The 56,912-nt window shown below is 59.6% G+C and carries 50 protein-coding genes, 2 tRNA genes and 3 pseudogenes (2 of these 55 cut by a window edge); 18 read left to right on the top strand and 37 right to left on the bottom strand.

The window, feature by feature from the left end; genetic code table 11:
- The 4 genes and pseudogenes from ACSQ3G_RS19885 to bfr all read left to right on the top strand — a co-directional run.
- A protein-coding gene (locus tag ACSQ3G_RS19885; RefSeq protein ID WP_436111745.1) for a Y-family DNA polymerase crosses the window boundary here: on the top strand, window positions 1–966 show its 3' portion. It extends 588 nt beyond the left edge of the window; the window shows 966 of its 1,554 coding nt (coding positions 589–1,554); the start codon falls outside the window, past its left edge; its stop codon occupies window positions 964–966.
- Entirely contained in the window at window positions 963–4,406 is a 3,444-nt protein-coding gene (locus ACSQ3G_RS19880) for an error-prone DNA polymerase (protein ID WP_436111260.1), read from the top strand. The genes ACSQ3G_RS19885 and ACSQ3G_RS19880 overlap by 4 nt, the downstream gene beginning before the upstream one ends.
- Before the next feature lie 57 nt (window positions 4,407–4,463).
- A pseudogene (locus ACSQ3G_RS19875) lies at window positions 4,464–4,867 on the top strand ((2Fe-2S)-binding protein).
- A complete protein-coding gene (gene bfr / locus ACSQ3G_RS19870; RefSeq protein WP_007764418.1) occupies window positions 4,833–5,318 on the top strand; it encodes a bacterioferritin in 486 nt (161 codons plus the stop codon). The pseudogene ACSQ3G_RS19875 and the gene bfr overlap by 35 nt, the downstream one beginning before the upstream one ends.
- A 116-nt stretch (window positions 5,319–5,434) precedes the next feature.
- Here the strand turns inward: bfr and ACSQ3G_RS19865 are convergent, their stop codons facing one another.
- From ACSQ3G_RS19865 to obgE, 10 genes are all read right to left on the bottom strand, one after another.
- Window positions 5,435–5,980, bottom strand: coding sequence for an RNA pyrophosphohydrolase (locus ACSQ3G_RS19865; protein WP_046636733.1), 546 nt, complete (start codon window positions 5,978–5,980; stop codon window positions 5,435–5,437).
- A gap of 16 nt (window positions 5,981–5,996) precedes the next feature.
- Window positions 5,997–7,196, bottom strand: a complete 1,200-nt coding sequence (locus tag ACSQ3G_RS19860; RefSeq protein WP_436111259.1) for a divergent polysaccharide deacetylase family protein — start codon at window positions 7,194–7,196, stop codon at window positions 5,997–5,999.
- A gap of 87 nt (window positions 7,197–7,283) precedes the next feature.
- Window positions 7,284–8,618, bottom strand: a complete 1,335-nt coding sequence (locus ACSQ3G_RS19855) for a S41 family peptidase (protein WP_046636735.1) — start codon at window positions 8,616–8,618, stop codon at window positions 7,284–7,286.
- Window positions 8,608–10,023, bottom strand: coding sequence for a murein hydrolase activator EnvC family protein (locus tag ACSQ3G_RS19850; protein WP_436111258.1), 1,416 nt, complete (start codon window positions 10,021–10,023; stop codon window positions 8,608–8,610). Before ACSQ3G_RS19850 ends, ACSQ3G_RS19855 begins: the two co-directional genes overlap by 11 nt.
- 91 nt (window positions 10,024–10,114) lie before the next feature.
- Entirely contained in the window at window positions 10,115–10,597 is a 483-nt protein-coding gene (rlmH, locus tag ACSQ3G_RS19845) for a 23S rRNA (pseudouridine(1915)-N(3))-methyltransferase RlmH (protein ID WP_105404414.1), read from the bottom strand.
- A 108-nt stretch (window positions 10,598–10,705) separates the two neighbouring features.
- Entirely contained in the window at window positions 10,706–11,137 is a 432-nt protein-coding gene (gene rsfS, locus ACSQ3G_RS19840; RefSeq protein ID WP_046636738.1) for a ribosome silencing factor, read from the bottom strand.
- 150 nt (window positions 11,138–11,287) lie between these two features.
- Window positions 11,288–11,884, bottom strand: coding sequence for a nicotinate-nucleotide adenylyltransferase (locus ACSQ3G_RS19835; protein WP_284707036.1), 597 nt, complete (start codon window positions 11,882–11,884; stop codon window positions 11,288–11,290).
- 42 nt (window positions 11,885–11,926) lie between these two features.
- Window positions 11,927–13,210 (bottom strand): glutamate-5-semialdehyde dehydrogenase, encoded by a 1,284-nt coding sequence (locus ACSQ3G_RS19830; protein ID WP_436111257.1) that lies wholly within the window; start codon window positions 13,208–13,210, stop codon window positions 11,927–11,929.
- The gene (gene proB / locus ACSQ3G_RS19825) at window positions 13,203–14,381 is read right to left on the bottom strand and encodes a glutamate 5-kinase (RefSeq protein WP_436111256.1); all 1,179 of its coding nucleotides are present in this window, start codon (window positions 14,379–14,381) and stop codon (window positions 13,203–13,205) included. Before proB ends, ACSQ3G_RS19830 begins: the two co-directional genes overlap by 8 nt.
- A complete protein-coding gene (gene obgE / locus ACSQ3G_RS19820; protein ID WP_436111255.1) occupies window positions 14,378–15,439 on the bottom strand; it encodes a GTPase ObgE in 1,062 nt (353 codons plus the stop codon). Before obgE ends, proB begins: the two co-directional genes overlap by 4 nt.
- 114 nt (window positions 15,440–15,553) lie before the next feature.
- On the opposite strand from obgE, the gene ACSQ3G_RS19815 reads away from it, so the two are divergent.
- Window positions 15,554–16,417, top strand: a complete 864-nt coding sequence (locus tag ACSQ3G_RS19815; RefSeq protein WP_436111254.1) for an endonuclease/exonuclease/phosphatase family protein — start codon at window positions 15,554–15,556, stop codon at window positions 16,415–16,417.
- A 45-nt stretch (window positions 16,418–16,462) separates the two neighbouring features.
- On the opposite strand, the gene ACSQ3G_RS19810 is transcribed toward ACSQ3G_RS19815, so the two are convergent.
- From ACSQ3G_RS19810 to rplU, 4 genes are all read right to left on the bottom strand, one after another.
- The gene (locus tag ACSQ3G_RS19810) at window positions 16,463–17,050 is read right to left on the bottom strand and encodes a GNAT family N-acetyltransferase (RefSeq protein ID WP_436111253.1); all 588 of its coding nucleotides are present in this window, start codon (window positions 17,048–17,050) and stop codon (window positions 16,463–16,465) included.
- A complete protein-coding gene (locus ACSQ3G_RS19805; RefSeq protein ID WP_046606681.1) occupies window positions 17,047–17,682 on the bottom strand; it encodes a GNAT family N-acetyltransferase in 636 nt (211 codons plus the stop codon). Before ACSQ3G_RS19805 ends, ACSQ3G_RS19810 begins: the two co-directional genes overlap by 4 nt.
- 129 nt (window positions 17,683–17,811) lie before the next feature.
- On the bottom strand, window positions 17,812–18,081 hold the full coding sequence (gene rpmA / locus ACSQ3G_RS19800; RefSeq protein ID WP_105430487.1) for a 50S ribosomal protein L27: 270 nt from the start codon (window positions 18,079–18,081) through the stop codon (window positions 17,812–17,814).
- A 32-nt stretch (window positions 18,082–18,113) separates the two neighbouring features.
- Complete coding sequence (gene rplU / locus ACSQ3G_RS19795; RefSeq protein ID WP_007757413.1) at window positions 18,114–18,425, bottom strand: 50S ribosomal protein L21; 312 nt, start codon at window positions 18,423–18,425, stop codon at window positions 18,114–18,116.
- A 322-nt stretch (window positions 18,426–18,747) separates the two neighbouring features.
- Between rplU and ACSQ3G_RS19790 the strand changes: the two genes are divergently transcribed.
- Window positions 18,748–18,837, top strand: a tRNA-Ser gene (locus ACSQ3G_RS19790).
- 457 nt (window positions 18,838–19,294) lie between these two features.
- Here the strand turns inward: ACSQ3G_RS19790 and ACSQ3G_RS19785 are convergent.
- The 5 genes and pseudogenes from ACSQ3G_RS19785 to ACSQ3G_RS19765 all read right to left on the bottom strand — a co-directional run.
- Complete coding sequence (locus ACSQ3G_RS19785; protein WP_436111252.1) at window positions 19,295–19,789, bottom strand: ImmA/IrrE family metallo-endopeptidase; 495 nt, start codon at window positions 19,787–19,789, stop codon at window positions 19,295–19,297.
- Between the two features lie 157 nt (window positions 19,790–19,946).
- On the bottom strand, window positions 19,947–20,483 hold the full coding sequence (locus ACSQ3G_RS19780) for a hypothetical protein (protein WP_436111251.1): 537 nt from the start codon (window positions 20,481–20,483) through the stop codon (window positions 19,947–19,949).
- Window positions 20,484–20,605: 122 nt separating this feature from the next.
- On the bottom strand, window positions 20,606–21,403 hold the full coding sequence (locus ACSQ3G_RS19775) for a PIN-like domain-containing protein (RefSeq protein ID WP_436111250.1): 798 nt from the start codon (window positions 21,401–21,403) through the stop codon (window positions 20,606–20,608).
- A complete protein-coding gene (locus ACSQ3G_RS19770) occupies window positions 21,396–23,015 on the bottom strand; it encodes a DUF262 domain-containing protein (protein ID WP_436111249.1) in 1,620 nt (539 codons plus the stop codon). The genes ACSQ3G_RS19775 and ACSQ3G_RS19770 overlap by 8 nt, the downstream gene beginning before the upstream one ends.
- Before the next feature lie 330 nt (window positions 23,016–23,345).
- Window positions 23,346–24,477: pseudogene (locus ACSQ3G_RS19765) on the bottom strand (DUF6880 family protein); the annotation flags it as partial.
- Window positions 24,478–24,611: 134 nt separating this feature from the next.
- On the opposite strand from ACSQ3G_RS19765, the gene ACSQ3G_RS19760 reads away from it, so the two are divergent.
- From ACSQ3G_RS19760 to ACSQ3G_RS19750, 3 genes are all read left to right on the top strand, one after another.
- Window positions 24,612–25,625, top strand: coding sequence for a site-specific integrase (locus ACSQ3G_RS19760; protein WP_436111248.1), 1,014 nt, complete (start codon window positions 24,612–24,614; stop codon window positions 25,623–25,625).
- A 966-nt stretch (window positions 25,626–26,591) separates the two neighbouring features.
- Window positions 26,592–27,617 (top strand): hypothetical protein, encoded by a 1,026-nt coding sequence (locus tag ACSQ3G_RS19755; RefSeq protein WP_436111247.1) that lies wholly within the window; start codon window positions 26,592–26,594, stop codon window positions 27,615–27,617.
- Between the two features lie 164 nt (window positions 27,618–27,781).
- Window positions 27,782–28,159, top strand: a complete 378-nt coding sequence (locus tag ACSQ3G_RS19750) for a hypothetical protein (protein WP_436111246.1) — start codon at window positions 27,782–27,784, stop codon at window positions 28,157–28,159.
- Between the two features lie 148 nt (window positions 28,160–28,307).
- Here ACSQ3G_RS19750 and ACSQ3G_RS19745 read toward each other — a convergent pair whose 3' ends face one another.
- Entirely contained in the window at window positions 28,308–28,916 is a 609-nt protein-coding gene (locus tag ACSQ3G_RS19745; RefSeq protein ID WP_436111245.1) for a recombinase family protein, read from the bottom strand.
- A 258-nt stretch (window positions 28,917–29,174) separates the two neighbouring features.
- Between ACSQ3G_RS19745 and ACSQ3G_RS19740 the strand changes: the two genes are divergently transcribed.
- Window positions 29,175–29,705 carry a hypothetical protein gene (locus tag ACSQ3G_RS19740; RefSeq protein ID WP_436111244.1) on the top strand — a complete coding sequence of 177 codons (531 nt, stop codon included), beginning with the start codon at window positions 29,175–29,177 and terminating at the stop codon, window positions 29,703–29,705.
- Between the two features lie 106 nt (window positions 29,706–29,811).
- On the opposite strand, the gene ACSQ3G_RS19735 is transcribed toward ACSQ3G_RS19740, so the two are convergent.
- The 4 genes from ACSQ3G_RS19735 to ACSQ3G_RS19720 are packed head-to-tail and all read right to left on the bottom strand — an operon-like array spanning window position 29,812 to window position 37,221.
- On the bottom strand, window positions 29,812–32,925 hold the full coding sequence (locus ACSQ3G_RS19735) for a type I restriction endonuclease subunit R (protein ID WP_436111243.1): 3,114 nt from the start codon (window positions 32,923–32,925) through the stop codon (window positions 29,812–29,814).
- Window positions 32,922–33,455 (bottom strand): hypothetical protein, encoded by a 534-nt coding sequence (locus ACSQ3G_RS19730; RefSeq protein ID WP_436111242.1) that lies wholly within the window; start codon window positions 33,453–33,455, stop codon window positions 32,922–32,924. Before ACSQ3G_RS19730 ends, ACSQ3G_RS19735 begins: the two co-directional genes overlap by 4 nt.
- On the bottom strand, window positions 33,452–35,389 hold the full coding sequence (locus tag ACSQ3G_RS19725; RefSeq protein ID WP_436111241.1) for a restriction endonuclease subunit S: 1,938 nt from the start codon (window positions 35,387–35,389) through the stop codon (window positions 33,452–33,454). The genes ACSQ3G_RS19730 and ACSQ3G_RS19725 overlap by 4 nt, the downstream gene beginning before the upstream one ends.
- Window positions 35,386–37,221 (bottom strand): type I restriction-modification system subunit M, encoded by a 1,836-nt coding sequence (locus ACSQ3G_RS19720; protein WP_436111240.1) that lies wholly within the window; start codon window positions 37,219–37,221, stop codon window positions 35,386–35,388. Before ACSQ3G_RS19720 ends, ACSQ3G_RS19725 begins: the two co-directional genes overlap by 4 nt.
- A gap of 577 nt (window positions 37,222–37,798) precedes the next feature.
- On the opposite strand from ACSQ3G_RS19720, the gene ACSQ3G_RS19715 reads away from it, so the two are divergent.
- The 3 genes from ACSQ3G_RS19715 (at window position 37,799) to ACSQ3G_RS19705 (ending at window position 39,117) form a co-directional block, all read left to right on the top strand.
- A complete protein-coding gene (locus ACSQ3G_RS19715; protein WP_436111239.1) occupies window positions 37,799–38,131 on the top strand; it encodes a hypothetical protein in 333 nt (110 codons plus the stop codon).
- A 179-nt stretch (window positions 38,132–38,310) separates the two neighbouring features.
- Complete coding sequence (locus ACSQ3G_RS19710) at window positions 38,311–38,913, top strand: DUF4145 domain-containing protein (protein WP_436111238.1); 603 nt, start codon at window positions 38,311–38,313, stop codon at window positions 38,911–38,913.
- A gap of 114 nt (window positions 38,914–39,027) precedes the next feature.
- Window positions 39,028–39,117, top strand: a tRNA-Ser gene (locus tag ACSQ3G_RS19705).
- A 266-nt stretch (window positions 39,118–39,383) separates the two neighbouring features.
- Here ACSQ3G_RS19705 and istB read toward each other — a convergent pair.
- Entirely contained in the window at window positions 39,384–40,118 is a 735-nt protein-coding gene (istB, locus tag ACSQ3G_RS19700) for an IS21-like element helper ATPase IstB (protein ID WP_142843351.1), read from the bottom strand.
- Window positions 40,048–41,617: pseudogene (gene istA / locus ACSQ3G_RS19695) on the bottom strand (IS21 family transposase). Before istA ends, istB begins: the two are co-directional and overlap by 71 nt.
- Before the next feature lie 29 nt (window positions 41,618–41,646).
- Here istA and ACSQ3G_RS19690 point away from each other — a divergent pair.
- Window positions 41,647–42,195: a DUF6119 family protein gene (locus tag ACSQ3G_RS19690; protein ID WP_436111237.1), complete on the top strand. Its 549-nt coding sequence runs from the start codon at window positions 41,647–41,649 to the stop codon at window positions 42,193–42,195.
- Window positions 42,196–42,566: 371 nt separating this feature from the next.
- Here the strand turns inward: ACSQ3G_RS19690 and ACSQ3G_RS19685 are convergent, their stop codons facing one another.
- The gene (locus tag ACSQ3G_RS19685) at window positions 42,567–42,842 is read right to left on the bottom strand and encodes a helix-turn-helix transcriptional regulator (protein WP_046636760.1); all 276 of its coding nucleotides are present in this window, start codon (window positions 42,840–42,842) and stop codon (window positions 42,567–42,569) included.
- A 303-nt stretch (window positions 42,843–43,145) separates the two neighbouring features.
- Window positions 43,146–43,967: an SHOCT domain-containing protein gene (locus ACSQ3G_RS19680; protein ID WP_436111236.1), complete on the bottom strand. Its 822-nt coding sequence runs from the start codon at window positions 43,965–43,967 to the stop codon at window positions 43,146–43,148.
- A gap of 345 nt (window positions 43,968–44,312) precedes the next feature.
- Here ACSQ3G_RS19680 and ACSQ3G_RS19675 point away from each other — a divergent pair, with 345 nt between their 5' ends.
- Window positions 44,313–45,140: a RibD family protein gene (locus ACSQ3G_RS19675; protein WP_436111235.1), complete on the top strand. Its 828-nt coding sequence runs from the start codon at window positions 44,313–44,315 to the stop codon at window positions 45,138–45,140.
- Here ACSQ3G_RS19675 and ACSQ3G_RS19670 read toward each other — a convergent pair.
- The 4 genes from ACSQ3G_RS19670 to ACSQ3G_RS19655 are packed head-to-tail and all read right to left on the bottom strand — an operon-like array spanning window position 45,099 to window position 48,333.
- On the bottom strand, window positions 45,099–45,884 hold the full coding sequence (locus ACSQ3G_RS19670) for a class I SAM-dependent methyltransferase (RefSeq protein WP_436111234.1): 786 nt from the start codon (window positions 45,882–45,884) through the stop codon (window positions 45,099–45,101). The genes ACSQ3G_RS19675 and ACSQ3G_RS19670 overlap by 42 nt on opposite strands.
- Window positions 45,881–46,924 (bottom strand): glycosyltransferase family 4 protein, encoded by a 1,044-nt coding sequence (locus ACSQ3G_RS19665; protein ID WP_436111233.1) that lies wholly within the window; start codon window positions 46,922–46,924, stop codon window positions 45,881–45,883. Before ACSQ3G_RS19665 ends, ACSQ3G_RS19670 begins: the two co-directional genes overlap by 4 nt.
- Complete coding sequence (locus ACSQ3G_RS19660; RefSeq protein ID WP_436111232.1) at window positions 46,921–47,319, bottom strand: 6-pyruvoyl trahydropterin synthase family protein; 399 nt, start codon at window positions 47,317–47,319, stop codon at window positions 46,921–46,923. The genes ACSQ3G_RS19665 and ACSQ3G_RS19660 overlap by 4 nt, the downstream gene beginning before the upstream one ends.
- A 12-nt stretch (window positions 47,320–47,331) precedes the next feature.
- Window positions 47,332–48,333 (bottom strand): zinc-dependent alcohol dehydrogenase, encoded by a 1,002-nt coding sequence (locus tag ACSQ3G_RS19655; protein WP_436111231.1) that lies wholly within the window; start codon window positions 48,331–48,333, stop codon window positions 47,332–47,334.
- Window positions 48,334–48,552: 219 nt separating this feature from the next.
- On the opposite strand from ACSQ3G_RS19655, the gene ACSQ3G_RS19650 reads away from it, so the two are divergent.
- The gene (locus tag ACSQ3G_RS19650; protein WP_436111230.1) at window positions 48,553–49,347 is read left to right on the top strand and encodes a CDP-alcohol phosphatidyltransferase family protein; all 795 of its coding nucleotides are present in this window, start codon (window positions 48,553–48,555) and stop codon (window positions 49,345–49,347) included.
- Complete coding sequence (locus tag ACSQ3G_RS19645) at window positions 49,334–50,083, top strand: FkbM family methyltransferase (protein ID WP_436111229.1); 750 nt, start codon at window positions 49,334–49,336, stop codon at window positions 50,081–50,083. The genes ACSQ3G_RS19650 and ACSQ3G_RS19645 overlap by 14 nt, the downstream gene beginning before the upstream one ends.
- Window positions 50,084–50,087: 4 nt before the next feature.
- Here ACSQ3G_RS19645 and ACSQ3G_RS19640 read toward each other — a convergent pair whose 3' ends face one another.
- On the bottom strand, window positions 50,088–51,014 hold the full coding sequence (locus ACSQ3G_RS19640; RefSeq protein WP_436111228.1) for a lysylphosphatidylglycerol synthase transmembrane domain-containing protein: 927 nt from the start codon (window positions 51,012–51,014) through the stop codon (window positions 50,088–50,090).
- A gap of 27 nt (window positions 51,015–51,041) precedes the next feature.
- Between ACSQ3G_RS19640 and ACSQ3G_RS19635 the strand changes: the two genes are divergently transcribed.
- A complete protein-coding gene (locus ACSQ3G_RS19635; RefSeq protein WP_436111227.1) occupies window positions 51,042–52,682 on the top strand; it encodes a sulfatase-like hydrolase/transferase in 1,641 nt (546 codons plus the stop codon).
- Window positions 52,683–52,709: 27 nt separating this feature from the next.
- On the opposite strand, the gene ACSQ3G_RS19630 is transcribed toward ACSQ3G_RS19635, so the two are convergent.
- From ACSQ3G_RS19630 to ACSQ3G_RS19615, 4 genes are all read right to left on the bottom strand, one after another.
- A complete protein-coding gene (locus ACSQ3G_RS19630) occupies window positions 52,710–53,423 on the bottom strand; it encodes an ABC transporter ATP-binding protein (protein WP_436111226.1) in 714 nt (237 codons plus the stop codon).
- Window positions 53,420–55,189 (bottom strand): branched-chain amino acid ABC transporter ATP-binding protein/permease, encoded by a 1,770-nt coding sequence (locus ACSQ3G_RS19625; protein WP_436111225.1) that lies wholly within the window; start codon window positions 55,187–55,189, stop codon window positions 53,420–53,422. The genes ACSQ3G_RS19630 and ACSQ3G_RS19625 overlap by 4 nt, the downstream gene beginning before the upstream one ends.
- A 3-nt stretch (window positions 55,190–55,192) precedes the next feature.
- Window positions 55,193–56,227: a branched-chain amino acid ABC transporter permease gene (locus tag ACSQ3G_RS19620; protein WP_436111224.1), complete on the bottom strand. Its 1,035-nt coding sequence runs from the start codon at window positions 56,225–56,227 to the stop codon at window positions 55,193–55,195.
- A 76-nt stretch (window positions 56,228–56,303) separates the two neighbouring features.
- On the bottom strand, window positions 56,304–56,912 hold the 3' portion of the coding sequence (locus ACSQ3G_RS19615) for an ABC transporter substrate-binding protein (protein ID WP_046636773.1). The gene runs 540 nt beyond the window's last position; 609 of the gene's 1,149 nt are visible here — the last part of the coding sequence; the start codon falls outside the window, past its right edge — the gene reads right to left on this strand; it ends in the stop codon at window positions 56,304–56,306.

Genomic DNA, 56,912 nt, shown 5'->3' with positions numbered 1-56,912 from the left:
GGACTGAAAAGGATCGGCGACCTTCTGCCGATGCCGCGTGCGCCGTTGGCTCGCCGTTTTGGCATTCATCTATTGCTTCGGCTGGATCAGGCGCTCGGGCACAATGAGGAAGCCATCTCGCCTCGCCGTCCCGTGGCTGCCCTTTCCGCCGAGCGACGGCTCGCCGAACCGATCCAGGCGGAAGAACATATTCTGCAGCTGGCCGGCCAGATTGCCATTTCGTTGAAATCGGAACTGGAAGCCCGTGGTGTCGGGGGGCGTGTTTTCGAACTGGTGCTTTTCCGGGTCGATGGCCGGGTGTTTCGCATCGCCGCCGGTGCCTCGCAGCCGTTGCAGGATCCGAAACGGATCTCTTCGCTGTTTTCCGAGCGCCTGAACGCCGTGCACGATGACCTCGATGCAGGCTTTGGTTTCGAGCTCCTGCGTCTCAACGTACTACAGCACGACGTCTTCAGGATCTCGCAGGGCGATTTCACCGGCAATGGTGACAGCGAAATCTCGCTCGCCGATTTTATCGACCGGGTCTCGGCCCGGCTCGGGGCCGACTGTCTGCAGATCGCCGACCCCAAACAGAGCCATATGCCGGAGCGCGCGGAAATATTTGTGCCGGCGATCGCGGCACGGATCGTCCGGGAAGAAACCCGGGAGCTTTCCGCCTTCGTGCCGAGAAGCGATCGGCCCTTGCGACTTTTCAGGCATCCGGAGCTCGTGGAAGCCTTTGCGGCAACGGTGCCGGATGGGCCTCCCCGGCGTTTCCGCTGGCGCCGCATCGTCCATGAAGTCATCCGCGCCGAAGGGCCGGAGCGGATTTCGCCGGAATGGTGGCATGACGAGGAGGATGTGGAGGAACGCGATTATTTCAGGCTTGAAAGTGAAGCTGGCCGCCGCTTCTGGATTTTCCGCGCAGGCCATTACGTTGCCGGCAAGGCTGCACCGACCTGGCGGGTGCACGGGATTTTCGCATGACCGGCGCTCCCGCGTTTTTCGAGATCGGCGCCAAGACGAACTTCTCCTTCTTGGAGGGCGCGGCAAGGCCGGAGGAAATGGTTGTTACCGCGAGTGTGCTTGGCCTTTCCGGGCTTGGGATTGCCGATCGGAATTCGGTTGCCGGGGTAGTGCGCGCCCATAGTCAGGTCCGGAATATGAAGGAGACCTACGAGCGTCAGAAGAAGGAAGGCAGGAAAGAAGACGAAGAAGAGGCGATCGAACCTTGCGCCTTTTATCCGGGGGCACGGCTCGTCTTCGCCGATGATACGCCGGACGTGCTGGCCTATCCCCTGAATCGTAAGGGTTGGGCGAATCTCTGTCGTCTCCTGAGTCGCGGAAACCTCAGGACGGAGAAGGGTTCCTGCCTCCTTGAGGAATGGGATCTTCTTGAATGGTGCAAAGAAGAAATGATGCTCGCCGTCGTTCCGGATTTTTCGCGTGCTGCAGACGCCCGGTATCTGGTTGACCTGAATAAAAAGCTGAAGGACTATCGAGAAAAATTCGGCAGAAATATCTATTTCGCCCTGTCGCCGACCTATGACGGGCGGGATAGACTTATCTTTGCGATATTTTCTCGGATGGCTTTCCAAAACCGTCTGCCGTTGATTGCAACGAACCTACCGCTTTTCCATCTTCCTGAACGGCGATCGCTTTCAGACGTCGTGACCGCCATTCGTGAACATGTAACGGTTCAGGAAGCGGGCTTTCGCTTGGCCCCGAACGGAGAGAGGTATATCAAGCAGGCCGCCGAAATGACCCGGCTTTTTCATGCTTATCCGGATGCGATTTCGAACGCGCGAAGTTTTTTCAGCCGCCTGCGTTTTTCTCTTGATGAGCTTAGCCATAATTACCCGGATGAGAGCGTTCCGGGTGAAACCGTATCGGAAACCTTGGAGCGTCTTACCTGGGAGGGCGCCAGGTGGCGTTATCCGGATAAGATCCCCGAGAAGGTTTCCGAGCAGATCAGGTATGAGCTCAATCTCATCAAGGAGATGCAATACGAGCCTTATTTCCTGACGGTTCGCCACATCGTCTGGCATGCCCGCTATGAGTTGAAGATCCTCTGCCAGGGGCGTGGCTCAGCGGCCAATTCCAGCGTCTGTTATTGTCTCGGCATTACCGAAGTCGATCCGACATCCACGACACTGCTCTTTGAACGCTTCATTTCGACCGAACGAAACGAACCGCCGGATATCGATGTCGATTTTGAACATGCGCGGCGCGAGGAGGTGATCCAGTACATTTATCAGCATTATGGCTTTCGCCATGCCGGCCTGACGGCGGCGGTTACGAGTTATCGGACCCGAATGGCCGGCCGTGAGGTTGCCAAGGCTTTTGGGCTCTCAGAGGATGTACAGGCGGCACTTTCGAGCACGGTGTGGGGTTGGTCGGATGAAGGCACGTCGGAAAGAGACGCAAAAGCCGCGGGTCTCGACACTGCCGACTTTGTGACAAAACAGGTTCTTTCGCATGCGCAGGAACTTATGGGTTTCCCGCGCCATCTCACCCAGCATGTCGGCGGTTTCCTGATCACGCGCGACCGGCTTGACGAAATCGTGCCGATCATGAAAACGGCCATGCCGGGCCGTTACATGATCGAATGGGACAAGGATGATCTCGACACCCTGAAGCTCCTGAAGATAGACGTGCTGGCGCTCGGCATGCTGACCTGCCTCAAAAAAGCGTTCGATCTGATGCAGCAGCATTATCAGGTCAATGAGACATTGGCCGGATTGCAGCAGCGGCCCGAGAAGGCTGTTTACGACATGATCTGCCGTGCGGACACGATCGGGGTTTTCCAGATCGAGAGCCGGGCGCAGATGAGCATGTTGCCAAGGCTGAGACCCGAAAAATTTTATGACCTTGTTGTCGAAGTGGCGATTGTCAGACCTGGTCCCATCCAGGGAAACATGGTCCATCCGTATCTAAAACGGCGCGAAGCCCAACGGAACAAACAGCCGATCGAATATCCCAGTCCGGAATTGGAAAAGGTCCTTGAACGCACGCTAGGCGTCCCTCTCTTTCAAGAGCAGGCAATGCAGATTGCAATAACTGCAGCCGGTTTTTCTCCTGAAAAAGCGGACAAGCTACGTCGATCGATGGCAACGTTCAAGCGATCGGGAAGAGTGGAGGAATTTAAGAACGATTTTGTTGCAGGTATGCTGAAAAACGAGCGTTATTCCAAGGAATTCGCAGAAAGCTGCTTCAGCCAGATCCAGGGCTTTGCAGAATACGGCTTTCCGGAAAGTCATGCGGCGTCATTCGCTTTGCTTGTCTACGTATCCTCCTGGATCAAGGCCTATTACCCGGATGTTTTCTGTACGGCGATGTTGAATTCGCAGCCAATGGGCTTTTATGCGCCAGCGCAGCTCGTTCGCGATGCGCGGGAGCATGGCGTTAAGATCCTTCCGGTCGATATCAACAAATCGGAATGGGACTGTACCTTGGAAGAAACCGCCTTCGACAAAACCGCGATCGATAAGCGTCACGAATCCATGCGGGATGTTATCAGGACGAGATATGCTGTGCGACTGGGTTTCCGCCAGGTCAAAGGCTTAGCAGAAGAGGACATGATCAAGAAATTGATCGCCAATCGCGGGCAGGGATATGAGTCCGTCCACGATCTCTGGATCCGGTCTGGTCTCGACAAATCGGCTATCGAGCGGCTGGCTGATGCTGATGCCTTTGGAGATATTGCGTTATCGCGCCGACAGGCACTTTGGGCAGTTCGTGGTCTCGATGCAAAAAAGACGACCGAGAGCCGATCTCTATTTGATGTTGGGGACAATGCGGATCTCCGGCCGGAACCACAGGCCCAGCTTCCGGAAATGCTGCCCGGGGAACAGGTGGTCGAGGATTACCGCTATCTCTCGCTTTCGCTGAAGGCGCATCCGGTCTCTTTCCTGCGGGAGGAATTCAAGGCGATGGGGATTACCCGGAGCGTCGATCTCTTGACTGTCCCGAACGGGCAGAGAGTGACGATCGGCGGGATCGTTCTCGTCCGGCAGCGGCCGGGTTCGGCCAAGGGCGTCATTTTCATGACGCTGGAAGACGAGACCGGTGTTGCCAATGCGATCGTCTGGTCGAAGATTTTCGAACGTTACCGGCCGGTCGTGATGGGCGCGCGGCTGGTGAAGATCCGGGGGAGGCTGCAAAGCCAGAGCGGCGTCATCCATACCGTGGTCGAGCATATCGAGGATATTACCCCGATGCTGGGTCTGCTGCAGAAGGAGGCAAAGCGGCTCGGCGTATCGGCCCGCTCGGATGAGGCGCTGCAATCGAGCGGCGACCATCGTCAAAAGAGGCGCTCGAATGGAATGGAGGAGGCACGCAGGGGAAGTGCAAAGGAGGCGGTGCCTCGCGATTCCTACGAAGCCGGACCAGGGAGCGTCATGCCGAAAGGCCGCAATTTCCACTAATTACCGATGCAATGATACGATGGAAGAAGCCGTGGGCATGGCAGCCTCCCTTAAGAAGTGACTCATATATGTCGATTCTTTCTTGACATCTCCTGTCCGCTTTCGCAAAAAGAAGATGATACAGGTCATGTTTGGCAGGTCGACCGAGAATGCTGGTTTGCAGTTGCAATTACATCACCGACAGGGAAATCAAGGACGTCATCACGCAGCTCCTTGACGACGACTGTTGGCAGCTCATCGTACCGTCAAAGGTCTATCACGCCATGGCGAAACGCGGCCGCTGCTGCGGCTGCTTCCCGAGCGTTGTCGACCTGATCATCCGCACAACCGAGGAATATCACGCCGCGCACCACTCGACGGAAGACGAGGTGGTCGTATATATGTCCCGCTTGAGACAATTCCATGAGGAAAACAGGAGAGCGGACATTGAAAGGCGACTCAAAGGTCATCGAGCGGCTTAACGAGGCACTTTTTCTCGAGCTAGGCGCAGTCAACCAGTATTGGCTGCATTATCGCCTGCTGGACGATTGGGGCTTCAAGAAGCTCGCGAAAAAAGAGCGGGCGGAATCGATCGAAGAAATGCATCATGCCGATCGTCTCATCGATCGCATCATCTTTCTCGAAGGCCACCCCAACCTGCAGACGCTTGCCCCGCTGCGCATCGGCCAGAACGTCAAGGAAGTCCTGGAGGCCGATCTTGCCGGCGAATATGATGCCCGCACGGCCTACAAGGCTTCCCGCGATATCTGTCACGCGGCCGGCGACTACGTCTCGATGAAGCTCTTCGAAGAGCTTCTGATGGATGAGGAAGGCCATATCGACTTCCTCGAAACCCAACTCGATCTGCTGGCAAAAATCGGCGAGGAGCGTTACGGCCTCCTCAACGCGGAATCCGCGGATTCTGCCGAATAATCAGCTGCACCTGGACATACAAACCCGGCGAAGCATCCGCTTCGCCGGGTTTTTCATTGCGGCCACGAAGCCGGTTCACATGGAAGCCGGCCGAACCGGAGGCCCGCTCCCGCGGGTCAAAGCCGTTCGGTCGCCACCTTGGCCAGATGGGTGAACTCCGCGACGACCCGATCGTAGACGGCGCGCTTGAAGGGCACGATCAGGCCGGGAAGGTCCGCCATCGGCTTCCATTCCCAGGCATCGAACTCCGGCGCATGTCCGCCAGGCGGCGGGTTGATGGCAATCTCGCTTTCGTCGCCGTCGAAGCGGAAGGCGAACCAGCGCTGGGTCTGGCCGCGATATTTTCCTTTCAGCCCGATGCCGATCAGATGTGCGGGCAGATCGTAATTGATCCAATCCTGCGCCTCGGCAAGCAGGGTGACGGAGCGCATCCCCGTTTCCTCGTAAAGCTCGCGATAGGCGGCGGGAAGCGGGTCTTCACCCTTGTCGATGCCGCCCTGCGGCATCTGCCAGAGCTGCGGCGAGCCGTCATATTCGCTGTTGCCCTGGCTGATGCGCCGGCCGGCCCAGACGAGGCCTGCGTGGTTCAGAACCATGATGCCGACGCACGGGCGATAGGGAAGCTCCTCGGCGACGACCGAACGTTTGTCTTTTTTGCTCATGGATAACTCCGATCGATTACGGTCCGACGCTTTCGCTCGCGAGCGACGAGACGCCGACAATCTCGATACCGCGCTGCGAGGCTTCCTCGCTCCATTGCCTTATCGCATCGATGCTCTCGTCGAAAGCCGAGGCGATGCCGATCGCCGTGCCCTTACGGCCGGCAATGCGCTCCAGTTCGTCGAGTTTCTTGAGGATGGCGTCCTTCTGCAACTGCCCGTCAAGCGTCAGATCGCCAAAGGCATGGGGCAGTTCTATCGCCTTGGCAACGATCGCCGTCTTCGACTGCGCGGATGTCCCGTCGTCGAGGAAAAGCAGTCCCCGCTTGGAAATATCGCGCAGGACCGGCTCCAGCGCGCCGGCATCCGAGAGATAGCGGCCGCCGAGATAGTTCATCACGCCGGTATAGTTGGTAATCTCACCCATGGCCCGGTGAAGGCGGCCGAGATTATCCTTCGCTGACATCTTGGTCAGCAGCGTCCCAGGCCCGGGATCGTTCGCCGGGTAATCGAACGGTTCAAACGGCACCTGGATCAGGATTTCGTGGCCGGCGCGGCGGGCTTCCTGCATCCAGCGCTGCAGGCTGTTGCCGCTGACGGCAAAGGCGAGCGTCACAGTCGGCGGCAGGTCGCGGATCGCCCGCTGGGTGCCTGTCTGGCTGAGGCCAAGACCGCCGACGACGATCGCGATGCGGGTTCCGCGCGCGCCTGACCAGGGGCGCGCATATTGATCCATCGGCCGCTGCCCGCCGGGTCCGACAATAGGCAGCCGGCCATGGGGCGAATCCTCCAGAAGCGCGTCGTTGGGCTGGGCAGCCACGCGGGGGTCCTGGCCGATCCGCTGGGTGCCGATCATCACCGCTCCGCTGCCGTCGCGCGGGCGGGGGGTGTACTTGGTCACCACCGAACCGTCATCGGTGAGCGTCCGCTCGATATTGGCGCCGGAACCGGGATCGGAACGAGGCATGCCGGCGGATGGCAGCGGCGCCGCGTTCGGGTCGGGTTTGGTGGAAGGCTGGGTCGGTTCCGGCTTGGAAGCGGCCGGAAGGTTGGAAGCGGTTTGCTTCAGGGCATCATCGCCGCGCATGGCGTAGAGCGAAAGCCCCAGGACGCCGGCAACCGCCAGTATCGCGAAAACGATTGCGAGAGAAAACCTTCGGTTCCGTCGCCGAGCGGCCGGCCGGTTCTGTCCGAGCGGTGCATGGAGATCGGTGCCCAAGGTCTGTTCCGCGTTTCTTCTGCAGATACGAAGAACCGGCCAGCGAGACGTTTTCGACGCGTCACGCTGGCCGGCCCGATGATGTCTTTACTTCTTGATCGTGGCTGCCGCCGCCTTATCCGGGCTTGGCGGGAAGGACGGATCCTTCTTGGCGCCGCGGAAGAGGTCGAGTGCATAGTTGAGCTGGATGTCGTCCTTGGCTTCCGGCGGCACGTAGGCTGCGGAACCGGAACCTTCGTCGGTCTCGGCTGCACCCTGGATGTGGCCGCGCAGGCTGGATTCGCCCTCAGCCCGGATCTTGCCCTGCAGTTCCGCCGGCAGCGGCTGATCGACCTTGATGTCCGGCTGGATGCCGGTGCCCTGGATCGACTTGCCCGACGGCGTGTAATAGAGCGCGGTGGTCAGACGCAGCGCGCCGGCATCGCCGAGCGGGATGATCGTCTGAACCGAACCCTTGCCGAAGGAACGCGTACCGAGAACCGTGGCACGGCGCAGATCCTGGAGCGCACCGGCGACGATTTCCGAAGCGGAAGCAGAGCCGCCGTTGACAAGCACGATGACCGGCTTGCCGTCGGTCAGATCGCCGGGGCCGGCGTTGAAGCGGCGGGTCTCGTCGGCATTGCGGCCGCGGGTCGAAACCACTTCGCCACGTTCCAGGAAGGCGTCGGAAACGTTGATCGCCTGATCGAGCAGACCGCCCGGGTTGAGGCGCAGGTCGAGCACGTAGCCCTTCAGCTTGTCGGCCGGGACATCCGCCTTGATCTTCTTGATCGCCTTTTCGAGGTCGTCATAGGTCTTCTCGGTGAAGGAGATGACGCGGACATAACCGACATCGCCGCCTTCGACACGGGACTTCACGGCGCGGACCGCGATGATGTCGCGTACCACGGTGATGTCGAGCGGCTTGTCGGCGCCCTGACGGATGATCGTCAGCTTGATGGGGGTGTTGATGCCGCCGCGCATCTTTTCGACGGCTTCTTCGAGCTTCAGGCCGCGCACCGGCGCGCCATCGATCTCGGAGATGAAGTCGCCTGCCAGAATGCCGGCCTTGGAAGCGGGCGTATCGTCGATCGGCGCTATGACCTTGACGAGTTCGTTCTCCATCGTCACCTCGATGCCGAGGCCGCCGAACTCGCCACGCGTCTGCGTGCGCATGTCTTCGGCATCCTTGGCATTCATGAAGCTCGAATGGGGGTCGAGCGAGGTCAGCATGCCGTTGATGGCGTTCTCGACCAGCTTTTCCTCATCCGGCGGCGTCACATACTGGGCGCGGACCCGTTCGAACACGTCGCCGAAGATCGACAATTCCCGGTAGGTCGAAGGGCCGGCGGCCTGCGCCGGCACACCGGCCGAATAAATCACGCTCATCGCGGTCGCACCCAAGAGTGCACCGACGATGACAAGAGAAGCCCTACGAATCATTTCGTGCCCTTCCAGTTTCTTTCGAGGTCCACCACGGCTTGGAATCGAGCGGTGTGCCATCTTTTCGGAATTCAATGTAAAGCGTTGGACGATCTGTTTCCAGCGCCAATGCGGTTGCGCTTGCCACTCTTTTCTCACCCATCACGGCAATGGGTTCACCTGCGAAAACGAACTTGCCCTGCCGTGCATTCACAACGTCCATGCCGGTCAGAACCAGATGGTATCCATCTCCGGCATTGAGGATGATCATCTGTCCGTAACTCCGGAAGGCTCCGGCGAAAACCACCAAGCCGTCAGCCGGCGCCGTCACCACCGCACCCGCGTTCGAAGCAACAGTCATGCCTCTCGCCGTGTGCCCCGTCCCGTCGGCGTCGCCGAACCACCGCAATACATCTCCGGCGACCGGAAGCTCCAGCTTCTGCTTGAGGCTTGAAAACGCGTATGCGGGCGCAATGCGGTTTTTGTCAGGCACACCGCTTTGGGCAAGCTGCTTTGCCCTTTCGCGCTCGGCGTCCGACATCATGCGCTGGCGTTCTTCCTCGGCGCGTGCCTGGTCGATTGCCTCGCGCACCGAGGCGATTTCGCCTTCGAACGACTGGATGAGGTTCTCAAGCGTGGTGGCGCGGTCGGTGAGTTCCTCGGAGCGGCGGCGCTCGGCGTCGAGATCGGCCGTGTTGCGCTTGTTCAACTTTTCGTTTTCTGCAAGCAGCAGGGCCATGCGCCGGTCCTCTTCGAGGCTCGCGGCAATGGTGGTGGAAACGGTGGTCTTCTCGGTCATCGCCAAGGCCTGGAGAGAGGCCAGGGACTGAAGGTCGGCAACGAGCTTGTCCGCCTCGTGGCGCATGCCGGGAACGACGGCGCCGAGGAGGATTGCGCTGCGAACCGAGGCGAGCGCATCGTCCGGCGTCACCAGAAGTGCCGGAGGAGGATTGCGGCCCATGCGCTGGAGGGCTGCGAGCACTTCGGCCAGCACCGCGCGTCGGCCGCGCAGGGAGGTGCGGATACCGTCCTCCTTGAGCTTCAGTTCGGTGATCTTCTTTCCGCTGTCGAGGATCTTGGTTTCCAGGCTCTTGCGGCGTGCTGCAGAATCAATCAGCGCCTGGCGGACATCGGCGGTGTTCTTCCTGATATCGGCGATGGTTTTTTCGATGGCGGCAGCCCTGTCGCCCGAAATCTTCATGCTCTTGGTCAGGACTTCCAGCTCGCCGCGGGTTTCGTTGCGGCGGCGCTGCAGATCGGCGGTGGGATCGACTGCCGTAGTCGGTGCCGCCTGGGGCACCGTCGGCGAGGCCGCGTTCTGGGCGTGGGCGGTATTGGGGATCTGGAGGGGCGGAACCAGCGCGAAACCGAGACCCGCCGCCAGAAGCAGCGCGCGACGGTACGATATGATCCTGGTTGTCCGCATTCCCGCTCCGCTATTCGCCGGATCGAGAAAGCCTAAGCTGATTTGCCCGGCGGGGCCACAAACAACATCGTGTTTGAAGGTAAACGATCGTTTAAGCCCTGTGATAGGGATGGCCCGAAAGAATGGTGACGGCGCGATAGAGCTGCTCGGCGATCAGAATGCGGACCAGTTGATGAGGCCATGTCATCGAGCCGAGGTTGAGCACCATGTCGGCCCGTTCGCGCAAGTCCGGATCGAGCCCGTCGGCGCCGCCGATCGCCAGCATCAGGTCGCGTTTGCCGCTGTCGCGATATCGGCCGATCGTGGCCGCAAAAGCCTCGCTGTCGAGCGCCTTGCCGCGTTCGTCGAGGAGAATGAGAACTGCGCCTTCGGGAAGCACCTTCTCAAGCGCGCCGGCTTCCTCGCGCTTGCGGGTATCGGCATTCGCCGCCCGGCTTTCCTGGATCTCGATCTGTTTCGACAATTCCAGACCCACCGCCGGGCCAGCCTTGGCGAAGCGGTCGAGATATCGGGACGCAAGTTCCTTCTCCGGTCCGGTCTTTAGCCGTCCCACGGCGAAAAGGCTTATTCGCATGTCCTGATCCGTTGATTTTAGGGCCGAAAATTCCACCTTGCGGCGAGTTCGCACCCAGCCGCATGGTTTCGACCTCAGTCCGACCGGTTCAGGGAATGCCCGAACCTGTCAGTGCAGCAATGTGCCTTCCTGGATATCCGGCGTCGCCCACATCTTTTCGATGTTGTAGAACGCGCGGATTTCAGGCCGGAACACGTGGACGATGATGTCACCGGTGTCAATGAGCACCCAGTCACCCGTCTCCTGTCCTTCGACGCGGGCTGTTCCAAGCCCCTCGTCCTTCAGATCGGAAATCAGGTGATCGCTGATGGCCATGACATGCCGGTTCGATCGTCCGGAGACAACGACCATGTAGTCCCCGAGCGCTGATTTTCCAGCAATGTTGATGGTGACAATCTCTTCAGCTTTGGAGTCCTCGAGACTTGCGAGGACCAGTTCGAGAGCGCGGGCGGCAGCATCGGCGCCACGTTCCAGGCTCTGCGGGAGAACGGAGGCCGTCCTGCCCTTGGCGTGTACTGTTGTCAGGGTTTGTCCTTTCATCCGGGTAACAGCAACAGGCACTTGAAGCGAATCCGATTCACGCTCGGCCGCTGTATTTAAGGTGGCATCGAATTCTTAATCTTTCAAGAGAGCGTCCGAAAAGGTGATAGAAAGATGTAGACCCCTTTCGTCACAGCAGCTCGGCCGATGCTAGTCCGATTTCTGGTCGTTTGCGGCGCGGATCGCCGTGGAACTCAGGGCCGAACGCGGGCCGTGAATGAAGGTCCAGGCCGGCGCGCGCCGCTTCCAGAGCGTGCCCGCGTCATCCTCGTCCACCCGGGCGTAATCGAAGGTGCGGGCCATTTTCGACGACAGGAACGACAAAGTCGCTCCGGGGCGGTCGATAACGGCGATCGGGAAGGTCGAGGCGATCGACTGCCACTTCTGCCACAAATGAAAGGTCTTCAGGCTGTCGGCGCCCATCACCCAGACAAAATGCACGAGCGGGTTCCTGGCCTTCACGAAGGAGAGCGTATCGGCGGTATAGGATCCGCCGAGCGTCTTCTCAAAGGCGGTGATCTTGATGCGCGGGTCGTCGATCAACTTTTCGCTCATCGCCAGCCGGTCGCCGAGCAAGGCCAGCCCGGAGCGGCTTTTCAGCGGGTTGCCCGGCGTCACCATCCACCAGAGCTGGTCTAGGCCGAGCCGGCGAAGCGCGATCTCGGCGACCAGGAGGTGACCCTCATGCGGCGGATTGAACGAACCGCCGAACAGGCCGACGGCCATGCCTCGTTCGGCATGCGGCATGACCAGATATCGGCGATCGATGGTCTCTTCCGTCACGCGCGATCAGGGCCGGATCTGGCCGGTGCCGTGCACCCGGTATTTGAACGAGGTCAGCTGTTCGACGCCGACGGGGCCGCGCGCATGCATCTTGCCGGTCGAAATGCCGATCTCGCCGCCCATGCCGAACTCTCCGCCATCGGCGAACTGGGTGGAGGCATTGTGCAGCAGGATCGCTGAGTCGAGTTCGTTGAAGAAACGGGAGACGACCTCAGGATCCTCGGCGATCACCGCCTCCGTATGGTTCGAGGAATAGGTGTTGATGTGGCGGATAGCGCCGGAAATGCCGTCGACGATCGCAACCGAGATGACCGCGTCGAGATATTCGGTGCGCCAGTCTTCGTCCGTCGCTGGCTTGAAGCCTGGAAACACCTTGAGAACGGTGGCCGAGGCGCGGATTTCGCAGCCGGCTTCCGTCAGTGCTTCGAGGACAGGCATCAGATGCGTGCCGATCCCGGCACTGTCGACCAGCAGGGTCTCGGCTGCTCCGCAGACGCCGGTGCGGCGCATCTTGGCGTTGACGATGATCTTCTTGGCCATTTCCAGGTCCGCGGAGGCGTCCAAGTAGATATGGCAGAGGCCTTCAAGATGGGCGAAGACCGGCACACGCGCCTCGTTCTGGACGCGGGCGACGAGGCTCTTGCCCCCACGCGGCACAATCACGTCGATCGCGCCATCGAGGCCCGACAGCATGGCGCCGACGGCGGCGCGGTCGGTGGTCGGCACGATCTGGATCGCGTGTTCCGGAAGGCCCGCCGCCTTCAGGCCGGCGACGAGGCAATCGTGGATCGCCTCCGAGGACCGGGCCGAATCGGAACCGCCGCGCAGGATCACGGCATTGCCGGCCTTGAGGCAGAGCGCGCCGGCATCGGCGGTGACGTTCGGCCGGCTTTCATAGATCACGCCGATGACGCCGAGCGGTGTGCGGACACGCTCGATATGGAGCCCGTTCGGACGGTCCCAGGCGGCGATGACTTCACCGACCGGATCCTTGAACTCGGCGATCTCGCGCAGCGCCTGTGCCATGCCGGCGATCGACTTTTCGGTCAGCGTCAGCCGATCGATGAACGACGGCAGAAGATCCTTGCCCTCGACCTGTTTCAGATCCGCGGCATTGGCGGCGAGGATCTTGTCCCTGTTGCCAAGGATCGCGTCCGCCATGGCCTGGAGCGCCTTATTCTTTGCTTCGGTCGAAGCCGTTGCGAGCTCGCGGGCCGCAGCCTTCGCATTGCGACCTATCTCGCCCATCACGGCGGCGACGTCGCCTGCCTTTGCAACCATATCAAGCATGGGCGGCATCCTCCTTGCGGTCTTCTTTTTTGGCTTTACGTTTCGCCGGCCCGGTCATCACCAGGTCGTCGCGATGGACCATGGCGGCGCGGCCGGCATAACCGAGGATCGCTTCGATCTCGCCGGACTTCCGCCCGGTGATCTGGCGGGCCTCTTCTGCGTCGTAGCTCACGAGCCCTCGGGCGATCTCGCGACCGTCGACGCCGATGATCGCGACCGTGTCGCCGCGATGGAAATGGCCGTTGATGCGGCGTACGCCGGCGGGCAGCAGGCTTTTGCCGGTGCCGAGCGCGGTTTCAGCGCCTTCGTCGACGAAAAGTTCGCCGGCCGGTTGAAGCTGGCCCGCGATCCAGGTTTTCCGTGCAGTCACTGGGGTCCCGGAGGGCGCGAACCAGGAGGAGCGGGCACCCTGTTCAATCGCGCGCAGCGGATGCTCCATCTTGCCGGATGCGATAATCATGGCGCAGCCGGCGCCGGTGGCGATCTTGCCAGCGTCGATCTTGGTGCGCATTCCGCCGCGCGACAGTTCGGACGCAGCGCCGCCGGCCATGGCTTCGATCTCCGGCGTGATCGCGGGCACGAGTTCCAGGAATTTGGCGTCGGGGTCGAGATGCGGCGGAGCAGTGTAAAGGCCGTCGATATCGGATAGGAGCACGAGCAGGTCGGCGCTGGTCATGGTGGCGACGCGGGCGGCGAGGCGATCGTTGTCGCCGTAACGGATTTCGGTCGTGGCGACCGTATCGTTCTCGTTGATGATCGGCACGGCGCCGATCTTCAGAAGCTGGTTGATGGTGGCACGGGCGTTGAGGTAACGGCGACGTTCCTCCGTGTCCCCCAGCGTCAGTAGGATCTGACCTGCCACGATCTTGTCACGGGAGAGGCTTTCCGACCAGGCGCGGGCAAGCGCGATCTGGCCGACCGCCGCCGCTGCCTGGCTCTCTTCGAGCTTCAGTGCGCCCGAGGGCAGGTCGAGCACGGTGCGGCCCATGGCGATGGCGCCTGAAGAGACGACCAGAACGTCGATGCCTCTCGCCTTCAACGCGGCGATATCGGCGCAGATGGCGTCGAGCCATTGCGACTTCAGGCCCCTCTTGCGGTCGACGAGCAATGCCGAGCCGATCTTGATGACGATACGGCGATGGCCGACGAGAGGCTTGCGGACTGCCGTCATGCGTCCTCGTCCTCATCGAGATCCTGGATGGGGGTCGAACGATCGGGCAGCGCGGTTTCGTTGACGCCGCTCGCCTCGACGATCACGTCGCGCAGCGCGCGCAGCACCTCGGTCATGCCCTTGCCGGTGACGGCGGAGATCAGGAACGGCGTCTGGCCGCAGGCCTTTTCCAGTTCCTTCGCCTTCTTCTTCAGCTCCTTGTCGTCGAGCACGTCGATCTGCGACAGCGCCACGATGACCGGCTTGTCGATCAGGCCACCGCCATAGGCTTCAAGTTCATGCTTTACCGTCTTGTACGCCTTGCCGACCTTTTCCTCGACGGAGGAGACCAGATGCAGGAGCACGCGGGTGCGCTCGACATGGCCCAGGAACCGGTCGCCGATGCCGACACCCTCATGGGCGCCTTCGATCAGGCCGGGAATATCCGCGAGCACGAATTCGCGGCCGTCGATGGTGGCGACGCCGAGATTGGGATGCAGCGTCGTGAACGGGTAGTTGGCGATCTTCGGACGGGCGCGGGTGACGCTGGCAAGGAATGTCGACTTGCCGGCATTCGGCATTCCGACGAGGCCGGCATCGGCGATCAGCTTCAGCCGCAGCCAGATAGTTTTTTCCTCGCCCTCAAGGCCAGGATTGGCCCAGTTCGGCGCCTGGTTGGTCGCGCTCTTGAAATGGGTATTGCCGAAGCCGCCATTGCCGCCCTTGGCGAGCCGGAACCTTTGGCCTTCGCGGGTCAGGTCGATGATCAGCGTCTCGTTGTCTTCCTCGAAGATCTGGGTGCCGACGGGCACTTTCAACGTCACTTCGCCGCCATTGGCGCCGGTGCGGTTGCGGCCCATGCCGTGGGTGCCGGTCTGGCCCTTGAAATGCTGCTGGAAGCGGAAATCGATCAGGGTGTTGAGGCCGTTGACGGCCTCCACCCAGACGTCGCCGCCGCGTCCGCCGTCACCGCCATCGGGTCCGCCGAACTCGACGAACTTTTCCCGTCGGAACGAGACCGCGCCCGCGCCGCCGTCGCCGGAGCGGATATAGACTTTTGCCTCGTCGAGAAATTTCATCTTGTCGCCGTCAGTCTTGTGTTAGTCGGGATGCCTGTCGCTTCAGGTAGGGCGCTCAGTGCATGTCGATAGGGGTTTCGATATCGTCGGTTGGGGCGGAGGTCAAAGAATATCATGAAGTTCGTCAGCTATAACATTCAATACGGGGTCGGCATGGATGGCGTGTTCGATCCCGAACGCATCGCCGCGAGTATCGAGGGAGCGGATGTGATCGCGCTTCAGGAAGTGACCCGCGGTTTCCCCAGGAACGGCCATGTGGATCTTGTCGCCCGCTTCTCGGATCTGTTTCCGGACCATTTTCATGTCTATGGCGCACCTTGCGACCTGCTGCTCGACGTCTCGGTCGAGAACGGCCGCCGCATCGAGCGCCGCTCCCAGTTCGGCAACATGATCCTGTCGCGCTGGCCGATCCTTGCCACCCGCCATCTTCTGCTGCCCCGCAGCCGCACCGTCGAGATGCTCAACCTGCAGCGCGGCGCGCTGGAAGCGGTCATCGTCGCACCCGGCGGGCCGCTTCGGGTCTATTCCGTCCACCTCGATCATGTCTCTGCCGATGAACGGCTCGGCCAGATCCGTTATCTGAAAGAGCGGGTGGTCAACTTCACCTCCGAGGGTGGTTCGCTCACCGGCGGCGCCGAAGAGGGTTTCCCCGATCTGCCGCTGCCGGAGGATTTCCTGCTGATGGGGGATTTCAACATGGAGCCGGAATCGACGGAATATATCGCCCTGGCCGGCCAGCGGGACCGTTATTACGGCCGCGTCCTGCGCGCCAACGAACCCGTCGACGTGCTGGACCGCCTTGGGTCGGTAACGCCGGAGACCTATACCTGGGCGAAGCCGCCGGGTGACGGGCCGATAAAGATGCATCTCGATCATTGCTTCGTGAATGCCGGGCTGGTGCCGCGGTTGAAAAACGCCTGGATCGACAATGAGGCGCCTGGTTCCGACCATTTCCCGGTCTGGGTCGAGGTCGAGTGAGTGATCCGGCGGAGTTTTCTCCGCCGGATCTTTGTTACCGGAGCGTCACGGTCGGGCCGGCCGCCGGAAATCCTCGGGCAGAAGCATGGTCTCGATATGCGGGACCAGGCGGTTGCGCGACAGGCTGAAGAGTTGGTTCGCATCGACGATGGTGAAGCCGAGCTTCTTCTGGACGTTCAGCGAGGCCAGATTGTCCGCAAAGGCGCCGGAAAAGACCTGCGCTTCCGGCATCCGCCGGAAGAAACGTTCCAGCGCCCCGGCTACCGCTTCGGTCATGTAGCCCCGATCCCAGTAGAGCCGGTTCAGCCAGTAGCCTAGACGCCATTGACCGCGTCTCGGTTCCAGGCAGACGGCGCCGATATGGGTGTCGTCACCGGTGGTGATCGCCAGCGTCCAGTCCGGCAGGATGCCGGATGCATGCGGGACGAGCCAGTCCAGCGCGTCCTGGCGATCATAGGGCTGCGGCACCCGCGCCAGCATGCGGGCGACCTTGAAATCGCCGAGCGATTCGGCAATCGCCGTCGCATCGGTGATCTTGTGCGGGCGAAGAACCAGCCTTTCCGTGGTGATGACCGGGCAGGGGCCGGGCGTCGTGACAGTCGAACTCGTCTTCTGGAGGACGGCGGCGTTCATCGCAGTTCTCCCCAGCTTCTCAAGGACATCCAGGTCTTGCGGTCGAGCCGGAACCACTCGACGGCGACCATGCCGCCAAGCGCTAGGCAATCGATCATGCCGGTGCCCTGGAACTGGAAACCGCATTTCTGGATCACCCGCCGGGAGGCGATGTTGGTCACCCGGCAGCGGGCATCGATATGGTCGATGTTGTTGCGGGTGCGGAAGGCCATGTCGATCAGGGCATGGGCGGCTTCCGTGGCGTAACCCCTGTTCCAATGGGGCTCGCCCAGCCAATAGCCGAGTTCGAGCGTTCTCTCGTCCTGTTGCGGTTCGAGCGCGCAGCAACCGAGAAAGGCGCCGTTGTCTCCTCGCGTGATGGCGTAGACGCATTTGCCAATCTCGCCGGCCTTCGTGCGTCGCACGAAATCGGCTGCGTCTTTAGCCGTATAGGGATGCGGCATACGCGACACCATGGTCGCGATATTCGCATTGTTGGCGAGATGGGCAAGTGCGTCGATGTCTTCTTCGTGGGGCGTGCGCAGAACTAACCTCTGCGACAGTAAGACGGGGCAATCGCTTCTCGACCGGTCGGGTCTTAACCGATCCTCTGGCGGCCGGGATTGGCTCGCCCTCAGTAATTCGCCTTGCATGTTCAGTCCTCCTGTTGGGGCAAAGAAAAAGGGAAGATGGTGGTGTCCCATCTTCCCTTTTTTCTGACTGAACCTTTGGGCGTTCAGCCGGGTCGATGTGACACCGGCTGCTTAAAACGCTTGCCGGCTTTATTCTGCTGCTTCGGCTTTCGGCATTACGGACACGAACACTCGACCATTGGCCTTGGTTCGGTAATTCACATTGCCTTCGGTAAGCGCAAAAATGGTGTGGTCCTTGCCGAGGCCGACATTGGCGCCCGGATGCCACTGCGTGCCGCGCTGGCGCACGATAATGTTGCCCGGAATGACGGCTTCGCCGCCGAACTTCTTCACGCCAAGGCGCTTGGAATTCGAATCGCGACCGTTGCGCGACGAACCGCCAGCTTTTTTATGTGCCATTGGAGTTCTCCTTTACCCTTCGAAACCCGTTGTTAAGCCAAGATGTCCGTGATGCGGACGACCGTGTGATGCTGGCGATGGCCGCGAATCCGCTTGGAATTCTGACGGCGACGCTTCTTGAAGGAAAGAACCTTCTTGCCGCGATTATGCTCGACCACTTCGGCCTTGACCGTCGCACCCGCAACAAAGGGAGCGCCGAACTTGGCATCGGCACCAACGCCGACAACCAGGATTTCATTGAATTCTACGACAGAACCAGCTTCGGCTTCCAGCTTTTCGATGGTGAGCACGTCGTTGGCTGCCACGCGGTACTGTTTACCGCCGGTCTTGATGACTGCGAACATTTTTTATCCTTTCATGTTCGTTCCGGCTCTGCCCTATTTAAAAGGCGGCCGTCTTTTTATCAGTCGGGCTCTAGCAGGGTTTCGAAAGAGACGATCTTCTGGAACTTGCTGCCGGTGGAATTCGCGTGGCTGTTCCAACAACCTCCACACAAACAAAGAGGCATGGATACTTTTCCACGCCTGATCGCGAGCGGACATACGCGAGCGACAAAAAACTGTCAAGACGAAAGGATGTAAAGACTTGATATTCGCCCCTTGCCAGCCCCATGTTTGCCCGCTATGAGAACGCCCGCGCTGACCAACGCGTCATCACGTCTTAAGCGGAGAGGTGGCTGAGTGGTCGAAAGCACCGCACTCGAAATGCGGCGTGCCTGCGAGGGCACCGTGGGTTCGAATCCCACCCTCTCCGCCATTATGAACCTTCGGCCGTAAGGCTTTCCTGCAACGTGTTAAATTCTTAAATCTTAGATGCAGGTCGGAGAACCGGTGAGGGCCACACTCAAGGCACTACCTACTTCAAACTGCGTCCAAAAATGAAGCCTATTGCCGTCCCCGCAAAAGCAAAGCCCCGCTCAGCTTGCTTAGCCCAAAACTCCGCCTCTGTGGCCTGGGTAGCGGCTTGGTTGAGACACCATACGGCGATCAATAGTCCGGCGCTCGCAACAATGAACGCGATAATGGTCGGGGCGCTTGTTGGGCCGCCAACAAGCCAGCCCAGCCAGCCTCGCTCCCCGTGGGCCATCTGCTCTCGGTGACGATTGGTCTCCCGGATCAGCTCAACATTGAATTGGTTTGCCGCACCTAAAGTTTCGCCCAGGTCCGGATCGCTCGGTTCAGGGTCGCTCGCAGACTGTTTAGCTTGTTCTCTCTCAGAGGCCATACTCGAATGCCAGCCTATTTTTGATAGCCGGCACGGAGACTGCAAACAGCTTCGACAAGTCCGACTCACTTAGTCTCTGATAATACTGGTCAAGGAGGGGACGTGGAACAAGTAAATGCGCGGCGAAGGCATTCGCTTCTTTTTCATGGGGATCATCGTTGTTTCGTTCAGGATCTCGCCAAAAAACCTTGTAATCATCTGAGCCTGCCCAGTCCTTATGTAGGAGAGCATGACCGAGTTCGTGAGCGATCGTGAACGTCTGGCGAAGCGGCGACTCATTCTTGTTGATGTAGATGGCTTCCTCATCCGGATCATAAAATCCTGCCACCTGGGCAAAGTCGCCGGAGAATGAGACAAATTTTACGTCGAAGCCCTGTTCACGCGCCATGGAAATAGGGTTGATCGGCGGATGAACGACTCCGGTCTCCTCGAGAAGCTCTGCGGCTTTACGCTTCACGAGACGGTAGTCAGGAATCTTCCTCATCGCCCCTCCTTCTGCGTCTAATCGTTCGAATCAAGAAAACGCAGTGACGGAGCCGCTGCGTTTCGCATGCTACATAATGAATCAGGATTCAGTTTTCCACAAGTGCGCGACGAGCAGTAGATACGATGAGGTTTTAGTCTGCAGAAGTAGCACTTGTCTAAGTGAGCGCGGGAACCCGTTTCAGCTTCTTGCCGAACCACACTATTTTCGTCGGATAGTAGAACCCAAGGTAATCTATCAGATCGGGCCAATCTGGGTGCGGACGGCGATGGTAAGGTGTCTCGTAGTCCTTCTTCCACCACCGGTTCAGAAGCGTTGCCGCAATATCTGGCGCGTTTTTGGTTTTCTTGTCATTTAGTGGCAGGTAGACAAAATATGCCATCAGCCACTCTGCATAGTCGAGGGTTGCGGGTGTTTTCTTAAGTTGCCTGCCGGAAGGTCGGGCAGTTCCTACCTCCCCTACCCAGATCTGCAAATCGTCGATTCGTCCTAGTTTATGATGCGCATTGCCGACACGTTTACTCAATGAGGTTGATATCCCGACATACTGAAGGCTGAGAGGCTCGTCGGCGTCTGTTCGGCCGATTGCCAGATACAGACCTGTTCCCATAAAGTCACCTATTGCAACGCGCGCTTCCTCGATCCCTTTATATGGCCCAAACCAGTCGACGGCGATGACTAGATGCTTTGCCAACTTAATGCCCTCATCTGCCGCACGCATGCGCGAATAGTAGATCGGCTCTTTCTCCTCCGAGAACGGTGGATTGTTCTCTCAATCGAGTGGACGTCGATACCAGCCCGACTAAAAGCCGACGCCTATCCAATCGCATCGGACAATTTGTCTAGCGTCCAAATCTCGAAATGTGCTCCAAGCACTGCGCGCAGCTCAGCCGTTAAAACAGGGTGAGCAACCTTCCCGCGGGACCAATCGAGCTTAGCATCGTGACTCAGAAGGATAACGTTGTCGAAGGACGCACCGCTTGCTTTTGCTTCACAAAGTCCCCACAGCAAATCTACCCAGACTAGAAAGTCGCCATCACCGTCATCTTTGAAGCCAGGAGGCGTCCTAGCCAGTTTCCGGCCACGCGCTATCTCAGTAAAAGGCTCTCTAGGTGCGAACGGAACCACAGCCTTTTGCACTAGACGCTCCAAAAAAGACGACGTCTTACTCATAAGCTCTGGCTCGAACATATGCTCATTTCCAAGCTTAAATGCATCCAAAGATTCCGCTACCGACTCTATTCCGAGAATTCCAGCAGAGCTATATTTTACAACATCCTTTGACAGATCATTATATTTCTTTGAGAGTGCCTTATATACGGTATCTGTCGCACTAAGTTGGTTGTTCCAAAATTCTTGGATCACTTGCCCAGGCACAACTACTGGCTTCTCATGCACGCCTGTGAGATAGTCCATTATGTCAGCGCTTTTCTTATTGGATGGGATGCGAAGGAATACGTTCGCATCCAGCACTAAGGCCGAATTAGCCAGATTTGTATCGGGCGCTGCACCTTTTACGGCCGCCGCCAAGGCCTCCAGCATCGGAATATTCTCGCGTCGATCCAAAACGCTTATGATCTTGGCGAGCGTAGTTCCGGGCGCCGCGTCAGCCATACCATACCTCAGCTGCCTTACTGGCCAGCGCAGCGCCCATTTCGCGAATCGATTCGGCATTCCATTCAGGATACATACCAAGATCTGTAACTAATTCGTTTGGTGCGGCAACAGGAAACATCTTTTGTTGAAATGTCTGCCAATCATTACCGCTATCCGCTCTAGATTCTTCTGTGCTGAGAAACGTATTACCAATAGTGTTTCCCCAGAAGGCAAGTTCTCCCTCCTCGAAATCGGGATGAAACTTCAACGATTTGGGAATGATAAAATGGGTGAAATAATAATTATCTGGCGCTATATTGTTAGAAAGAATTGTATTCCGAAGATATCCCAATACGATCTTGTTCAACGAACGCTTAGACAACCGGTCAATGAAAAAATATCTTTCTGGATTAAGGTCGTCTAGCTCAGCGAGGGCATCGAACCATTGCGATGTCTCCGCGACTCTCCGGGCGGCCTCGGCAAAGCGGCGTTCGATGTTGCCTGTCCCTAGGTTTCCAACGACTATACGTCTTACAACCAAGCGCAATAGTTGATCTAGCCCTTCGTCGGAATCTGCAACATCGGTGATTGCCATCATCAGGGGGCGCACGGTGATTATATTTAGACGATTGAGAGCTCGGAAGACTGCCAGGGCGTGCTCATCAGCTGGACCCGGCAAGCTGGGATCCACCATCTGGAGGTAAAGTGCCAGCCTCGTTTCCAACATCTCGATAAGCGCAATCGGAGAAGGAGCCATGCGTGGGCTGTGTTCATTACGCGAAGCAAGGAAAGAGAATAGGTCCTTCGGGAGGATGTGACCGCTTTGGACAGTGACCACGTGGCGGATATATTGGACAAAGCTGTTTGTCCCATCATTCTGAAAACTGTCGGCGATGCGCTTCCATCGATCATATATCTCCCCACGTTGATTGTGCGGAACCTGACTAATAATAAAGTTTTTTAGAAGATCTGCAGTGGTAAGATCTTTTCCTCTAGTATTGATAACTTCAAATACCTGGTAGGCGGACGATGGCGATGGGTGGACGAATACAGCAAAATATAGTTTGTTTGTAATGAACTCTGTCCATTTCCCCAACCGTTTAAATGGATCTGGTTTTAGGTCATCACGCAATTCTTTGATAATAAAACGGTAAGACCTGCAAATTTCAACTGAGACGGAATCTGTATTTCCAGCCGTCTGAACAGGAGTTTCGCCCGTCGTTACAATGTGCTGCAGTGTATCATTGTCCGCGCTATCCGTTAAAACCACTCGCGGATCACTTCCATCGGTATCGTAATTTATCGATGTTAGGAAATCCGCATTAAGGCGCTCAGCAAGCGCGGAGCGTCCTCTCCTTTTTGCTTCGTGGTAAAGTGCGGAGGCGAGAAGGGTTAAAGTAACGACCCGCTGCTGGCCGTCGACGATTTTTTTTCTTCCATCTTCGTCAGTGAGGATGATGAGGCCGAGAAAATAGGAATCCGAATCCAGGCTACGTTGAATGTCCTCGAAAAATTCTCTAACCTCATCTTCACCCCAGGAATACTCTCGCTGATAAGGGGGAACCTCAAACGTTGAGCCAGAGATCAGCCCTCCAGCTGTGCTCGATGAAGCATTAAGCGGTGCGTCCAACGTCGGCTCCCTTGCTAAGACCTAAACTCATGTCCGGTTTCCGATGAATTCACGCTTCAGGATTCGTTCGGCGTTGAAATCAAGGTCACCGCGTATTGCAGCTCTTTTGTCATAGGAGACCTAAGTAAGCGGCGCAAGAACCAGCTCCGGAATAGCGCCTAGCCCTTAGACGGCATCCTTGGAATTCGCCGATGACAGGGCGTCCTACGCATCTCCGACAACAGGAGATTGAGATGGCACTATCAGAAAACTCAGGGGACGCTGCCAAGCGCAGGTGCGATCATCGCTGCACCAAACTCCAAAACCCGCTTTCCGCCCATGCTCGCGTTTCAGGTGGGCTGCCCGCTTCTTGACGAGCTTTGCCGCCTCTCCGGGTGAAGTCCAGCGCAGGAAAAAGTGCAGGGCTAGGCGAAAGCCTTCTCCTCTGCCTCGATATCGTCGAAGTCGGGCAAGCGCCGCACGTAGCCGCGCAGATGATCGTCATTCAGTGATTGCTCAAAACACGTCCAACAGAATTCCTGGGCTTCCTTGCTGCGCTCCAGCGCTTCCAGTGCCTTGATGCGCGCTAGCTGCCATTCGAAGGTAACGTCCGTCCCGCCCCCGCTCTTCACCTCACCTAAGGCCTTCAGCGCCTCGTCGGCGCGTCCGGCCGAGACCAAGCGGTTGGCAATGTCAGCTGCGACCATAGGAGCGCTACGCGTTTTCTCCGGCTGTTGCGCGATATAGGCGTCCACATCGTTTTGGGCGTCAGCAATTTCCTGGAGGGCGATGCGGATGGTGAGATCCTTGCCACTTCCATAGACGTCATCCTTGTAGATCGCGCCCGCACTGCTCCAGCCAATCACCTGCCGATCTTTTTATCCGGCTTCTCTATGGGTTCTCTCGACCAGGTCACAAAAATCGTCTTTAGACGTTCCAGACCTTCGTTGCCGAATGCTGGGGCCATCGCCGTGATCAGTCTGTCAAATTGGCCGTAACCGTTGTCCTGGAACGCTTTGAGCACTTTCTCAGCCAGAACATCTGCGTCGATTTTCGCAGCCTTAGCAATAATCCCCGCGTCGGTGCCGGCCTGATGGAAGCTCTGGATCAATGAGCCGCTACCGTCGTCTGAGCGCCCGAAGAGAGGATCCGCGATCGCCAGGAACTGCCAAATCAGCTCGAAAGCCTCCACCGGATCGTCGGGAGCGATGGTTTCGACGATTTTCCTGCGCTGTGTCTCCAGGTCGGTCTTCGTCGCCTTGACCCTGCGCCAGTCAATGAAGGTCTTGGCGCGCGCGATGCTGGAAAGCCGTTTACGGACCTCTCTGGCAACCTCGGCACTACTGTGGTTCCCTGCAAGCTCCATACGAAGCCGGCGCTTATGCGCGGCACTGCCAGTGCTGACCTCGATCAGGAGTTCGGCTAGCCGCTGTGCGCCGAGAGCTTCAAGGTTCTTCGCGTTGAGGGTGGTTTTGGTTGCTATATGCCGTCGACCGTCTCTTTCGAATTATGACTAACGTAGAGGCTTGTCGGAGCCAAGGCTGGCGCGCCGGAATTGTCCTTGGCCCCCTCAACGGGGCATCCTACGCATCATCTCGATCACAAACGGAGATTGAGATGGCAACGATCAGAAAACTTAGAGGACGCTGGCAAGCACAGGTCCGTCGTCGCGGAATGAAGCCGCGAGCGAAGAGCTTCGACAGCAAAGCTGAGGCGGAGAAGTGGGCGCGAGACCTTGAGACGCAGGTCGATCGCTTTGGTATGGCGCCGGACACGAAGATCCTTGAGACTACAACGCTTGGCGAGCTTCTTGAGCGTTATCAGAACGAGGTTACGCCACTCAAGCGAGGTGCCGTTCAGGAAACGCAGCGCCTCGATGTTCTCCGGCGTCACGACCTCTCGCACCGCACGTTGATTGGTCTCAGCCAGCAAGACATCGCTTCTTTTCGTGACGAGAGGCTTCAATCTGTAGCTCCATCTACCGCCGTCCGCGAGATGGCGATCCTCAGCCACACAATTGAGGTCGCGATACGAGATTGGGGTATGCCGCTCGCGAAGAACGTTGTTAAATTGGTGCGCCGCCCGGTGATCCGAAACGAGCGCAGTCGACGCCTAACTGGTGACGAGGAGCAGCGCCTGCTCGATGGTTGCGACGCTGGGAAGATCCCATTTTTCCGGACGATCGTGATCATTGCGATCGAGACTGGGATGCGCCGTGGAGAGATCCTTGGGCTGGAATGGCCCGACATCTCGCATAACCGGCGCGTAATCACGCTGACGATGACAAAGAACGGATCGGGGAGGGAAGTGCCACTCTCTCAGCGAGCGTTCGACGCGCTGATGCTGTGGAAGGATCTGTCTGACGTAGATGGATCTATTGTATTTCCCATGAGCCCTGGCGCCTTGGAGCAAACGTGGCGCCGCCTATTGGTCCGGGCCGGCATCAAGAACCTCCGTTTCCATGACCTTCGTCACGAGGGTGTCAGTCGGCTTTTCGAGAGGGGGCTCAACATGATCGAAGTGAGCAGCATCTCCGGGCATAAAGAGCTGCGCATGCTAAAGCGTTACACGCATCTATCCGCTGATGATCTGGTCGCTCGCCTGAGTGAGCCCTCACAAGCACACGCATAAGGACGTTGCCAAAAGTTGTCGCCTCAACGCATACGTGCTGAGAGGTGACAACTTCAGCTCCAGGACGGTATCAAAATGCCAACGTCTCTTTCCATTTTCGATATGAAAATCACTCGTTCGCTACGCTAAGTTGACAGAGCTTTACGTTTCGTTGGCACTTTTTGCTGATTTCGACCTTTTTCGCCAAAGTGCCAACGTCAGGTATCTCTAATATAGGTGGGCTTGAGAGCGTTCTCGTGGATGTAGATCCAGTAGAGCTGCAATCTCCATCGATAGCGAGACACCACTGATCACCGGTTTGGTTGATCAGCCGCGGAAGCCTTGTGTGGCAGTGGCAAAAACATTTCCTACCTGATGCCATAGAGGGTCGCCCGCACCAGTCAGAAGAGGGAGGTCAGCTTGTTCTATGAAGAGCTGGTCATCATCGAAGCCCGTGCCGTCAGCTCATGTTGCACCTTGATGCTGGCTCTGGAGGTCCTGGGGTTCGGCGGCTCCGCATGGTTCATTTACTCCCGGCCGCCGCGATCCTCCTATGCCGCTCTCACGGCTAACCAATGGTGACCGCTCCACCCACAAAAGACGAAGTCCTAGAAGCCGTCAACGAGCTCGATGGGGATGGGTTGGGTGTCCACCGACGTCCGGGGACGGATCCTCCCATGTCGTTCAGGGTGGATATTAGCGCTCGTAGGCGAGCTCAGCGCACTGGCGCGTTAAGGTTCCGCTGATCTTCATTGGCGCGAGCCAGTGATGAACCTGGAGCGATCATGAGCGATCATGAATCGTCTGCATCACAGAAACTTTGGGTTATAAAGCAAACAAGACATGGGCGCGACAGAGGGCTTTAGGCGGCCTGATCGTCATCCGCTCATGACTTGCGTCATCTCAGCATCGATGTCGCTATAAACAAACAAGCAGCGCTGCGAACCCAATTTGGCAATGGATACCTACGTATCCAAAGGAGAACCTGTGACCGAAGATCGTCTTCTGTTTGAAAATCGTGTTCGCGACGGTATCACTGCATTGAGGCTTGTAATGCCCGACGTCCTCAGCCGGGAACGTGAGCGCGCTCATACGAAGTGGTATGAATATCGCTTCATGTCGCCGCTTGAGGCGACTAAGCTCTTTGCGGATTTATATCGGACTGCGTTTAAGCGGTATGTGCGCACCCATCGTGACGTTGGTGACGCCGAGGCGGCCAATGGACTCGGGACCAGGATTTTTGGTGAGGCGCACGGCTCTCTCACCGAGCTCTGGAACGCGAGGCAGCGCGCCGACGAACTTGGCCTGCCTTACAATCTGCTCATGGACTTCAGCTTCGACTTTGCAGGGCGGCGCAAGAGGAAGCGCGCACCTCGCCCTGGCCAGTTGTTCGACAGCGGTGATGCTGAAATTGCGTGGCCCCTCAGCCTTGAGAAGTGGATTGTGGATCCGCTGTATCTTGAGGTTCAGCGTCTCAGCATGCCGCAGTATCGGAATGAGAACTACCGCTCTCTTCCCGTCCAGATGGAATTTCACGACTACATTCTTGAGAGCATTGAGGAGAGGGGCGGCGCCTGGGGTCCGAAGTTGGCCCATCACTGCCTGACCCGTCGCCATCTTCCCCTCAGCAAGGCAATCAAGATCGTGCCGAAGGGCGCGCGGGAATATGCAGTTCGCCATCTCCGTGGCGAGCTGGAGCTCATCACTGAACAGGGCAGGGATACTGAACGCTTGCCGGACCTCTCATTTGCGCCTGCATGCTTCGGTCTTCCCTTTGCAGTGCAGGGAGCTTCCCTTGAATGTTTGGCATGCCCCTTGGCAAGCAGTTGCTCCCAGGCAGTGCGTGCTGTGTCCGAACATATGCACGATCGCCACGGCGTTCTTTCCTCGCTGGAACATGGCCGGAAGATGAACACGAGGGAGAAGACCAAGTTGCGCGTCAGGAATCATCGCAAGAGGAAGAAGGGTTTGCTTGCCGAGGCTTCCCCGCAGCCGGAGATGTTGTCGATGTAACGCTGAACCGAATACCTATCTTCTTCGAAGATATATAAACATAGCTTCAACGTTACATCTCCTACTCCGGGAAACGTTGAGGCTCCTCCCATAGACTTAGACCGCTAATACCACGCCGCCTTCCGGCGGCGTGGACGATGACCTGCGACCAAAAGGAAATTACTATGAAGAATGCAATGTTGGATCTGCGTCGGTTCTTCCGGAACAGGTTTGAGCGCCTCGTCAACCACAATGATGCGGATGGCTCCGGCGTCGGTGATGGTTCCGCCATCGGATTGCGTGAGCTGTGCGCAATCTTGGCTGCTGACGATGAGCAGTTTCCCCGGCACTATGATCGGCACCTTCGGTGGATTTGCGGAGCAGAGTCGATGACTTGGTTCCGTGACGAGCGCAGCTATGGGGATGTAGCTCGTCTTGTCGGCAGGTATGTCGAAGCCCGCGACCAGGGCGAGCGGCGGCCCGATAGTGGCTGGGTGCGTGAGATCCTCTACGGTGCCGGCCTCCCGGAGATCGCGGAGCATGCAGTAACGGAGGTGGCGTGACCGTGCTTAGTGAAGAATTAAAGGTCCGCATCCAGGCGGCACGCGAGCGTGCGCATGATCGGGAACTCAACTTTAAGCGTATGCTGCCGGCAATGAGGTGCCGCTGCGAAGGTAGCTCGAAGCCTCGGATCCGCGTGAAGGCGGCGTCCTACAGGTGGGGCGTTCCGGAAACCTCCGGGACCTCAGCAGGCATCGAGTAGCCGCGCTGTTTCAGTCCCCGCACGAGAGTGCGGGGATGGACATTGTAGCGCGCGGCGAGAGCTCCGACCGATACCTTGCCCAGCTCTATTAGATTCCTTACCTCTGCAATTTGTTCGGGCGTAAGTGCCGGTCGTCGACCGATCAAGCTTCCCCTTGAGCGAGCGGCAGACATTCCTGCCTTGGTGCGCTCGCTGATGATGGATCGCTCGAACTCCGCCATCGCCCCCATAATGTGGAACGTCAGCCTACCGCCAGAGGTGGAGGTGTCTATTGCTTCGTTGAATGAACGGAACTCGACACCTCTTGTCCCGAGATCATTGATGACGCGGATCAGGTCGATCAGAGATCTGCCCAACCGGTCGAGGCGCCATACCACCAGCATATCTCCCTTACTGACGGAGGCCAGGGCATCGGCAAGGCCGGGGCGATCGAACGTCACACCAGAAATTCCCTGGTCGGTGAAAACGAGGTCACAGGAGATCGAATGTAGCGCTGCGAGCTGCAGGTCTAAATGTTGTTCATTTGTGGATACGCGGGCATAGCCGATCTTCCGCATCGCTGACCTGAAATCCTCGTCTGGTTTCCGGCCATGATACCCGGTAACCCATTGACTTAAAGGAACCTTTTTGTCCGGCGTGGGATTATATGTGAGCCGTCTTGCCCGCTTGTAAGAAAACAATGGATTACGGCGGCGAAGAAAGTCTTATTTGAGCTATGGGACAAAGGTTCCCTTTTGTCGGCTCGATTTCCTGGATTTCGCATGAGATTTCACGCTGCGCTTTTCGCCTTCGCAATCGCCTCAAGCGCTCCCGCCGTGGTTCGCGCGCAAGAAGCGAGCGCCTACCTTTTCCTCGACGAGGATACGGCGGAGACGAAGATCGATGGTCTCAATGTCACATTGCGAGCCGAACTGACTGACAAGGATCTGACGGCGCGCGAATTCATGCGCACGCCGCGCGTTTGGCTGACGTGTTTCGACGGCGGTCGTCAGGTCATGTCGATCGACACTGCCGATGATCTCGACCCATGGCCTTCAGTCGCCGACACTCATGATGTCGTTGCGGATGCAAATCTTGTTTCTCAGACGGGGTTTTTCCCGGAGCTTCGCACCAAGCTAAGCGCTTCGCGCGCTACCCACCTCATGACCATTAGTGTCGACGTCACCGGCCGTGCGGAAGATGTCGCGCGCTCGTGGATGCAGGGTTTCCCTATCAAGATAAAGGCGTCGCCAGGTGGAGGATTGAAGGATCTCGACTTAGTCATCTTTCCCGAAGCCAGGAGCCCTGCGTTCCGGACGGAAGCTGCAGCCCTAGTTCGGGGTTGTGAAGTCTTGGCCGGACACTAGGCGCCTCGCAATCCCGGTGCCAGGGCGACTCACCCGCGCGTTTGGCACATCGAAAGCTGCGAAGCAGTGTCCATAAGCACCACGCCAGCCCGTCAGCTCCTACGAGTCAAGGCGGGCTTGTTGACCTGGAGCGTAGCGCTTCATAAAGACCGGCAGGTCCCAGCAAGACATCCTTCAAGCCGTCGCGCACCTTTTGGGAGTCCAGTGCCTGCTTGCTAAGGGAGGTATGGGCTTCAAAGGCGTCGATGATGGCGTTCATCAGTTCGGCCGTCAGGGTCGGCGAGTTGTCGAATTGCGCCTTGGTGTTGCTCGCCGCCTGCGTCACCAGGACCTCGGACTCGAGCATCTTGTCCCGCAGCGTCGTCACGTAGCTCAGTTGGTCGCCGTCGGTGGTGTCGCCGCCGAAGAGGTCGTTCACCCGCGCGATGATCTCGGTGAGGAGCGCCTTCTCTTTCTCCTGCACCGAGCCCGACCCCATCCCGGTCATGGGCGTCAGCTTTGTCTCGTCGCGCCCCGAAACGTCGAGGCGGCGCTGGCCTTCGTTCTTGAGGTTGTGGTGGGTCAGCGTCACCTTCGAGAGGTCGACGCCGTCACGCTCTCGGCCGAACTCAAGGAGCGGGACGAGGCGCTTGTAAAACAGGAACCGCTTCTCGACGGCCGTGTTCGCGTAGTCGAAGATCTGGGATAGGAAGCTGTAGGCGCTCTGGTAAGCGACCATATCGGCCCTGAACAGCAGGAGCGCGTCGAGCTCGTCCTTCGCATTACCGGCGCCAATTCCCTCCTCATGCTCGGTGTCGCGCATTAGGCGCTCTTGCGCGCCCTTGAAGCGCTTGAGCAAGCGATCTGCCACCGGCTCAATCGCCGCGATCAGGTCGCCCTGCCTGGCCTTAGGGTCAGTCTCGACAGCGACAACGCGGTCAACCTCGAACTCGTCATAGTGCCCGCTGGCATCGAGCTTGGCCTTGAGATCAAGAACGATGTTCGGGTCCGTCACGCCATCGAGCTCCGCGGTGTCGTAGTAGGTGCGGAAAGCGGTCAGGACCTCCTCGGAGGAGTTCACGAAGTCGAGGACGTAGGTGGTGTCTTTGCCAGGGTATGCGCGGTTGAGGCGCGAGAGGGTCTGGACCGCCTGTATGCCTGCAAGACGCCGGTCGACATACATTCCGCAGAGTAGGGGCTGGTCAAAACCGGTCTGGAACTTGTTCGCGACCAGCAGCAGGTGGAAGTCCACGCCGACGAAGGCTTCACGGATGTCCCGCCCCTTGAGGCCTGGGTTCAGCGTAGCACTCGCCTCAGTGAACGGTTCCTCGCTAGACACCGGGTCACCCACCTCGCCTGAGAAAGCCGCTAGCGTGCCGAGTCGATAGCCCTTCGATTTGATGTAGCTGTCAATCGCAAGCTTCCAGCGCACCGCCTCGACACGGCTTCCCAGCACGACCATTGCCTTAGCCTTGCCCTCGAGCAACGGCTGGACGTTCTCGCGATAGTGCTCGACAACGATCTCAACCTTTTTGGCGATGTTGTAGGGGTGGAGCCGCACCCAGCGCATGATCCCTTTCAGCGCGGCGTTGCGTTCGACCTCCTGCTGCTCCCAATCCTGCCCATCGTTCGCGAGCCGGAACGCCAGCTTGTAGGGTGTGTAGTTTTTCAGCACGTCGAGGATGAACCCTTCCTCAATCGCTTGGCGCATGCTGTAGACGTGGAATGCTGCCGGCAGGTTTCCCGGGCCAGGCGGCTGATCAGGGTTCGGCCGGCGCCCAAATAGTTCGAGCGTCTTGGCCTTCGGGGTCGCGGTGAAGGCGATGTAGGTGACGCCACTCTCGCCGGCGCGCGCAACCATCTGGGCGGCGAGAATGTCCTCGGCGCTCGACTCGCCGCCATCTTCCAGATCGGCAATCTCCTGCGGCGACAACAGCTGTTTGAGCTTCTTCGCAGCTTCCCCTGTCTGTGAGCTATGCGCCTCGTCGGCAATTACCGCAAACCGCTTGTCTTCCGTTGCCGCGAGTTCGCGCACAGCGTCGAGCGCGAAGGGAAACGTCTGGATCGTGCACACGATGATCTTCTTGCCCTGTGCAAGCGCCTCGGCAAGCTGGCCGCTCTTAGCACCTCCCTCGCTGCGTATGGTCGCCACGACGCCGGTAGTGCGCTCGAATCCAAACAGCGCATCTTGCAGCTGGGAGTCGATGACGTTCCGATCCGAGACGACGATCACCGTCGAGAACAGCTTCGTGTCCGTCTCATCGTGCAGGTCGGCGAAAAAGTGCGCGGCCCACGCGATCGAGTTCGTCTTGCCGGAGCCCGCCGAGTGCTGGATCAGGTATTTTCCGCCCGGTCCCTCGGCCCGCACCGCCGCCGCGAGCTTCCGAGTCGCGTCGAGCTGGTGATAGCGCGGGAAGATCAGGCCGGTTATCGCGTTCTTGGCGTTCCGCTGGGCGACAACGTAGCGACCGACAATCTCGAGCAAGCTCTCACGCTCAAGAACCTTCTCCCACAGATAGGCGGTTCGATGCCCATTCTGGTTCGTCGGATTTCCTGCGCCGCCATGGTCGCCCTTGTTAAAGGGCAGGAAGCGCGTCGCAGGACCAGCTAGTCTGGTCGTCATGTGCACTTCGCTGTTGCTTACCGCGAAGTGCACTAGCGCGCCACCTGGGAATGACAACAAAGGTTCGCGCGACTGGCCTTTAGGCTGAGGCAGCCGGTCAAAGCGATACTGGTCGATGGCATCTGCGATCGACTGAGTGAAGTCGGTCTTCAGCTCGAGGGTCGCAACCGGAACGCCGTTTAGGAAAAGCGCGATGTCGATCGAGTTCTCGTTCGCCAACGAGTAGCGGAGCTGCCGCACGACGCGCAGACGGTTTGCCTGATAGGTGGCGATGATATCGGTGTTCATTTCAAAGGCCGGGCGGAATTGCGCGAGCTCGATACGGCCCTTCACACCCAACATGTCGACGCCGTGGCGGATGACGTCGAGAGCGCCACGAGCGTCGATCTGCTTTCGGACACGGTCGAGCAGCGCCGCCGCGGGGTCTGCGCCATGGCTGCGGCTGAGGGCTTCCCACGCCTTCGGCTGGGTCCGTTGCACCCACGCGACAAGATCGGTCGGAAACAGCGCGCGCTGGCGGTCATAATGCGCGGCGGCACCCGGCTCGTAGATCCAGCCATACGCGGCAAGATGCGCGCAGATCTCGTCCTCGAAGCTGATCTCTTTGTGCAGGCTCACTTGGTCCTCGCCTTTAATCCCAGCTCTGCAAATCCGACGGCGGCATCAGCCTTCATTGTGAAGCGGCTGGTCCCGCGCTCGATGTCAGCGAGGATGCCGCAGTAGAACAGCGCGTCGCGCGTCTCTGATCTCTCCGCCGGCCAAAGATCTGATTGCCGATCTTTGCAGAGATTTCCGAAGTGCATCTGCCATATCATGCTGCCGGGGTGACCGTAGGCGCTGCTCAACTCGGTCGAGGTGGCGCCAGGGTTGTCCAGCAGGGCTTGGACGAGCTTGCGTTGGTTTTCCGTCAGTGGCGCGGCCGTGAACGCTTCAACTATCCGCTGTGCCATAGCCAGGCTTCGTATTCGCTCAGAATGAGCGGCGCTAGTGGAGGCTTCATGATCGTCGATTGCAGCTACGAGACGGTTCGCTGCGTCCTTCTGCTCCCCAGTGCCGCTTTCCAGAAGTTTGACCGCCCTAGCTCTGATGAGAGCCCGATCGGCACGAGACTGGCCTGGAATAGAGGCGATCAGCTTGTCGATGTTCATGCGAATAGCCTGCCTGTGGTTGTCTTCGGCCCAGTGCCTCTTGGCACTAGATCGTGGCGACGCATCCAGTCGAGCCAGATTTGCAGCTCGTTGACGTTGAACTTCCTAGCCTTCTCGGGGTGCCAATTGGAGAGAACGGCGAGCTTAATCTCCATGTCCGCGGGCGTCTCGCCATCAATCAGCGCGTCGTTCCACACGGCGAAGAGCGTGGCCACCGCCTCGGCGCCCTTGGTGTCGATCGTGCCGATGTCCTCGACCAGCTTGTCGAACTTGGCACAACGGTCGCCGAGCAGCCCGTGGAGATCCTGACGATGGGCTCCGCGATGGCCTGCTAGCCGATATGTCACCGCCGAGCCGGTCCCGTCGGGTTGTTCGATCTTAACGCCGCCGAGCGCGCCTGCCTCGCGCTCCATCTCTCGGATCATCTCCCGATCGAGCGGGCCGGCGGCTTCACGCAGGTAGGCGCCCTCGAGCTCGGTGACGCCGACGTGGGCTTCGGCGAGATAAGCAATCTTCTGCAGCTTCACTCGGCCAAAGGTCGCCTGATGCGCCGAACGCTCGATGATCTCGGAAGCGATCAATCCGCGCGTATACGCACGATTGACGGGGAAGGACAGCGCCTTGGAGGTGTTCCGCACATTGATCTTCCCGGTCACGGCTGCAGAAATTAAACCAGCGCGTCGTTCTGCCAAAAGAGATATCGCTGATGATGCTTCGCTTATTAATAAGTCGAACCGATCGGTTGCGCTGTCGAGATAAGAGGCAATGATCTTTTGCTCTGAAATGGGCGGAAACACACCTATGACTCGAAGAAGGTTCTGTATTGACAGTCGCGGAAGACCCGCTCCCTTCACAAATGACTCTACTTGCCCTCGTATGGAGCTCGACTGGCAAAGATAGTGCAAATATCGTGCATCAAGCTGATCGTGCGACGGCGATATAATGATAAGAGAGGACGCAACTACAAAGCTTCTCTCGGTCTCAACAACAACGGTCCTGCCCACAGTTCCGTCCTTGCTAAAAAGAACGTCGCCGCGGGATGGCTGGCAGCCGGTTTGAACCAAATAAGCAAAACTGTCCTCAGACGTAAGAAGACAATTTTCGAAGTCTATATCACCTTCTATTAGGTCTTTTGTCGAGATGAATGGATGAACGCCATCGTCAATCTCTGGGGAAATATGCGCGCCGTCTGTAACCCTGTGACAATAGTGTTTGATGCCTGCCACTTGCCAATGTCTCGGGATCTCACCAAACCAGTCGGTCCCGCTGTTCTTCGTTGGTGTGTCGGGGATCAAGCCCTTACTGACGGCGTGAGAAATGACGGCCTGCCGCTTCTCCTTAAGCAGAGTGATCAGTCGCCGCTGCTCCTCCACCAGGGCGTCGATCTTGGCCGTCTCGCGGCTGAGGAAGTTGATAATTTCTAGTTGCTCGCGCAACGGAGGAAGCGCGATCCGCATGTCCTTGAACTCGTCCCAGTAAAGGCGAAGGCGGAAGTCGGTCACCCCTTTCGAGCGACGCCGCATTTCCTCGATCGCACCAGTGGTCCTAAGCATCAGTTCTATTAAGCCTGATGGCGCATCGTGTCTTGGTCTTGCGACCACGTAGGCTGGGCTGACCATGCCTAAAACCTTCACTGAGCCGAAGCCTCCTTGCCATGCTCTCATCATGTTGTAGACAAGGTCGTTCGGCCTTACCTGCTTATATTTCGAGCGATCGTCGCTCCGATTGACCTTCCGACCTCCATCGTCCGGTTCAGCTTCACCATCGGAGACGCCATCGTGGATGGATACGCTTAGGATTGGCAACTCGTCGTGCCCAGGTTGGACAACCTCGCGATAGAGCTCGCTGATCCTGTGAACCGACCAGTGTGTGGGCACCTCGCCCAGCCACTCAACGCCACTGTCCCTGTAGGTCGGGTATGCGGGGAAGCTCATGCCGCCAGCCCTTCGAGCATAGCCTTAATACGCGTTGTTACGGCGTCGAGGTCGGCGTCGATATCGGCGAGCGGCCGCGGCGGCTCGAATACGTAGAAGTGCTGCGAGAACGGGATCTCGTAGCCGGTCTTCGTCTTGTCGTGATCGACCCAGGCGTCGATCGCGTGCGGCAGCACCTCGCGCTTGAAGTAGGCCTCGATCTCCTCGTCGAGCGGCACGTTTTCGGTGTCGCGCAGGCTCGAATCCGCCTGGGGCTTGCCCTTCGCCTTGCCCCGCTGGCCAATCAGGGGCTTGCCAGCCTCGTCGAGCAGCGGCCGCTCAATTGTGATAGTGCGATAGCCGAACGCGCTGTTTGGCAAAATGCGGGAGAGCGGTGCAAACTTGATCTTACCGCCTTCGGGCACCGGGGGTTCAGCTTGGCCCTCGATCACGACCTCGCGGCCGACCTCCTTACCATCCGCGTTTGACAGGGTCGCTAGCCGCGCCTCGACGAACCCTCCGAACAGCCGCGTCACGGTGTCGATGTGCTCAACCGACATCTCCTTGCGCTTCGAGCCGAGGGACTTGCGCATCTTGCGCCAAAAAGAGCTGGCATCGATCAGCTGGACCTTACCGCGGCGCGCCTCGGGCTTCTTGTTACTAAGAATCCAGACATAGGTGGAGATGCCCGTGTTGTAGAACATGTCGGTAGGCAGAGCGACGATCGCCTCGACCAAGTCGTTCTCGAGAACATATTTGCGGATCTCGCTCTCGCCGCTGCCGGCGCCGCCGGTGAACAGCGGGGAGCCATTAAGCACGATACCGAAGCGGCAACCGCCTTCATCCCGCAGGCGCATCTTCGAGATTAGATGCATGAGGAACAGCAGCGAACCGTCCGACACGCGCGGCAGGCCGGGGCCAAAGCGCCCATCGAAGCCTCGCTGCTCGTGCTCGGCGCGGACCTGCTTCTCCACCTTCTTCCATTCGACGCCGAACGGCGGGTTCGAGAGCATGTAGTCGAAACGGCGCCCGTGGTGGCCGTCCTCCGACAGGGTGTTTCCCGGCGCGATGTTGGCGATATCCTGCCCTTTGATGAGCATGTCCGCCTTGCAGATTGCGTAGGACTCCGGGTTCAGCTCTTGACCGAACATGGTCAAGTGGCCTTGCGGATTGTGCTCAGCGAGATACTCGCCTGCGATCGACAGCATGCCGCCGGTGCCGGCGGTTGGATCATAGATGGTGCGGACGACGCCCGGCTTGGTCAGAGCCTCGTCATCCTCGACGAACAGCAGGTTGACCATGAGCCGGATCACCTCGCGAGGAGTGAAGTGCTCACCAGCTGTCTCGTTCGAGACTTCCGCGAACTTGCGAATCAGCTCCTCGAACGCGAGCCCCATCGCGGTGTTGTCGACCTTCTCGGGGTGGAGGTCGATGCGCGTGAACTTCTCGGTCACCTGGTAGAGCAGCCCGGTCTTGGCGAGCCGGTCGATCTGAGTGTGGAAGTCGAACTGCTCGAATATGTCGCGCACCGCCGGCGAAAAGCCCTCGACGTAGCGGCTGAGGTTGGCGCGGATGTTGTCCTGATCGCCCATCAGCTTGGGAAGGTCGAGTGGATCGGCGTTATAGAAGTTGACCCCAGCTGCTCGTAGCAAAAATGGCTCGGGGTTTATGCCGAGTGCTCCCTTTGCTTGCAGTTCTGCAAGCACCGCAGTCTTTGTTGGCGCGAGCACACAATCAAGCCGCCGGAGAACCGTGAATGGTAGGATCACCCGACCATATTCAGATTGTTTGTAGTCGCCTCTCAGCAGGTCAGCGACGGACCAAATGAAAGATGCAAGTGCTTGATGGTTCATGCAAAATCTAACTATATAAATTACGATAGGCGGACGCCTTCTCGCTTGGGAACTATGACCGCAAGATTGTTACAACCCATATGCTCGATTTGGAAGAAGTAACTGAATATGGTGGGCATGCGACCCTATATATATAGGAGCCATCGCGAACCTGCTTCTTTGCCATCTGAATATCCACGTGTGTAGCAGCCAGCCAATCGGCCAAGGAGAATCACTGGCGCATTTGGCACGTCGAGAGCCGCCCAAGGCAATGTCTACCGCCCCCAAGCCCACCAGTGACCATCCTCGAGGCAGAGAACGCGTGGTGTTCGCTAGGCCGATGGCTCCACTTGCTGTTACTAGAAGGAAAAGGAGCTTCTGTATGTCGATTGCCCCATGCCGATCGAGAAATTTGAACCGGCTCCTCGCCAGCATTCGCTGACGGCAGCTAAAAATCGAAACGCCTCATTAGGTAACTGCTGCGACCGACGTCGTCGATGGCAATCAATGAACGCGTTGTTGGTCGCTCGATTACAGATCTACATCGGTTGTTAATGTCGAATATGTAGGTGGCCTGCAGTAACTGAGAGGGCTTCCTGTGGGCAAAATCGATTTATGGGCATTGGTAAAGAAAATTTCCGTCGGAGTTGTGGGAGTGTTAGTTCTTTTGACAGCGCTTCACTACCTGTTGGGCTTCTCGATGATCAAATTGGCTCCTGAGCCTAATCAACAGCGAAAGGTAGTTGGGTTTTTCCTTTACGATTATCAGTTCAACGACGACGTTAAAAATATCTGCGAACGCCGCTCGATAGACAGCAAATATGCCAAGCTTGTGGGTGAAGCTTGTTGGCAAGAAGCGACTAAAGATCTTGAGGGCTTGTTCGGCACTTGGATTACGAAGTCGAAGGTTGAGAACAATCCCACTTTCTAAGGAATTAACTCCGTTTTGCAGCTAGAGGATTGATTAGCCGCGTCATGGCGAGGTCAAAGAAAACTAAAGACGAAATAATTGAGAAAGCGCATTGCCCTACTTGCGATCGTGAGCAGAATTGCATGCTCCACGGCCGCGTAGATAAGCCTTGGCGATGGGAGGATCGGGAGGGCCATTCAATGGTCGGCGGAGATGCATACAGCCTCTTCGAATGCCGTGGATGTGAGACCGTCTTCCTAGAGAAAAGCTCCTGGGATGAGAACGATATAGATCAATGGTATGATCACGAAGGAGAAGCTCAAAGCGAGGCGGTCCATACAAAGACGACCCTGCCTCATCCGCCAGCGCGCGCTCGCCCTGACTGGGTGGATAACATCGGAAAGCTCGATCCGACACTGTTTCATATACTGGATGAGACTTACCGATGTTACGACGAAAAGTGCTTCACTTTGGCAGCGATCGGTCTGAGAACCGCCCTAGACAGCTGTGTGACGAGCGTAAAGATTGATCCGGCAAAGTCCTTTCAAGAAAAACTTAAGGAACTTAAGGACCAAGGCTTCATCGGAGAAACGGAGCATCGCATCCTTACAGTCTTAACCGATGCCGGAAACGCCGCGGCTCATCGGGCCTGGTCACCGAGCCAAGAGCAAACCACTCATCTACTCGATGTGCTAGAAAATTTCATTCATCGGGTGTTGGTGAATGGTCAAAAAGCTCTCGACATAAAGGGGGGAATTCCTGCCCCACAAAGAAGGAAGGCGAAAGTGTCTAAAGCTGAATAGTCATGATCGGCACGCCTTAGCCACACTCGCTGTGCTCGAGACCCAAATTGCCAGCCCCATGTTTGCCCGCTATGAGAACGCCCGCGCTGACCAACGCGTCATCACGTCTTAAGCGGAGAGGTGGCTGAGTGGTCGAAAGCACCGCACTCGAAATGCGGCGTGCCTGCGAGGGCACCGTGGGTTCGAATCCCACCCTCTCCGCCATTATGAACCTTCGGCCCTAAGGCTTCCCCCCGCATCTGCTGATTTGTTTCGACCTTAGAGGCGTTGCCGAAATTGGCTAGGGCCACACTCACGGCACGACCTCGCTTGGATTCGTGTCAAGAAGGCGGCTGTCAATCGGCGCGGAATGTTGACCCCTTATCGGCGTGCAATCTTCACCCCCCTGTAGGCGATCAGCGCTTGGCCTGCCCGGCGCTGGCCGGGGTTGCAGAGGGTAGGCCAAGTGCGGGTGTTTAGGCTCTTCGGCTTTAGCTTTGAGATCGGTTTTTGAAGCGCCAGGACTCGTTGCCGGTTTCCACGATCTCGCAATGGTGGGTCAGCCGGTCGAGGAGAGCTGTCGTCATCTTCGCATCGCCAAACACCGACGGCCATTCGCCGAAGGCGAGGTTCGTGGTGACGATGATCGAAGTGCGCTCGTAAAGCCTGCTGATCAAGTGGAACAGGAGCTGACCACCGGCCTGTGCGAACGGCAGATAGCCGAGTTCATCGAGGATGATGAAGTCGAGGCGTGTAAGGTAATCCGCCATCCGACCCTGCTTGCCATTGCGTGTTTCCGTTTCCAGCCGATTGACCAGATCGACGACGTTGAAGAAGCGACCGCGTGTGCTGTTGCGGATGAGCGCACGGGCAATTGCGATAGCCAGATGGCTCTTGCCGGTTCCCGTGCCGCCGACGAGAACGACATTGCGCTGGTCGGCGACGAACGTGCCGGTGGCCAGTTCACGCACCAGGGATTCATTGACGGGCGTATCGGCGAAGTCGAAGTCGTCAATATCTTTTGCCAACGGCAGCTTGGCGATGCTGAGCTGGTAGCGGATCGAGCGTGCCTGCTTCTCGGCGATCTCCGACTGCAGGAGGTCACCGACAATGCGCGGCGGTTCGTGCTGCCGTTTGATGCCATTGCCCATGACCTCATCGTAGGCACTGCGCATTCCGTAGAGCTTCAGCGTGCTCATCAGTTCGAGAACCTGCGTGCGTTCCATCAACTTGCCCTCCTGAGCCTGTCGTAACGGGCGCAGTCGGCGACCGGCTCATGGGTCAGTCGAAGCGCATCCGGGATTTGCAGGGTTGCGGCGGGAGCCTGGTCGCGGCTTCGAGCCAGAATGTTGATGATCACCGAGGCAGAGCAGACGCCGTGATCAAGCGCTTCCTGGCAAGCAGCCTCAACTGCCGTGAGACCATCAGCGGGAACACATCCGAGTATGGTGACCATCTGCCGATCACCGTCATCGACGCTCTTCAACCGTTTGCGCACCTTCTCCATCGCGGCTGGCAAAACCCATTCCCGGAAAGGAGCGCCGTTGCGCAAGGCACCGGGTTTGCGAGCGAGGACGGGGACATAGTGCCAGGGATCGTAGACGGTGTCGCCACGGCCGAAGCTGCGCCGGTGCTCAGCGACCGTCACCCCGTCCTGTTTGATGACAATCCGATCAGCATAAGCGTGGACCTCCACAGGACGGCCGACGGAGGTCGACAGGACGGAGTATTTGCTGTTGTCGAAACGGACAGTGCACGTCTTCGACACCGAGGCCGGAACGCAGTGGAAGCCATCGAATGGGCCAACATAATGCACGAGGCTGCCGCGTTCGGCCTCGAACATCTGCCAGATCGTCTGGGTCGTCTGCTCGGGATGGCTATGGGCCTTGGCATAGGCAACGCATTTGTCGAGCAGCCAGACATTCAGTTCCTCCAGGCTTTTAACCCTGAGGCGTGGTGTGAAGAAGCGCTCACGCACGAGGCCAACCTGGTTCTCGACCTGCCCCTTCTCCCAGCCGGATGCTGGCGTGCAGGCAACGGGATGGACCAGATAGTGGCTGCACATCTGCAGGAAGCGGCGATTGTATTGTCGCTCCTTGCCGACGAACACCGCCTCGACCGCAGTCTTCATGTTATCGTAGATGCCGCGCGTGCAGGTGCCACGGAAGAAGGCGAAGGCCTTGTCATGGGCATCGAACACCATCTCCTGGCTCTCGCGCATATAGGCTCGGGCGAACATCATCCGGCTGTGGCAGAGCCGGACATGCGCCACCTTCACCGTCGTCGTCACGCCCTGGATCAGGACAATCTCATGGCTCCAGTCGAACTGATAGGCCTCGCCCGGTGCATAGTAGAGCGGCACATAAGCCTCAGCCGTCACAACGCCTCGATCTTTCGACCAGCTCTTCGCAAAGCGTCGGATCGCATCGTAGCTGCCGTCGTAACCCAGTGCCCGAAGCTCTTCGTAAATCCGGATCAGCGTCAGCCGTTCCCGAGAAGGCTTACCTTCGTTGGCTGCCAGAAATCGCTCGATCTCGGCCTTCCAAGCTCCAGTCTTCGGCAACGGCTGCCGTTCTCGCTCATAGGAAAAGTCGGTCTCATCGGATCGCAAAATCTTGCGGACCGTGTTGCGGGACACATGCAGCTCCCGGACGATCTTCTTCACCGACCAGCCCTGCACATGGAAGGCTCGACGAACACGCGCAATCGTATCCACTCGCTTCAACTCCCCCTCCATCCGCCTTCAAAAGACAGATGGTCAGACGAAACAGGTGGGGGGTCAAAATTGGACGCCGGTCACCCCGCCAGAGGGGTCAATATTCCACGCCGAAACACAGGCAGACAGCGGTGGAGCCCTGCGACCTGCTGACGGTCCGCAATGGCGTTGCCACCTTTTATCACGTGAAGGTATCGACCCTGTCGGCGCAGCTAAGCCACCTGTTCAATCAGGGCGTTAACGCTGTCGAACTAATGCGGCTAGAACCCCAGGCCGTTGATAAGGTGGAAGCGCTTGTCCGCGGCCTCATGACGGGCGGTGATTTGGACGCGTTGGTAGCCCTCGTACGAGAACGCAAGTACTGCATCGTCTTCGGTATTGTGACTCGTAAGGACCCGACTAGGAACTCTTTGAACCTCCCGCTGTTCTCTCGCATCAGTCTCATGCGGGGGATGAAGGCGCTGCAGCTCATGGATGTGCAGGGAAACATAATCTTCATCACGGATCAGGCTGTTCCTGGTGAAGGGCGCAAGAAAAAACGTAAGAAGAAGGAAGTGCTGGAGCAACCGATCGAGGTACCAGCGTAGCCGGGCAGCGAATATTTCTCAGGAATCTTGATATATGGCATAAGCAACCGGCAAGCCAGATAGCCTCTACAGGTCACTAACTTCTTGAAGGTGGGGCTCGGATCTAGGGGCCAAAGCCGCGCCTCAGTCCTCGCTTCCGATATTTCTGTTTCGCAGAAGCCTTCAGCCGCTGACCGATCTCGGCAAAGTGCGTTCCGGAAGCAGTTGACAAGCCAGGGCAGGAGCCTGTTGGCGCCGTTAGGGCCTGAACGTCGGGATGGTGAGTGACACCGGAAAGGCCAAACGACCGCTTCCCAGCGCGGGTCATACTCCAGCCGCCACTAACCCTCTAACGTCAGACGGCCGAAGGAAGGGCCACCGTAGAATCCTCGTCATCGGCCGTACTCGAAGGTTGGCAGGAAGCCGAGGTCATCATCATCCGGAGACAACGGAGCAGGTTGGACCGCCCTAAGATCGCCGATCTCGATGCCGACAGTGCGGGCAACGATCAAGGACTTTTCAAGCTGGCAGCTCGGCTTACCGGATTCGAGATCGACAATGAATCGCTCTCCTGTGCCGGAACGTGCGGCAAGCTCGGTCTGGGTCCAACCGATGGCCTTGCGCTTCTCGCGGATGGCGGCACCGAAATCCCGTGCTGACCTCAACATTGAGTATCTCCTGAAGTGGCTTACCGTACAGGAAGATTCCTCCAAAATCAATGCGATCCTTACCGTACGGGAAGTCCGGGCCAGTGACGATGAAAATCAACAGAAGCGGGAAGTTCTTCGCCTCTGAGTTTGATCGAGAAACTGGTCCTTGAGATCCGGGTATCGCTCGTGGTACACCTGCGGGTATCGTAATTTCCACAATGCGGGCAGCGGCTTGCGAAAAACGCAGGTTTTCCGGGTATCGCGCGGTTATCTGGCGGAGAGTCCCACCCTCTCCGCCATGACGAACCTAGGCTGCCAGTGTTACAGTCGTTTGAGCAGCTCCGTCTTTTTCGCCGCAAATTCATCGTCTGAAAGTATGCCTTTCGAATGCAGACCAGCCAATCGTTCAATCTTGCTGAAGATATCGTCTGCATCGACGCCAGCCGGCGAGGAGCGAATATCTGGGCTCGGAGCCGCTATCGATGGAATATCGACGCTCAGGCTCTGGCCTGACGGCGTTTCCTGTTCTTCGTTCGGCGCCGGCGTGTTGTCAGCGGACGGTACGATTTCCAGTTCCGATACGCGCACGAGCCCGTGCTGTGAGGTGAAGGTCAATGACTGGTCGCCGCTCTGCTGCTGCGAAAAACCGCCGATGTTATGGTCTTTTGTGTCGTAGACCGTGATCTGCCCGTTTACATCGATGGCCAGGCGGCGGCTTGCCGGGAAGAAGGCATAGCGAAGGTTATTCTGCGCGCCCGTCGATGAGGGCTGGCCGAGATTTTGCGGCCACGAGCCGCTATGCGAACTCGACTGGTAAAAGAAGCTGTTTCCGTCTCCCTGGCTCTGAGATTGATAGGGCCGATCCACCTTCGGGCCGGAGAGTTCCCCAGACCGGATATAGGCGGCGATCTCCGAGCAAAGCATATCCACCCGGTGCTTCAACCCATTGTTGAACATGTCACCGATCATGATCATGCCACCACTCGACCATTGCCCCATGCCGCCAAGCTCGACGTGGTTGAACTGTGCCTGACTGGCATGCCCGGCGATCAAGGCCATCGCAAGATGCTCGACCACACCAGGGCTGAACCCGTGCCGCTGGGACAGGCTTTCGATAATACTCTGTTCCTGGATATCTCTCATCACAAGCTGCACTCGATTGGCCGGGCTTCATCTATTACATTTGCTTGGCCTTGAGGATACCCATGGAGATCGCATCGCGACTATCCGAAGCCGTCGGGGGCATGGCTTTCGTGAGCAACCGCTGGACATTGTCGCGCTTCATGAGCTTTTCGCGGCGGTGGGGGTCGGCAACCGAGCTTGCCTTTTCCTTGTCACGGCAGCCGGAACTCTCTCCGTCTGGTGGTTGACGGAATGTTGATCTGGTGAAATTTTCCGCGCGTATTACAGCTATGGGAGAATGCAGCGGGCGAGGAACCTTTTGAAGGTGCCGGCATTCTTCATTTTCGGCCGGAAGACGAGGCAGATATGCGATCAGTGAGGATGACCGAAGAGCTGTGGCAGCATCTGCTTTCGCTTCGTGAAGGCTCCTTGCGCCCGGTTGCGCTTTCCGCCGATGTCGATGGTTCCGGTCTCTCGCTCTACAGGCCGATCGCAATCCGCGGCGAGCCTCTGGTTCTGGCCCAGGTCGGCCAGTCTCTGGATGGCCGCGTCGCAACGCCGACCGGCGATGCCCAGGATGTGTCGGGTTGCGACGGGATTGCCCATCTGCACCGGTGCCGGGCACTGGTGGATGCAGTGATCGTCGGGGTCGGGACGGTCGTTGCCGACAATCCCAGCCTTTCGGTTCGTGCCGTCAGCGGCAGAAGCCCCGTGCGCGTCGTGGTGGATTGCAATGGCCGCATGCCGGAGCGGGCCAAGATGCTGCATGACGGCGGCACGCCCGTGCTCGTTCTGCAGGCCGACGACACTCCGCGCCGCAACGTCCGGCACACGATCATCCGGCTGCCGCGCCAGGCGGATGGGGGACTCGCGCCGCGGGATATTATCGAGGCGCTCGCCGAACGCGGCCTCACCACGGTGCTCGTCGAAGGAGGCGCAACCACCATTTCCCGCTTTGTCGATGCCCAGATGATCGACCGGCTGCATATCTCGGTCGCGCCGATCATCATCGGTTCGGGTCCCGCCGGCATCCGCCTTTCGCCGATCGACCGCTTGTCGGAAGCCCACCGCCCGGAGGTTCACGTCTACAATATCGGCACGGATATCGTATTCGACTGCAACTTCCGCCTGGAAGCGCAGCAGGCGACCGTCTCAGCGGATTGCGAGGATGTCCTGATGGCCCACCTGGCATAGGCTGCCTTCGCGATCGACCATTTTCCGCCGGAAATCGGCCCAGTCGCGGATTTCGCTCTCGTCGAGCTGGCCGTATTCATAAACCGCGCGCACCACTCCGTCGAGGAACAGACGCTGCAGCTCGCGATGGTCTGCAGCCATCGTCCATGGGCTTTCGGCGATCCTCACCGTATAGCCGCTCTCCCCGAGGCAATCGGCCAGCCTCTCCCACGCCCGCGGCCCCAGCGACAATCCGAAACCCTTGTCGCTCAACTGGTGGGCGTTGAAGCTCGCAAGCACGGCCTCGTCCAGCGGATGCGGTTTCGACCAGCGCATCCGGCCGTCATAGTTGAGCGCCGCGTAGAGGCTGGCGCCCCTCTGCGCGACATGGGCGACGAAACGGCGAATGAATTGCCCAGAACAGAGATCGAAGAGCGCAGATGCGGTCACGAGGCTGACTTCGGCGAGTGGCAGCGCTCCGATGTCGTTGAGATCCCCGTGGATGAGGTCGACAGCATCGCCATGCAAGCGGCGGGCTTCGTCCAGCAGCCGGCGGTCGTGGTCGAAAAGCCGAAAGTGAGCCGGCTTTCCAAGTCTTGGAGAGAGCGCGCGGAAGGTCGATCCGGTGCCGCAGCCGATATCGAGGATGGTTGGGGCCGAGGCGCTTTCGAGGGATTGTACAGCCGCTGCCAGCAGGTCCGCGTCCCGTGCGAGAACATCCACGGGCTCGCGCAGCGCCAGCCAGTCCCTGTCGAAGCCGCTCATAGAACCGTTTCCAGAAAACCGGAGATGGTTACGGCAGTGTCCCGCCAGGAGGGAAGCCCGGCACCGGCGATCGCTGCGGCGTCGGCCATGGAAATGTGGGTTTCGGGCTCCACCAGCAGCCGTCGCAGAGCGGCGGCAAAGGCGTCCGGGTCGTCCGGCGGCACGAGAAAGCCGGCGCTTTCGGGCACGACGTCCGGCACGGCTCCCGCCACGCAGCCGACGATCGGCAGCCCTTGGGCGAGCGCCTCGGCAAACACCATGCCGTAACCTTCATAACGGCTCGCCAGCGCAAAGATGTCGGCCTTGGCGAATTCGGAGCGGGTATCATCGATCTGGCCGGCGAGTTCGATGCGGTTGCCGAGCCCGGATTGGGAGACCTGGCGTTCGAGCTCTGCTGCGATGTCGGGATCGAGTATCTTGCTGCCGACGATGCGGCAGGTCCATGGCAGATCGCGCAGCTTTTCGAGCGAAGAAATCAGTATGTCGTGGCCTTTGCGGTGGGTCAGCGTGCCGACGCTGAGGATCAGAGGCGGATCGCCGCCACCGACAGCCAGCGGCGCCGGATCCATGCCCGGGATGGCGACCGTGATCTTTTCCGCAGGGACGGCGTAATTCGCGGCCAGTTCGGCAGCGGTAGCATGCGATGTGACGACAACACCGCGGGTGTGCGCCAGAGCCGCCTTCTCCCGGGCGGCCGCGATTTCCTGTTGCTTGCTGTCGAGCCCCGTCTCCAGTGCCAGCGGGTGATGCACGAGCGCCATGATCTTCAGGCGTTTCGCTTCGCGCCCGGCCCATTCGTCCATCACGCCGAAGGCCAGTCCGTCGATCAGTACGAGACTGTCGTCGGTGAGGCCGGAGAGCCTCTCTTCGGCATCGTCGAGCTGCTTTGCGTCCGGGTTCGGAAAACCGTCGCCGAGGGAGATCAGTTCGACATTCCAGCCGAGATCACACAGGGCCGCGACGACACGGCGATCGTAGCCGTAACCGCCCGTGCGGGTTTCCAGCTCGCCCGGATAGGCGAAGACGAGATCGCGGCTCACAGCTCGGCCTCGAACCAGCCGCGGGCGGTGTGCGATTCGTGCAGCATGACCCGCAGTTTGCGGATGCGGCTACCACCCTCGCCGAGCCGGCCGTTCCGGATGGCATCGGCGATGCGGTCGAAGATGTGCCTGGCGAGGAATTCCGTCGTCGTCACCTTGCCGGCGAAAATCTCCAGCGTGTCGAGGTTCTGATAGTTGAGCGGCGCCAGCACGTCCTTCAGAACGTCGGTCGCAAGGCCGATATCCACCGCAAGGCCGTTCTCGTCCAGATCGCTGGTGAAGAAGGCGGCGTCGACCACGAAGGTTGCCCCATGCATGCCTTGGGCGGGGCCGAAAACCGGGCGGGCAAGACTATGCGCGATCATGATGTGATCGCGGACTTCGACGGCGAACATGCGGGAATTCCTTCAATACTTGATGCGATGACAGAGCGTGGCGGCCGAACCGATAATCTCGGCATAATCGGCAGCGATGGTCTCGAACGGCGTTTCGCCCGAAATCAGGTGGTCGAGCCGGTCGTCGGCGAGAAGCTGGAGCGCCTTGCCCATGCGTCGCCTGTTGTCCCAGCGGGCGCGCCGTCCGGGCGGCAGGCAGGCCACCTGCGAGCTGACGATGGAAAGCCGCTTGGCATGGAAAGCGCCGCCGAGGGGGATCTCCACGTGTTTTTCGCCATACCAGCTGGCCTCGACGATGCGCGCCTCGATACCGGCGTGATCGAGCGCCGTCGCCAGGGCGTCCGCCGAGGCGGAGGCATTGATCAGCACGTCGCAATCATGGGGCACATGACCGGCAGATGAAAAACGGAGGCCAAGAGCCTCGGCAGGTCCGGCGCGCTCCGGTTCGATATCGGAAATCACCACTTCGGTGCCGATGATCCGCGAGGCAAGGTAGGCGACCAGAAGCCCGATCACGCCGGCCCCGAACACCGCTACCCGGTCGCCTGGCTGAATGCCTGCATCCCAGGTGATGTTGAGCGCGGTCTCCATATTGGCGGCCAGCACGGCGCGCTGTGGGGACAAGCCATCGACCAGCGGGTGGGCGGCGGAAACCGGCATGCGAAAACGGTCCTGATGGGGATGCAGGCAGAAGACCGTTTTGCCGACGAGATGCTCAGGCCCTTCTTCGACCACGCCGACGGCGGCATAACCGTATTTCACCGGGAAGGGGAATTGGCCGGCCTGGTGCGGAGCACGCATGCGCTCGTATTCGCTTTCCGGCACCTGTCCGGCAAAAACGAGCGACTCGGTACCCCGGCTGATGCCGCTATAGAGCGTTCGGACGACAACCTCGCCCTCGCAGGCCGCCGGCAGCTGCTCCTGGCGAAGCGCGCAACGGCCCGTCTCCTCGATCCAGAGGGCTCGTCCCTCCTTCTGCACCGCCGCACCCAGGGCTGTCTCACGCCTTGTCACGCCTCACACCTTTCACGCCATAACAATCCAGACCTAGAGGCTTCGACGATGACGGCAAGGGAGCCGTCCGGCGAGAGGGCGATATGGCCATCACGTTTATTTGACGGCGGTTTCGCCGATCCGGCCTTTGCTGCCCACCGTATTCTTCTCCATGTAGTGCCTGTGAGGAGAGCGTCATGAATATTTCATATCATCCCTTGGACGAGGAAGGCACGTCCGATGGCTGACTGGATGAATGCCGGGCCGCTGGATCGCCAGGCGGCACGCAGGGCTCACCGGTTGCTCTCCCTAGATGCCTATGCCGTCACCATGACCGTCGCGGCCGCGCTGGTTGCGGCCATGCATTTCCTCGGCGACTGGCTCGGCATCGATACGGCCGCGGCCTGCTGCGCCTTCATCATCTATGCGGCGATTTCCGCCGTAGCGCTCGGCAATCTGCGCGCGCATGGGCATGGCCGTTTCGGTGCGGCCAATATCGTCACGACAATCCGTGCCGCGCTTACGTCGGTTTTAGGCGGGATGGTGCTGGCGTCGCCGCAATTCGGCGTGAGCTTCGACCAGGGCGCCTTGTGGATGCTCGGCTTCGCAGTCGCTTTCGCGCTTGTCCTGGATGGTGTCGACGGCTTCGTCGCACGGCAGGCGGGGACGTCTTCCCGGTTCGGCGCGCGATTCGACATGGAGATCGACGCGCTGCTGATCCTCTTCCTGTCGCTCGCGGCCGTGTGGCTCGGCAAGGCGGGACTTTGGGTCCTGCTGATCGGCCTGATGCGCTATGCCTATGTCGGGGCGCAGGCGGTCTTTCCGGCGCTGAGGGGCGAACTGCCTCATTCGATGCGCCGCAAGGCGATCTGCGTCGTTCAGGGCGTGGCGCTCTGTCTGATGTTGTTCCCGATCGTTGCCTCGCCGGTCTCCACCCTGCTTGCGGCTGCGGCCCTCGCCTCGCTCACCTATTCCTTTGCCGTCGATGTGATCTTCCTGGTGAGTGCGAGCAGGAGCCATCATGCCGCGGCCTGATTTTTCCGCTTCCCTGGGCCTCACGCGCTCGCTGCTGATCTATTACGGCCAGCCCTGGCGGCGGTCTTCACTAAAGCGGTTTTATGCGGACCTCGTACGCAAAGGCGATCTCGTATTCGATATCGGTGCGCATGCCGGCAGTCGCAGCCGGACGCTTCTGTCGCTCGGCGCCAGGATCGTCGCGCTGGAACCGCAGCCGTTGTTTGCCGATTTCATTGCCAGATCCTTCGCCGGCGAAGAGTTGACGCTGCTGCGCAAGGCGGTCGGCAAGGAGCCCGGCAGCGTCGATCTGCATATTTCCAGCCGCCACCCGACCGTGACCAGCATCTCCTCGTCCTGGATCTCGAAAGTCGAGAAGACCTCCGGTTTTCGCAACGTCACCTGGGATAGGATCGAGCGGGTGGAGATGACGACGCTCGATGCGCTGATCGAAGAATACGGATTGCCGGCCTTCTGCAAGATCGACGTGGAGGGTGCCGAGGCGGATATCATCGCCGGCCTGCATCATCAGATCCCGCTGATTGCCTTCGAATACATCCCGGCGACGATGGAAATCGCCGAGGAGGCGATCAGCCATCTGCGCAAACTCGGTCCCTATCGCTTCAACCGGGTCGAGGGCGAGCGGCATCGTTTCGTCCATGACGAATGGACAACCGCCGATACGATGCTGGCCGAGATTGCGGGCCTTGCCGATCAGGCTTCCTCCGGCGACATCTACGCTCGGCTGGAGGTTTGACGGTTCAGCGGTTCCTTCTGCTGAAAAGCGCCGCCAAGATGAACACCAGGCCGGGTGCTGCGCCGACAAGCGCCAGAATGCCGTAAAGGATGCTGGCGGCGACGCCGTCGGACGCGGCATAACCGAAGAGCGGCCACAGGGTTGCTGCCGCCGCCTCCCTGGCGCCCCAGCCGGCAATCGTGGCGGGGATCAGCATCATCAGCAGACAGAGCGGAATCGCGGTGACAGCTGCGAGTGCCGGTAAGGGTGCGCCGACAGCTGCCGAGGCGAGCATGAACATCGCGATATAGCTTGTGACGATGACGAGGCTGAACAGCGTCTGCACGATCCAGGCCCGGTCCCGCAGGAAGACCTGCGCCAGTGCTGTCTTCAGCGCTGCAAGCAGAGGCTGAATGCGCCGCGGGGGCAGGCGGAGCAGCAGCAGGAACACGATGGCGAGGCCGGCGGCGAAAAGCGCGAAACCGGAGAGAAGATGGCGCAGGTTTTCGGGGATCGCCGCCCCGCCCAGAAGCGGCCAGAGCATGACGCCGAAGGTCGCAATGACGAAAAATACCCCCTGCCCGGCGACCCGCTCGAATAGCACAGCCTGCACCGGTACCTTCCAGCCACCATCACCGTTAGCCCGGTTGCGGACGGCGCGAACGGCATCGCCTGCCACTCCGCCCGGCAGAAGCTGGTTGAGCAGCGTTCCGAGATAATAGTCGCCTATCGCCTTCCCGACATCCAGGTGCTGGCCAAGCCTGGCTGCCGTGAACCGCCAGCGGAGCGCCGAGAGTACGATCTGTACCTGCACGAGGATGAGGCCGGCGCTTATGTAGGTCGGATCGGCCGATGCCAGGCTTGCAGCAATCCGTTGCGGATCGAAGCGTAGGATCACGGCAATGAGAAGTGCGAAGGCCGCAGATAAGCCTATAAGCTTCAGAAAACGCATAGGCCGAAGGTTTTGCAGGAACAGCGCATGAACGAATTTCGGCCTTTTCGCCAGAGTGACGCCGCCAGAATAGGGCATATCGCGCAGCGTAAGGCAAATGGATCGGCATTTCCGAGGATCACGATTGCGCTGGCGATCGTTGCGGCCATCCTCGCCGTTCCTTCCCATTTCACCGATGTTTCCGAGCTCAGATTTCCGCTGGAGGTGGCGGGGGTTACGTTGCTGGCTTCGGTGCTGGCCAGTCCAGCCTTTCCCTTTTTGCGGTGGGCCGTCACCTTGCTGCTGGCGGCAATGCTGTTCCTGAAACTCGCGGACATCGGCACCGGCACCGCTTTCCAGCGGCCGTTCAATCCCTATCTCGACCTCAAGATCCTCACCGACGGCTGGAACCTCCTGAGCGGGGCGGTCGGCGTCACGGAGGCGGTGGGGATCATCTGCGCAGGTCTTCTGGCCTGGCTGATTGTCGCGGCCGTTCTTTATTGGTCGCTCGGCGGTTTCCGGGGACTTTCGCGCGGAGCCCGGCGCATGTCCGTTCGCGTCAGCGGTGCGGTCCTGTTGATCGGATTGGCGGCGCTTGCGGTTCAGGACCCCGATCGCCGCAACCTTGGCGTCGAGGCGCATGCCGTCTCCTATTTCGTCAACCGCGTCACCATGGTGAAGCGGTCGATTGCCGATCTCGCCCGGTTCGAGGAGGAGCTGAAGCAGGATCCGGTTTCCGCCGGGCCGCATTTCTCGGCGCTTGCCGGCACGGATGTCGTGCTGGTCTTCGTCGAATCCTATGGCCGCAGCGCGATCGAGGATCCGCGTTATGCGGCGCGCATCGGCAGCCGGTTGACCTCGGTGGAGAAAGAGATCGGGGCCGCGGGGCTGCAGGCGCGCAGCGGCTGGCTGACTTCGCCGACGGTCGGCGGCATCAGCTGGCTGGCGCATGGCACGCTGCTCTCCGGCCTCTGGGTCGACAATCAGGGCCGTTACGACCGGATGATCACCAGCGAGCGGACGAGCGTCAACAACCTCTTCCGTTCCTCCGGCTGGCGCACCACGGCGGTCATGCCGGCGATCACGCTCGACTGGCCGGAAGCCGGTTATTTCGGTTATGACAGTATCCATGCCGCCGCGGGGCTCGGTTATCGCGGAAAACCCTTCAATTGGGTGACGATGCCGGATCAGTTCACGCTCGAGGCGTTCGAGAGACTGGAGCGTCCGGTGGGACACAAACCGGTCATGGCGGAAATGGCCCTGATCTCCAGCCACGCCCCCTGGACGCCCCTCCCGTCGCTGATCCCCTGGGATAAGGTCGGCGACGGTGCCGCCTTCAACGCGCAGGCGGAAAGCGGCGACCCGCCCTCAGTCGTCTGGGCCGATCCCAACCGCGTCCAGGCGCAATACCTCACCTCGATCGACTACACGCTCGAGACGCTCGGCTCCTACATGGCGCGTTACGGCAAGAACACGCTGTTCATCCTGCTCGGCGATCACCAGCCGGCGTCGATCGTTACCGGCGAAGGGGCCTCGCGCGACGTGCCGATGCATATCGTCAGCGGCAACCCGGATATCCTGAAACGCCTCGATGGCTGGAACTGGCAGAAGGGCATGATCCCGCTGCCATCCACGCCGGTCTATCGCATGGACGAATTCCGCCGGAAGCTGGTCGAGAGCTTCGATTGATCGACCGCGCCCGGCCGAATTATCCCATCAGGAATGGGTGCCGAGATAACTTTCCATCAGCGCCGGATTGACCGCCATTTCGCTTGCCGGGCCGGAAAGGCGGACTTCGCCCAGTTCGATCAGGTAACCTTCATCGGCGATTTCGAGCGCGGCGCGGGCATTCTGCTCGACGAGCAGGATCGATACGCCGGTCTTTCGCAGTTCCGATACGATGTTGAGGATGTCGATGACGATCTTCGGAGCGAGGCCGAGGCTCGGTTCGTCGAGCAGCAGCAGGCGCGGCCGGCTCATCAGGGCGCGGGCGAGTGCCAGCATCTGCCGCTCGCCGCCGGAAAGCGTGCCGGCCAGCTGCTTGCGGCGTTCGGCCAGGCGCGGGAAACGCGCGTAGACGTCCTCGCGCGTCTCGGCGCGCTCGGCGGCGCTGCGCAGGAAGCCGCCGAGTTCGACATTGTCCTCGACCGACATGGTGGCGAACAGTTCGCGTTTTTCGGGCACGAGGCAGAGGCCGCCGGCAACGCGGCCTTCGACCGAGCGCGGCACGGGCGCGCCGTCGTAGACGATCGTGCCGGAGGAGGGGACGATGCCCATGATGGCGTTGAGCAGCGTCGATTTGCCGGCGCCGTTTGCGCCGATCACGGTGACGATGCTGCCCGGCTTCATGCTCATCGATATGCCGTGCAGCACCTCGGCGCGGCCGTAGGAGACGTGAAGGTCGGAGAGTTCGAGCAGGTTTCCGCTCATGCGACACCTCCCAGATAGGCGGCGACGACCGCCGGATGTTTGCGCACGTCCGCCGGCTTGCCCTCGGCGATCAGGGTGCCGAAATCGAGCACCACGAGATGGTCGACGAGGCCCATGACGAAGCCCATGTCGTGCTCGACGAGGAGCACACTGACGCCCTCCTCGCGCAGCTTCTTCAAGAGGTTGGCGAGCTCCTGTTTTTCACCGTGGCGCAGGCCGGCCGCGGGTTCGTCGAGCAGCAGTACGGCCGGGTCGGCGGACAGGGCGCGGGCGATCTCCAGGATGCGGATCTGGCCGAGCGCCAGATCGCCGGCCGGCCGATCACGATAGGCGCCAAGCCCGACGCGCTCGAGCTGGACGGCTGCTTCGGCGAGCAGCGTCGCCTCCTGCCTGCGCTCCAGCCGCAGAAAGCTCCTGAAGACACCGGCCGAGCCGCGCAGATGCGCGCCCAGCGCGACATTTTCCAATACGGACATGTCGGGCAGGATCTTTGCGTGCTGGAAGGTGCGGGCGATGCCATGTTTGGCGACTTCGCGCGGGCTATCGCCGGTCATCGGCTGGCCCTCGTAGAAAACCGATCCGCTGGTCAATGAAGCAAGGCCGGTGATGAGGTTGAAGGTCGTGCTCTTGCCGGCGCCGTTCGGCCCGATCAGGCCGACGACCTGGCCGGCGCGCACTTCGAAACTGACATCGTTGACCGCCACCAGGCCACCGAAGGCTTTTCGCGCCTTTTGCACCTTGATCAGCGACGATCCGGCCGGCGCGAGCGTTCGCTTGGCAAGCCTGTCGTCGGACGCCGGGAGAGACCGCGCGGGCCGCTTCGGCAGGAGTTTCAAGACGAATGGCCAGAGACCGTCCCGGGCGAGCTGCAGGATCACCACCAGCAGGATGCCGAAAACGACCATTTCCAGATTGGCGGTCGTGCCGATCAGGTCCGGCAGGAAACGCTGCAGCACGTCCTTCATGATCAGCACGATGCTGGCACCGAAGATTGCCCCCCAGACATGGCCGGAACCGCCGACCACGGCCATCAGCAGATATTCAATGCCCATGCTGAGCCCGAACGGCGTCGGGTTCACCGAGCGCTGCATATGGGCGTAGAGCCAGCCGGAAAGGGCCGCGACCACGCCGGCGAACACGAAAACGGTGAGCTTGGCGCGGACGATGTTGACGCCGAAGGCTTCCGCCGCCTGGCCGCCGCCACGCAATGCCCGGATGCCACGGCCGATCCGCGAGTCGAGCAGGTTTTTCGCGCCGATCGCGACCGCAATCACGAAAAACCAGATGAGGTAGTAGATCGACCCGTCGCTCATGAAGCGATAGCCGGCGAATTCAATCGGCGGGATGCCGGAAATGCCGTCGTAGCGGCCGAGGAGGTCGATTTTGCCGAACAGATAATAAAGCGCCAGGCCCCAGGCGATGGTGCCGAGCGGCAGGAAGTGGCCGGAAAGGCGCACGGTGATGAGGCCGAGCGGCAGGGCGGTCGCCGCGCCGACGATCAGCGACAACGGAAGGGTCAGCCAGGGCGACAAGCCGTAGTTCGTGCTCAGCACGGCCGTCGTATAGGCGCCGAAACCACAGAAGGCGGCCTGGCCGAACGAGGTGAGGCCGCCGACGCCGGTCAGCAGCACGAGGCCGATCGTCACCAGCGAGGCGAGGCCGATATTGTTGAGGATCGTCAGCCAGAAGGGCGGCACCGGCAGGAGAGGAATGATCGCCAGGAAAACGATGCCGGCGAGGCCGGGAAGCAAACGCTCGATCCTCATCGCTCACTCCTCCTCGTGGAAGCCGCCGCTCAGCGACAGCCAGATCAGAACGGGAATGATGAGACCGAAGACGATGACCTCCTTGTAGCTGCTGGCGAAGAAAGAAGAGAAAGCTTCGACCAGGCCAACGCCGATTGCGGCGATGGCGGTGATCGGAAAGCTCGCCAGCCCGCCGATGATCGCCGCCACGAAGCCCTTGAGGCCGATCAGGAAGCCGGTGTCGTAATAGATCGTGGTGATGGGGCCGATCAACACCCCGGAAACTGCCCCGATGGCGGCTGCCAGCGTGAAGGCGGTGACGCCGGTCAGATGGGTGCGGACGCCGACCAGCCGCGCGCCGAGCCGGTTGACGGCGGTCGCACGCAGCGCCTTGCCGAGCAGGGTTCGCTCGAAGAACATGTAGAGGCCGATGATGATCGCGATCGTCGCGCCGTAGATGCAGAGGCTCTGGGCGCTCACCATCAAGGCTCCGATCGTGTAGTTGTCGTCGGCGAGCGGCTCGGCGCGCAGACCCTCGGCGCCGAAGAAGACGAGGCCAAGCCCCATCATGGCGAGATGCACGCCAACCGAGGCAATCAGCAGGACAAGCACGGACGCATCGGCAAGCGGTCGGTATGCGATCCGGTAGACGTAGACGCCCATGGGCGTGATGATCAGAATGGTGAGCAGGGCTTTCGCGACAGACGGAAGATCGAGCGGCGCAAGCACGATGGTGATGCCGTAGATCACGCCGGGGAGCACCAGGTTGAGCGCGAGGCTGCGCAGAAAGGTGCGGATATCGGTGCCGCGACGCATGCTCCAGAGGTCGAACAGGAAAGCAATCGCCCCGAAACAGACGAGAAGCGAGGTGGTGGCGGGCACCTTCCCGCCGTCGAGAAGAGCCAGCGTCAGCGCGCCATAGGCGACAAATTCGCCCTGGGGAATAAAGATCACCCGCGTGACCGAAAAGAGCAGGACCAGCGCCAGACCGAGGAGCGCATAGATCGCGCCATTGGTGACACCATCCTGGATCAGGAAGGTCGCAATCATCGCGTCCAAGGAATTTCCCCCGATAACAGAAAAGACGCTGCAAAAAAGGCCCGGCGCGGACGCCGGGCCTCGTTTATTTGCCCGCTTACTTGGTGATCTCGAACTTGCCGTTCTTGGCCGTGAACAGCACGACGGCGCGGTCGTCGAGGCCGAGGTGATCGTCGGCCTTGAAGTTGAACACGCCCTGGCTTGCCGGGAACGGGCCGCCGGTTTCGATGGCGTCACGGAGAGCTGCGCGGAATTCCGGCGTGCCGGGCTTTGCCTTCTTCAGCGCGACCGGGATGGCCTTCTTCAGGATGGCCATGGCGTCGTTGATATGCGGGCCGAACTGGGTGCGGGTGCCGGGGCCGAACTTCTTTTCATAGGCCGTCACATAGGCCATGCCTTCGGCCTTGGTCTCGGCGGTGTCCGGCAGGGCTTCCGGCGCCATGGCCGGGCCGGAGGCGAAGATCGTGTTGTCGGCAGCCTTGCCGGCGATGCGCAGGAAGTCGAAGGTCACGGCGCCATGGGTCTGGTAGATCTTGCCGGCGAAGCCACGTTCGCGCAGACCGATCTGCGGCAGCGCGGCACCGGTGCCGGAAGCGCCGACGAAGACGGCGTCCGGACGCGCGGCCACGAGTTTCAGCACCTGGCCGGAAACGGAGGTGTCGGGACGGGCATAACGCTCGTCGGCGACGACCTTCAGGCCGTACTG

The sequence above is a fragment of the Neorhizobium tomejilense genome, from assembly GCF_964254135.1.
Classification (GTDB): Bacteria; Pseudomonadota; Alphaproteobacteria; order Rhizobiales; family Rhizobiaceae; genus Neorhizobium; species Neorhizobium tomejilense.
The sequence above is the reverse complement of the archived record's forward strand: the minus strand, read 5'-3'. Positions and strand labels throughout refer to the sequence as shown.

Bases quoted from the DNA above. Each gene is read 5' to 3' on its own strand.
- obgE (WP_436111255.1), bottom strand. From the start codon at position 15,439: ATGAAATTTCTCGACGAGGCAAAAGTCTATATCCGCTCCGGCGACGGC.
- istB (WP_142843351.1), bottom strand. From the start codon at position 40,118: ATGGAACGCACGCAGGTTCTCGAACTGATGAGCACGCTGAAGCTCTAC.
- ACSQ3G_RS19640 (WP_436111228.1), bottom strand. From the start codon at position 51,014: ATGCGTTTTCTGAAGCTTATAGGCTTATCTGCGGCCTTCGCACTTCTC.
- ACSQ3G_RS19680 (WP_436111236.1), bottom strand. From the start codon at position 43,967: ATGAGAGATATCCAGGAACAGAGTATTATCGAAAGCCTGTCCCAGCGG.
- ACSQ3G_RS19810 (WP_436111253.1), bottom strand. From the start codon at position 17,050: ATGAACGCCGCCGTCCTCCAGAAGACGAGTTCGACTGTCACGACGCCC.
- ACSQ3G_RS19785 (WP_436111252.1), bottom strand. From the start codon at position 19,789: ATGAGGAAGATTCCTGACTACCGTCTCGTGAAGCGTAAAGCCGCAGAG.
- ACSQ3G_RS19675 (WP_436111235.1), top strand. From the start codon at position 44,313: ATGCGATCAGTGAGGATGACCGAAGAGCTGTGGCAGCATCTGCTTTCG.
- ACSQ3G_RS19725 (WP_436111241.1), bottom strand. From the start codon at position 35,389: ATGAGCTTCCCCGCATACCCGACCTACAGGGACAGTGGCGTTGAGTGG.
- ACSQ3G_RS19670 (WP_436111234.1), bottom strand. From the start codon at position 45,884: ATGAGCGGCTTCGACAGGGACTGGCTGGCGCTGCGCGAGCCCGTGGAT.
- ACSQ3G_RS19805 (WP_046606681.1), bottom strand. From the start codon at position 17,682: ATGCAAGGCGAATTACTGAGGGCGAGCCAATCCCGGCCGCCAGAGGAT.
- ACSQ3G_RS19710 (WP_436111238.1), top strand. From the start codon at position 38,311: ATGGTCGGCGGAGATGCATACAGCCTCTTCGAATGCCGTGGATGTGAG.
- ACSQ3G_RS19745 (WP_436111245.1), bottom strand. From the start codon at position 28,916: ATGCGGAAGATCGGCTATGCCCGCGTATCCACAAATGAACAACATTTA.
- ACSQ3G_RS19760 (WP_436111248.1), top strand. From the start codon at position 24,612: ATGGCAACGATCAGAAAACTTAGAGGACGCTGGCAAGCACAGGTCCGT.
- ACSQ3G_RS19850 (WP_436111258.1), bottom strand. From the start codon at position 10,023: ATGCGGACAACCAGGATCATATCGTACCGTCGCGCGCTGCTTCTGGCG.
- ACSQ3G_RS19815 (WP_436111254.1), top strand. From the start codon at position 15,554: ATGAAGTTCGTCAGCTATAACATTCAATACGGGGTCGGCATGGATGGC.
- rlmH (WP_105404414.1), bottom strand. From the start codon at position 10,597: ATGCGAATAAGCCTTTTCGCCGTGGGACGGCTAAAGACCGGACCGGAG.
- ACSQ3G_RS19750 (WP_436111246.1), top strand. From the start codon at position 27,782: ATGAAGAATGCAATGTTGGATCTGCGTCGGTTCTTCCGGAACAGGTTT.
- ACSQ3G_RS19720 (WP_436111240.1), bottom strand. From the start codon at position 37,221: ATGAACCATCAAGCACTTGCATCTTTCATTTGGTCCGTCGCTGACCTG.
- ACSQ3G_RS19645 (WP_436111229.1), top strand. From the start codon at position 49,334: ATGCCGCGGCCTGATTTTTCCGCTTCCCTGGGCCTCACGCGCTCGCTG.
- ACSQ3G_RS19630 (WP_436111226.1), bottom strand. From the start codon at position 53,423: ATGAGCGGAAACCTGCTCGAACTCTCCGACCTTCACGTCTCCTACGGC.
- ACSQ3G_RS19775 (WP_436111250.1), bottom strand. From the start codon at position 21,403: ATGGCTGACGCGGCGCCCGGAACTACGCTCGCCAAGATCATAAGCGTT.
- ACSQ3G_RS19865 (WP_046636733.1), bottom strand. From the start codon at position 5,980: ATGAGCAAAAAAGACAAACGTTCGGTCGTCGCCGAGGAGCTTCCCTAT.
- ACSQ3G_RS19855 (WP_046636735.1), bottom strand. From the start codon at position 8,618: ATGATTCGTAGGGCTTCTCTTGTCATCGTCGGTGCACTCTTGGGTGCG.
- ACSQ3G_RS19830 (WP_436111257.1), bottom strand. From the start codon at position 13,210: ATGCTTGATATGGTTGCAAAGGCAGGCGACGTCGCCGCCGTGATGGGC.
- ACSQ3G_RS19635 (WP_436111227.1), top strand. From the start codon at position 51,042: ATGAACGAATTTCGGCCTTTTCGCCAGAGTGACGCCGCCAGAATAGGG.
- proB (WP_436111256.1), bottom strand. From the start codon at position 14,381: ATGACGGCAGTCCGCAAGCCTCTCGTCGGCCATCGCCGTATCGTCATC.
- rsfS (WP_046636738.1), bottom strand. From the start codon at position 11,137: ATGAAAGGACAAACCCTGACAACAGTACACGCCAAGGGCAGGACGGCC.
- rpmA (WP_105430487.1), bottom strand. From the start codon at position 18,081: ATGGCACATAAAAAAGCTGGCGGTTCGTCGCGCAACGGTCGCGATTCG.
- ACSQ3G_RS19730 (WP_436111242.1), bottom strand. From the start codon at position 33,455: ATGAACATCGACAAGCTGATCGCCTCTATTCCAGGCCAGTCTCGTGCC.
- ACSQ3G_RS19625 (WP_436111225.1), bottom strand. From the start codon at position 55,189: ATGAGGATCGAGCGTTTGCTTCCCGGCCTCGCCGGCATCGTTTTCCTG.
- ACSQ3G_RS19650 (WP_436111230.1), top strand. From the start codon at position 48,553: ATGGCTGACTGGATGAATGCCGGGCCGCTGGATCGCCAGGCGGCACGC.
- rplU (WP_007757413.1), bottom strand. From the start codon at position 18,425: ATGTTCGCAGTCATCAAGACCGGCGGTAAACAGTACCGCGTGGCAGCC.
- ACSQ3G_RS19660 (WP_436111232.1), bottom strand. From the start codon at position 47,319: ATGTTCGCCGTCGAAGTCCGCGATCACATCATGATCGCGCATAGTCTT.
- ACSQ3G_RS19685 (WP_046636760.1), bottom strand. From the start codon at position 42,842: ATGTTGAGGTCAGCACGGGATTTCGGTGCCGCCATCCGCGAGAAGCGC.
- ACSQ3G_RS19835 (WP_284707036.1), bottom strand. From the start codon at position 11,884: ATGCCGCATGCCGAACGAGGCATGGCCGTCGGCCTGTTCGGCGGTTCG.
- ACSQ3G_RS19880 (WP_436111260.1), top strand. From the start codon at position 963: ATGACCGGCGCTCCCGCGTTTTTCGAGATCGGCGCCAAGACGAACTTC.
- ACSQ3G_RS19690 (WP_436111237.1), top strand. From the start codon at position 41,647: ATGGTCAGACGAAACAGGTGGGGGGTCAAAATTGGACGCCGGTCACCC.